Source organism: Pseudomonas sp. P1_A1, from assembly GCF_056406935.1.
In genome coordinates, this window is record NZ_JBFTZE010000022.1 from 1 (window position 1) to 55362 (window position 55362).

At 57.8% G+C, this 55362-nt stretch carries 56 protein-coding genes, 1 tRNA gene, 1 rRNA gene and 3 pseudogenes (1 of these 61 only partly in view); 29 read left to right on the forward strand and 32 right to left on the reverse strand.

What is annotated here, in order from left to right:
- Positions 1-71: 71 nt before the first annotated feature.
- Together rrf and mrdA are read left to right on the forward strand one after the other, a co-directional pair.
- A 5S ribosomal RNA gene (gene rrf / locus AC1D2Q_RS25435) occupies positions 72-187 on the forward strand.
- A gap of 241 nt (positions 188-428) precedes the next feature.
- The gene (gene mrdA, locus AC1D2Q_RS25440) at positions 429-2321 is read left to right on the forward strand and encodes a penicillin-binding protein 2 (RefSeq protein ID WP_477814961.1); all 1893 of its coding nucleotides are present in this window, start codon (positions 429-431) and stop codon (positions 2319-2321) included.
- Between the two features lie 11 nt (positions 2322-2332).
- Here mrdA and AC1D2Q_RS25445 read toward each other — a convergent pair whose 3' ends face one another.
- Positions 2333-3292 (reverse strand): LysR family transcriptional regulator, encoded by a 960-nt coding sequence (locus AC1D2Q_RS25445; protein WP_477814962.1) that lies wholly within the window; start codon positions 3290-3292, stop codon positions 2333-2335.
- A gap of 121 nt (positions 3293-3413) precedes the next feature.
- Here AC1D2Q_RS25445 and AC1D2Q_RS25450 point away from each other — a divergent pair, with 121 nt between their 5' ends.
- On the forward strand, positions 3414-4169 hold the full coding sequence (locus AC1D2Q_RS25450) for a class II aldolase/adducin family protein (protein WP_477814963.1): 756 nt from the start codon (positions 3414-3416) through the stop codon (positions 4167-4169).
- Between the two features lie 228 nt (positions 4170-4397).
- Here AC1D2Q_RS25450 and AC1D2Q_RS25455 read toward each other — a convergent pair whose 3' ends face one another.
- The 3 genes from AC1D2Q_RS25455 to mfd are packed head-to-tail and all read right to left on the reverse strand — an operon-like array spanning position 4398 to position 11138.
- Positions 4398-7088: an SNF2-related protein gene (locus tag AC1D2Q_RS25455; protein WP_477814964.1), complete on the reverse strand. Its 2691-nt coding sequence runs from the start codon at positions 7086-7088 to the stop codon at positions 4398-4400.
- 11 nt (positions 7089-7099) lie between these two features.
- Positions 7100-7678 (reverse strand): CsiV family protein, encoded by a 579-nt coding sequence (locus tag AC1D2Q_RS25460; protein WP_477814965.1) that lies wholly within the window; start codon positions 7676-7678, stop codon positions 7100-7102.
- Positions 7679-7688: 10 nt separating this feature from the next.
- Complete coding sequence (gene mfd / locus AC1D2Q_RS25465) at positions 7689-11138, reverse strand: transcription-repair coupling factor (RefSeq protein ID WP_258672933.1); 3450 nt, start codon at positions 11136-11138, stop codon at positions 7689-7691.
- Between the two features lie 354 nt (positions 11139-11492).
- Between mfd and AC1D2Q_RS25470 the strand changes: the two genes are divergently transcribed.
- Positions 11493-12956, forward strand: a complete 1464-nt coding sequence (locus AC1D2Q_RS25470; RefSeq protein ID WP_477814966.1) for a glyceraldehyde-3-phosphate dehydrogenase — start codon at positions 11493-11495, stop codon at positions 12954-12956.
- Between the two features lie 100 nt (positions 12957-13056).
- On the opposite strand, the gene AC1D2Q_RS25475 is transcribed toward AC1D2Q_RS25470, so the two are convergent.
- From AC1D2Q_RS25475 to AC1D2Q_RS25485, 3 genes and pseudogenes are all read right to left on the reverse strand, one after another.
- Positions 13057-13746: an endonuclease gene (locus AC1D2Q_RS25475; RefSeq protein WP_477814967.1), complete on the reverse strand. Its 690-nt coding sequence runs from the start codon at positions 13744-13746 to the stop codon at positions 13057-13059.
- Positions 13747-13750: 4 nt separating this feature from the next.
- Positions 13751-14020: a DUF1654 domain-containing protein gene (locus AC1D2Q_RS25480; RefSeq protein ID WP_477814968.1), complete on the reverse strand. Its 270-nt coding sequence runs from the start codon at positions 14018-14020 to the stop codon at positions 13751-13753.
- Positions 14021-14093: 73 nt separating this feature from the next.
- A pseudogene (locus AC1D2Q_RS25485) lies at positions 14094-14357 on the reverse strand (asparaginase domain-containing protein); the annotation flags it as partial.
- 90 nt (positions 14358-14447) lie between these two features.
- Here AC1D2Q_RS25485 and AC1D2Q_RS25490 point away from each other — a divergent pair.
- From AC1D2Q_RS25490 to AC1D2Q_RS25525, 8 genes are all read left to right on the forward strand, one after another.
- Positions 14448-14900 carry a hypothetical protein gene (locus tag AC1D2Q_RS25490; protein ID WP_477814969.1) on the forward strand — a complete coding sequence of 151 codons (453 nt, stop codon included), beginning with the start codon at positions 14448-14450 and terminating at the stop codon, positions 14898-14900.
- Positions 14901-15072: 172 nt separating this feature from the next.
- Positions 15073-16029, forward strand: coding sequence for a sugar ABC transporter substrate-binding protein (locus tag AC1D2Q_RS25495; protein ID WP_019582837.1), 957 nt, complete (start codon positions 15073-15075; stop codon positions 16027-16029).
- Positions 16030-16085: 56 nt separating this feature from the next.
- Positions 16086-17639 (forward strand): sugar ABC transporter ATP-binding protein, encoded by a 1554-nt coding sequence (locus AC1D2Q_RS25500; protein WP_477814970.1) that lies wholly within the window; start codon positions 16086-16088, stop codon positions 17637-17639.
- Complete coding sequence (locus AC1D2Q_RS25505) at positions 17636-18613, forward strand: ABC transporter permease (protein ID WP_477814971.1); 978 nt, start codon at positions 17636-17638, stop codon at positions 18611-18613. Before AC1D2Q_RS25500 ends, AC1D2Q_RS25505 begins: the two co-directional genes overlap by 4 nt.
- Positions 18614-18616: 3 nt before the next feature.
- Complete coding sequence (locus AC1D2Q_RS25510; RefSeq protein WP_477814972.1) at positions 18617-19636, forward strand: LacI family DNA-binding transcriptional regulator; 1020 nt, start codon at positions 18617-18619, stop codon at positions 19634-19636.
- Positions 19637-19695: 59 nt separating this feature from the next.
- Complete coding sequence (gene rbsK / locus AC1D2Q_RS25515; RefSeq protein ID WP_477814973.1) at positions 19696-20613, forward strand: ribokinase; 918 nt, start codon at positions 19696-19698, stop codon at positions 20611-20613.
- Positions 20610-21014: a D-ribose pyranase gene (rbsD, locus tag AC1D2Q_RS25520; RefSeq protein ID WP_019582833.1), complete on the forward strand. Its 405-nt coding sequence runs from the start codon at positions 20610-20612 to the stop codon at positions 21012-21014. Before rbsK ends, rbsD begins: the two co-directional genes overlap by 4 nt.
- A 33-nt stretch (positions 21015-21047) precedes the next feature.
- On the forward strand, positions 21048-22076 hold the full coding sequence (locus AC1D2Q_RS25525; RefSeq protein ID WP_477814974.1) for a nucleoside hydrolase: 1029 nt from the start codon (positions 21048-21050) through the stop codon (positions 22074-22076).
- A 38-nt stretch (positions 22077-22114) separates the two neighbouring features.
- On the opposite strand, the gene AC1D2Q_RS25530 is transcribed toward AC1D2Q_RS25525, so the two are convergent.
- Positions 22115-22327, reverse strand: coding sequence for a hypothetical protein (locus AC1D2Q_RS25530; protein ID WP_305409703.1), 213 nt, complete (start codon positions 22325-22327; stop codon positions 22115-22117).
- Positions 22328-22459: 132 nt separating this feature from the next.
- On the opposite strand from AC1D2Q_RS25530, the gene AC1D2Q_RS25535 reads away from it, so the two are divergent.
- Together AC1D2Q_RS25535 and AC1D2Q_RS25540 are read left to right on the forward strand one after the other, a co-directional pair.
- The gene (locus tag AC1D2Q_RS25535; RefSeq protein WP_477814975.1) at positions 22460-22765 is read left to right on the forward strand and encodes a hypothetical protein; all 306 of its coding nucleotides are present in this window, start codon (positions 22460-22462) and stop codon (positions 22763-22765) included.
- Between the two features lie 165 nt (positions 22766-22930).
- Positions 22931-23248: an I78 family peptidase inhibitor gene (locus AC1D2Q_RS25540; protein ID WP_477814976.1), complete on the forward strand. Its 318-nt coding sequence runs from the start codon at positions 22931-22933 to the stop codon at positions 23246-23248.
- 72 nt (positions 23249-23320) lie between these two features.
- Here the strand turns inward: AC1D2Q_RS25540 and AC1D2Q_RS25545 are convergent, their stop codons facing one another.
- Both AC1D2Q_RS25545 and AC1D2Q_RS25550 read right to left on the reverse strand, forming a co-directional pair.
- Positions 23321-23533 (reverse strand): cold-shock protein, encoded by a 213-nt coding sequence (locus AC1D2Q_RS25545; protein ID WP_003179963.1) that lies wholly within the window; start codon positions 23531-23533, stop codon positions 23321-23323.
- Positions 23534-23823: 290 nt separating this feature from the next.
- Positions 23824-24126 (reverse strand): hypothetical protein, encoded by a 303-nt coding sequence (locus AC1D2Q_RS25550; protein WP_477814977.1) that lies wholly within the window; start codon positions 24124-24126, stop codon positions 23824-23826.
- Between the two features lie 373 nt (positions 24127-24499).
- Between AC1D2Q_RS25550 and thrS the strand changes: the two genes are divergently transcribed.
- From thrS to AC1D2Q_RS25595, 9 genes are all read left to right on the forward strand, one after another.
- Positions 24500-26422, forward strand: coding sequence for a threonine--tRNA ligase (gene thrS, locus AC1D2Q_RS25555; protein ID WP_007940231.1), 1923 nt, complete (start codon positions 24500-24502; stop codon positions 26420-26422).
- Positions 26422-26973, forward strand: coding sequence for a translation initiation factor IF-3 (gene infC / locus AC1D2Q_RS25560; RefSeq protein ID WP_172435341.1), 552 nt, complete (start codon positions 26422-26424; stop codon positions 26971-26973). The genes thrS and infC overlap by 1 nt, the downstream gene beginning before the upstream one ends.
- A 60-nt stretch (positions 26974-27033) precedes the next feature.
- Positions 27034-27228: a 50S ribosomal protein L35 gene (gene rpmI / locus AC1D2Q_RS25565; RefSeq protein WP_002553160.1), complete on the forward strand. Its 195-nt coding sequence runs from the start codon at positions 27034-27036 to the stop codon at positions 27226-27228.
- Positions 27229-27256: 28 nt separating this feature from the next.
- On the forward strand, positions 27257-27613 hold the full coding sequence (gene rplT, locus AC1D2Q_RS25570) for a 50S ribosomal protein L20 (RefSeq protein ID WP_007905879.1): 357 nt from the start codon (positions 27257-27259) through the stop codon (positions 27611-27613).
- Between the two features lie 109 nt (positions 27614-27722).
- On the forward strand, positions 27723-28739 hold the full coding sequence (gene pheS / locus AC1D2Q_RS25575) for a phenylalanine--tRNA ligase subunit alpha (protein ID WP_477814978.1): 1017 nt from the start codon (positions 27723-27725) through the stop codon (positions 28737-28739).
- Between the two features lie 26 nt (positions 28740-28765).
- On the forward strand, positions 28766-31147 hold the full coding sequence (gene pheT, locus AC1D2Q_RS25580) for a phenylalanine--tRNA ligase subunit beta (protein ID WP_477814979.1): 2382 nt from the start codon (positions 28766-28768) through the stop codon (positions 31145-31147).
- A gap of 3 nt (positions 31148-31150) precedes the next feature.
- A complete protein-coding gene (ihfA, locus tag AC1D2Q_RS25585) occupies positions 31151-31453 on the forward strand; it encodes an integration host factor subunit alpha (RefSeq protein ID WP_002553164.1) in 303 nt (100 codons plus the stop codon).
- Complete coding sequence (locus AC1D2Q_RS25590; RefSeq protein ID WP_003179985.1) at positions 31434-31790, forward strand: MerR family transcriptional regulator; 357 nt, start codon at positions 31434-31436, stop codon at positions 31788-31790. The genes ihfA and AC1D2Q_RS25590 overlap by 20 nt, the downstream gene beginning before the upstream one ends.
- 89 nt (positions 31791-31879) lie before the next feature.
- Positions 31880-31956 (forward strand) — tRNA-Pro (locus AC1D2Q_RS25595).
- Between the two features lie 79 nt (positions 31957-32035).
- Here the strand turns inward: AC1D2Q_RS25595 and AC1D2Q_RS25600 are convergent.
- A pseudogene (locus AC1D2Q_RS25600) lies at positions 32036-32263 on the reverse strand (tyrosine-type recombinase/integrase); the annotation flags it as partial.
- Between the two features lie 577 nt (positions 32264-32840).
- Here AC1D2Q_RS25600 and AC1D2Q_RS25605 point away from each other — a divergent pair.
- The 3 genes and pseudogenes from AC1D2Q_RS25605 to AC1D2Q_RS25615 form a co-directional block, all read left to right on the forward strand.
- A pseudogene (locus AC1D2Q_RS25605) lies at positions 32841-33045 on the forward strand (hypothetical protein); the annotation flags it as partial.
- Between the two features lie 64 nt (positions 33046-33109).
- Positions 33110-33655 carry a hypothetical protein gene (locus AC1D2Q_RS25610; RefSeq protein ID WP_477814980.1) on the forward strand — a complete coding sequence of 182 codons (546 nt, stop codon included), beginning with the start codon at positions 33110-33112 and terminating at the stop codon, positions 33653-33655.
- Between the two features lie 316 nt (positions 33656-33971).
- Positions 33972-34886 (forward strand): BstA C-terminal domain-containing protein, encoded by a 915-nt coding sequence (locus AC1D2Q_RS25615; protein ID WP_477814981.1) that lies wholly within the window; start codon positions 33972-33974, stop codon positions 34884-34886.
- A gap of 175 nt (positions 34887-35061) precedes the next feature.
- On the opposite strand, the gene AC1D2Q_RS25620 is transcribed toward AC1D2Q_RS25615, so the two are convergent.
- Positions 35062-36318, reverse strand: coding sequence for a hypothetical protein (locus AC1D2Q_RS25620; protein WP_477814982.1), 1257 nt, complete (start codon positions 36316-36318; stop codon positions 35062-35064).
- A 224-nt stretch (positions 36319-36542) separates the two neighbouring features.
- Between AC1D2Q_RS25620 and AC1D2Q_RS25625 the strand changes: the two genes are divergently transcribed.
- Positions 36543-37067: a hypothetical protein gene (locus AC1D2Q_RS25625; protein ID WP_477814983.1), complete on the forward strand. Its 525-nt coding sequence runs from the start codon at positions 36543-36545 to the stop codon at positions 37065-37067.
- Between the two features lie 215 nt (positions 37068-37282).
- On the opposite strand, the gene AC1D2Q_RS25630 is transcribed toward AC1D2Q_RS25625, so the two are convergent.
- The 6 genes from AC1D2Q_RS25630 to AC1D2Q_RS25655 form a co-directional block, all read right to left on the reverse strand.
- Entirely contained in the window at positions 37283-37624 is a 342-nt protein-coding gene (locus AC1D2Q_RS25630) for a hypothetical protein (protein ID WP_225609277.1), read from the reverse strand.
- Positions 37621-38244 (reverse strand): lysozyme family protein, encoded by a 624-nt coding sequence (locus tag AC1D2Q_RS25635; protein WP_477814984.1) that lies wholly within the window; start codon positions 38242-38244, stop codon positions 37621-37623. The genes AC1D2Q_RS25630 and AC1D2Q_RS25635 overlap by 4 nt, the downstream gene beginning before the upstream one ends.
- 133 nt (positions 38245-38377) lie before the next feature.
- Positions 38378-38875, reverse strand: a complete 498-nt coding sequence (locus tag AC1D2Q_RS25640; protein WP_477814985.1) for a PAAR domain-containing protein — start codon at positions 38873-38875, stop codon at positions 38378-38380.
- Between the two features lie 21 nt (positions 38876-38896).
- Positions 38897-39568, reverse strand: a complete 672-nt coding sequence (locus AC1D2Q_RS25645; protein WP_477814986.1) for a hypothetical protein — start codon at positions 39566-39568, stop codon at positions 38897-38899.
- 392 nt (positions 39569-39960) lie between these two features.
- A complete protein-coding gene (locus tag AC1D2Q_RS25650) occupies positions 39961-40476 on the reverse strand; it encodes a hypothetical protein (RefSeq protein ID WP_477814987.1) in 516 nt (171 codons plus the stop codon).
- Positions 40477-40634: 158 nt separating this feature from the next.
- Positions 40635-40997: a DUF6124 family protein gene (locus AC1D2Q_RS25655; RefSeq protein ID WP_477814988.1), complete on the reverse strand. Its 363-nt coding sequence runs from the start codon at positions 40995-40997 to the stop codon at positions 40635-40637.
- A 509-nt stretch (positions 40998-41506) separates the two neighbouring features.
- Between AC1D2Q_RS25655 and AC1D2Q_RS25660 the strand changes: the two genes are divergently transcribed.
- Positions 41507-41914 (forward strand): DUF3224 domain-containing protein, encoded by a 408-nt coding sequence (locus AC1D2Q_RS25660; protein ID WP_428635648.1) that lies wholly within the window; start codon positions 41507-41509, stop codon positions 41912-41914.
- A gap of 163 nt (positions 41915-42077) precedes the next feature.
- On the opposite strand, the gene AC1D2Q_RS25665 is transcribed toward AC1D2Q_RS25660, so the two are convergent.
- The 11 genes from AC1D2Q_RS25665 to AC1D2Q_RS25715 form a co-directional block, all read right to left on the reverse strand.
- Positions 42078-42704 (reverse strand): LysE family translocator, encoded by a 627-nt coding sequence (locus AC1D2Q_RS25665; protein WP_026331974.1) that lies wholly within the window; start codon positions 42702-42704, stop codon positions 42078-42080.
- A gap of 126 nt (positions 42705-42830) precedes the next feature.
- Complete coding sequence (locus tag AC1D2Q_RS25670; RefSeq protein ID WP_018930267.1) at positions 42831-43037, reverse strand: hypothetical protein; 207 nt, start codon at positions 43035-43037, stop codon at positions 42831-42833.
- A gap of 111 nt (positions 43038-43148) precedes the next feature.
- Complete coding sequence (locus tag AC1D2Q_RS25675; RefSeq protein WP_477814989.1) at positions 43149-44540, reverse strand: aldehyde dehydrogenase family protein; 1392 nt, start codon at positions 44538-44540, stop codon at positions 43149-43151.
- Between the two features lie 23 nt (positions 44541-44563).
- The gene (locus AC1D2Q_RS25680) at positions 44564-45388 is read right to left on the reverse strand and encodes an HpcH/HpaI aldolase/citrate lyase family protein (RefSeq protein WP_477814990.1); all 825 of its coding nucleotides are present in this window, start codon (positions 45386-45388) and stop codon (positions 44564-44566) included.
- Positions 45385-46227 (reverse strand): HTD2 family dehydratase, encoded by an 843-nt coding sequence (locus AC1D2Q_RS25685; protein WP_477814991.1) that lies wholly within the window; start codon positions 46225-46227, stop codon positions 45385-45387. Before AC1D2Q_RS25685 ends, AC1D2Q_RS25680 begins: the two co-directional genes overlap by 4 nt.
- Positions 46228-46252: 25 nt before the next feature.
- A complete protein-coding gene (locus tag AC1D2Q_RS25690; RefSeq protein WP_477814992.1) occupies positions 46253-47209 on the reverse strand; it encodes an electron transfer flavoprotein subunit alpha/FixB family protein in 957 nt (318 codons plus the stop codon).
- Positions 47210-47959, reverse strand: coding sequence for an electron transfer flavoprotein subunit beta/FixA family protein (locus tag AC1D2Q_RS25695; RefSeq protein WP_477814993.1), 750 nt, complete (start codon positions 47957-47959; stop codon positions 47210-47212).
- Between the two features lie 36 nt (positions 47960-47995).
- Entirely contained in the window at positions 47996-49198 is a 1203-nt protein-coding gene (locus AC1D2Q_RS25700; protein ID WP_477814994.1) for a CaiB/BaiF CoA transferase family protein, read from the reverse strand.
- Between the two features lie 20 nt (positions 49199-49218).
- Positions 49219-50382 (reverse strand): acyl-CoA dehydrogenase family protein, encoded by a 1164-nt coding sequence (locus AC1D2Q_RS25705; protein WP_477814995.1) that lies wholly within the window; start codon positions 50380-50382, stop codon positions 49219-49221.
- A 66-nt stretch (positions 50383-50448) separates the two neighbouring features.
- On the reverse strand, positions 50449-51045 hold the full coding sequence (locus AC1D2Q_RS25710) for a thiamine pyrophosphate-dependent enzyme (RefSeq protein ID WP_258613365.1): 597 nt from the start codon (positions 51043-51045) through the stop codon (positions 50449-50451).
- Entirely contained in the window at positions 51033-51572 is a 540-nt protein-coding gene (locus AC1D2Q_RS25715) for a thiamine pyrophosphate-binding protein (RefSeq protein WP_018928360.1), read from the reverse strand. The genes AC1D2Q_RS25710 and AC1D2Q_RS25715 overlap by 13 nt, the downstream gene beginning before the upstream one ends.
- A gap of 344 nt (positions 51573-51916) precedes the next feature.
- Here AC1D2Q_RS25715 and AC1D2Q_RS25720 point away from each other — a divergent pair, with 344 nt between their 5' ends.
- A complete protein-coding gene (locus tag AC1D2Q_RS25720) occupies positions 51917-53221 on the forward strand; it encodes a dicarboxylate/amino acid:cation symporter (protein WP_477814996.1) in 1305 nt (434 codons plus the stop codon).
- A 100-nt stretch (positions 53222-53321) separates the two neighbouring features.
- On the opposite strand, the gene AC1D2Q_RS25725 is transcribed toward AC1D2Q_RS25720, so the two are convergent.
- The 3 genes in view from AC1D2Q_RS25725 to AC1D2Q_RS25735 are tightly spaced (each overlapping or abutting the next) and all read right to left on the reverse strand, a layout consistent with a single transcriptional unit that may run on beyond the window.
- Positions 53322-54536, reverse strand: coding sequence for a pyridoxal phosphate-dependent aminotransferase (locus AC1D2Q_RS25725; RefSeq protein WP_477814997.1), 1215 nt, complete (start codon positions 54534-54536; stop codon positions 53322-53324).
- Complete coding sequence (locus tag AC1D2Q_RS25730; RefSeq protein WP_477814998.1) at positions 54533-55171, reverse strand: RraA family protein; 639 nt, start codon at positions 55169-55171, stop codon at positions 54533-54535. Before AC1D2Q_RS25730 ends, AC1D2Q_RS25725 begins: the two co-directional genes overlap by 4 nt.
- On the reverse strand, positions 55171-55362 hold the end of the coding sequence (locus AC1D2Q_RS25735; protein ID WP_305411800.1) for an RraA family protein. It continues 471 nt past the right edge of the window; 192 of the gene's 663 nt are visible here — the last part of the coding sequence; the start codon falls outside the window, past its right edge — the gene reads right to left on this strand; the stop codon is at positions 55171-55173. Before AC1D2Q_RS25735 ends, AC1D2Q_RS25730 begins: the two co-directional genes overlap by 1 nt.

A 55362-nucleotide genomic window follows, 5' to 3' on the forward strand; every position in this document is an offset into this window, starting at 1 on the left:
CACAAAAGCCGCACAAACTATCGCATACCCAATTTGCTGAAGCGTCGAAAGACGGTTCGGTACCCGAATTTCTTGACGACCATAGAGCATTGGAACCACCTGATCCCATCCCGAACTCAGAAGTGAAACGATGCATCGCCGATGGTAGTGTGGGGTTTCCCCATGTGAGAGTAGGTCATCGTCAAGATTAAATTCCGAAACCCCTATCTGCGTATGCAGGTAGGGGTTTTGTTTTGCCCGCAGGAAAGTGCTTTGGCAACAGAGGGCTAGCGGATGGCCATCCCTGGTAACGGTCGCATCGTTCGTGAAACTTCGGCAGAGCGCGCTAAAAACCATGCCGTTTTTGGTATGGTGCAGCTCGTTTCAACGGACTGACTGCAAGCCTACGGATCGGTACTCCCGTTTATAGTCAAAGAGTTGCTGCAGAAATGCCCGAACCGATACCAATCAAGGACCACGAGAAAGAGACGCTCCTGGTCAACAAAAGACTGATGGCCTGCGCCTTGTTCGTCGCCGCCATTACTTGTGCGCTGGTGGTGCGGATGTACGTCCTGCAGGTTGTCGAGTTCGACTATCACTCGACAATCTCCGAAAACAACCGCGTCCATGTCCTGCCGATTACTCCAACTCGTGGGCTGATCTACGACCGCAATGGTGTGGTCCTGGCAGACAACCGGCCCAGCTTCAACCTGACCATCACCCGCGAACGCGCTTCCGATGTCAAACGCGAGCTGGATGAAGTGGTCAACCTCCTGCACCTGCCGGCCGAGGACCGTACGCTGTTCGACAAGGCGATGAAGCAGGCCAGGCACCCCTTCGTCCCGGTCACGCTGTTCTATGAGCTCAGCGAAGAACAGATAGCCGTACTCGCGGTCAACGAGTTCCGTCTGCCCGGAATCGACGTAGAGCCGCAGTTCGTTCGCCACTACCCCATGGGCGCGCACTTTGCGCATTCGATCGGCTACGTCGGTCGCATTAACGAAAAAGAATCCAAAGCCCTGGATACGGTGGAATACCGTGGCACCCAATCCATTGGCAAAACCGGTATCGAGAAATTCTACGAATCAGAATTGCACGGCCAGGTGGGTTATGAAGAAGTCGAAACCAATGCCCAGGGCCGCGTGCTGCGAGTGCTCAAGCACACCGATCCGATCCCTGGCAAAAACATCGTCCTGAGCCTGGACGTCAAACTTCAGGAAGCCGCCGAGGAGGCGTTGGGCGATCGGCGTGGCTCGGTGGTCGCTCTCGATCCGTCGACCGGCGAAGTATTGGCCATGGTCAGCAAGCCAAGCTTCGACCCGAACCTGTTTGTGACGGGCATCAGCTTCAAGGAATACGCGGCACTGCACGACTCCATCGACCGGCCGCTGTTCAACCGCGTGCTGCGCGGGCTCTACGCGCCGGGCTCGACCATCAAGCCGGAAGTGGCGATCGCCGGCCTTGACGCCGGAGTCGTAACCCCGCAGACCCGCGTCTTCGATCCGGGCTATTACCAGTTACCGGATTTTGATCATAAATACCGTAACTGGAATCACAGTGGTGATGGCTGGGTGAACATGGACACGGCGATCATGCGTTCCAACGACACCTACTTCTACGATTTGGCCCATAAGCTGGGCATTGATCGTCTGCACGACTATATGGCGATGTTCGGCCTTGGCGAGAAGGTCTCGCTGGACATGTTCGAAGAGTCTCCCGGGTTGATGCCGTCTCAGGCCTGGAAGCGTGCCACGCGGCGACAGGCGTGGTTCCCCGGCGAGACAGTGATCCTCGGCATTGGCCAGGGTTACATGCAGGTCACTCCTCTGCAGCTGGCACAGGCCACCGCGCTGATCGCCAACAAAGGTGTATGGAACCGGCCGCACCTGGCCAAGACCGTGGATGGCGTCGCGCCGGTGGACGAGCATCCGATGCCGAACATCCTGCTCAAGGATCCGCGTGACTGGGAGCAGGTCAATCACGGCATGCAGATGGTAATGCACGACGCCCGCGGGATTGCCCGAGCGGCGGCGCAGGGCGCGCAGTACCGCATCGCCGGCAAAAGTGGTACCGCGCAAGTGGTGGCGATCAAGCAGGGTGAGCGCTACAACCGGGCGAAAACCCTGGAGCGCAACCGCGACAACGCCTTGTTCGTCGGATTTGCTCCGGCCGAACATCCGCAGATTGTCATCTCGGTGATGATCGAAAATGGCGAGGCCGGTGGTCGCGTCGCCGGTCCCGTGGTGCGGCAGATCATGGATGCCTGGCTACTCGATCAGGACGGCCACCTGAAGCCGCAATACGCCGCGCCGAGCAAAGCCCCGGGCAACCCTCACGTTTAAGGATCAAGGCTTCACAGCACAGGCTCACGAATGCTGAGCATGTGCTGGAAGCTTTCCAGGAACACGGTTTCGGCCTGACTCATCTTCTGTTCGCGATTCCACAACAGCTGGATATCGAAATCCACCACGCCATCTTCCGGCGGCAAACGCCATAGCAATCCTTGCTCGACATCCCTGCGCACCAGATGAGTCGGCAAACACCCAATACCAAACCCTGCGCAGATCAAGCGATAAATCTCTTCGAAACTGGTGGATGAGGCAACGATCTTGCCGGTAAAGCCTTGCTGATCGCGAAACAGTGTCAGGGGTGAAAGATTGCCGCCGAGCTGATCGCTGGTGAAGCTGACGAAGTTCTCTGCGGCGAGCTGCTCCAGGGTCAGATTCTCTTGTCCGAAAAGTCGATGACGCTGCCCGCAAAAATACGCATAGCGCTCGCGAAACATTACCCGCTGTTCCAGTCGCGGCTGCGGTAAACGGCACAATCCGACGCCGATGGTCGCGGTTTTTTGCAGCAGCGAACTGATGATGTTCGAGCTGCCCATCACTTCGACTTCCAGCTCGATTTTCGGGTGGGTTTCATGGAAATCGGCGAGGAATTCATCGTAGTGCCGTGCCTGCACGCCGCTGACCGTGAGGATGCGAATCTTGCCCACCACGTCGTCGTGCCGACTCTCCAGTACCGTCCCCAAGCGCGAAATATCGCCGTAAATGTCCGTCGCAATGCGCAGGACTTCCTCTCCGGTTTCCGTCAGATCGAACCGCCTTCCACTGCGGGCGATCAACACACATTCCAGTTGTTCTTCCAGACGCTTCAACGCCTGGCTAACCGCCGACTGGGTGATGTGCAGTCGCGCGGCAGCCCGACTCATGCTGCCTTCCTGACCGATCACCAGATAAGTGCGCAGCAAGTTCCAGTCGAGACGGTCATTCAGAAAGCGGCGACCAACCCACGGGTTCGAAGTGGACGGCATAAAGATTCCATGTAGTAGCAGTGCTAATAGTAAAGATAAGAATATGAAAATTGACTAATCCTGGCATGGAAGCGATAAAGCTCACAAGCGCCAGAGAGTGCGCTGCTAAAGAGGTGTATTCGTGAGCAAACCTGAGCACATCGGCACGGTTGAATGGCAAGCCCGTTGCGAACTGGCCGCGCTGTATCGCCTGGTCGCGCACTTTCGCATGACCGACCTGATCGACACCCACATTACCCTGCGGATTCCAGGGCCTGAGCATCACTTTCTGATCAACCGCTACGGGGTGATTTTCGACCGCATGCGGGCCTCGGATCTGGTGCGTATCGATCAGAAAGGGCGAGTGGTCGATCCGGCCTACGAAGGTCATCGGGTCAATGCCGCAGGCTTTGTGATTCACTCGGCAATCCACATGGCTCGCCCGGATCTAAACTGTGTGATTCACACCCATACCGCCGCCGGCATGGCCGTCGCCGCGCAGAAGCACGGCTTGTTGCCGATCAGTCAGCACGCGTTGAAGTTCTACGGCAAGTTGGCGTATCACACCTATGAAGGCATTGCCCTGTCGCTGGATGAGCGCGAGCGTCTGATTGCCGATCTGGGGCCACATCGGGCGATGATCCTGCGTAATCACGGCCTGCTGGTCGGCGGCTCCGGCGTGGCCCAGGCATTTCAGGAAATTCACTTCCTGGAGCGTGCCTGTCAGGCACAGGTTCAGGCGCTGGCTGGTGGTTCGGCGCTGCATTACCCGTCTCCGGAAGTCTGTGCGCACACCGCCGAACAGTTTGACCGCGATGAACAGGACAACATCATCGACCTGGCCTGGGAGGCCGCTCTGACCTTGATCGAGTCCCAGCGCGAGTCCTACTTATCGTAAATTCTGTCATCAACACCATGGTTTGCTGTCCCGCGAAGGCGTCAGCACATTCAATATCGGCRTTGACTGAGACACAGCCTTCGCGGGCAAGTCGGGTCGCCGCATCGCTCGCTCCTGCAGGAGGACATGTCCGATTTCAGAAGACCCCTTTCGCGAGCAAGTTCCCGCAGGATTGCTGCTCACCCTGTGGGGGCAAGCTTGCTCGCAATGGCGATCTGACTATCCCTGCTACTTATCAATTTTTTCCGGCAGCGGCGCAAACAACGCCTCGATATCATCGCTCTGCAGCTTCCAGTCCCCGGTCTTGCGCCCATCCAGCACGCCTGCGGCCAGATCGGATTTTTCCTTCTGCAGATGCTGAATCTTCTCTTCCACCGTGCCCCTGGCAATCATCTTGTAGACGAACACCGGCTTCTCCTGACCAATGCGATACGCACGATCCGTCGCCTGATTTTCCGTCGCCGGGTTCCACCAAGGGTCGTAGTGAATCACCGTATCGGCTTCGGTCAGGTTCAGGCCCACACCGCCAGCCTTCAGGCTGATCAGAAAGATCTGACGCTTGCCGCTCTGGAATTCCTTGACTGGCGTGCGTCGGTCACGGGTCTGGCCGGTCAGGATCGCATACGCCACGCCGCGTTTGTTCAGCTCGTCCTCGATCAGCGACAACATTGAGGTGAACTGCGAGAACAGCAGAATCCGCCGACCTTCCTCGAACAGCTCTTCAAGCATTTCCATCAGGCTGTCGAGTTTGCCCGAGGTGCTGCCGCGAGTGGGCAGGGCGGCATCGTTGACCAGGCGCAAATCACAGCACACCTGACGCAGCTTCAGCAGTGCCTCAAGAATGATGATCTGGCTGCGTGCCACGCCTTTGCGGGTGATCTCGTCGCGGACTTTCTTGTCCATGGCCAGGCGCATGGTTTCGTACACATCGCGCTGGGCTTCGTTGAGCTCGACCCAATGGACGATTTCGGTTTTCGGCGGCAGTTCGGTGGCCACCTGTTCTTTGGTCCGGCGCAGCAGGAACGGTTTGATCCGACCGTTCAGGTGTTGAAGTCGTACTTCACTGGCACGCTTTTCTATCGGCACGCGGTAATCGCGGTTGAAGCTTTTCACGTCACCGAGCCAACCCGGCAGCAGGAAGTGGAACAGCGACCACAGCTCGCCCAAGTGGTTTTCCAGCGGCGTGCCACTCAGGCACAGGCGTTGGCGAGCATTCAGCTCGCGGGCGGCATGGGCGGCCTTGCTGTTGGGGTTCTTGATGTACTGCGCTTCATCCAGCACCAGTACGTGCAACGGCTGCGCGGCCAGGCGTTCGACGTCCTTGGGCAGCAGCGCATAGGTGGTCAGGATCAGGTCGTAATCGGCCAGATTATCGAAATGCTTTTTGCGACTGACGCCGTACAGCGCCAGCACTTTGAGCTGCGGCGTGAAATGCGCCGCTTCGTCGAGCCAGTTCGGAATCAGGCTGGTGGGCATGACCACCATGCACGGCCGATCGAGGCGCCCGGCATTCTTCTCGCTGAGAATGTGCGCCAGGGTCTGTAGGGTTTTGCCCAGGCCCATGTCGTCCGCGAGAATCCCGCCGACTTCCAGTTGTCGCAACGACTGCATCCAGCTCAGGCCTTCGAGCTGATACGGGCGCAAGGTGGCATTCAGGCCTTCGGGCGCTGCGGCGGTGTGGTCCTTGATGTCGCGCAGGCGCTGGGCAAAGGTGCGGATCTGCTCGCCACCTTCCCAGAGCAGCGGCAGGCCTTCCAGCGGGTTCAATCGCGTGGCGTCGGCCTTGCTCAGGCGCAGCGTGGTTTCGCCGGGCTCTTGCAGGTAAAACTCGCCAAGGGTGGCCAGCACTGGTTTCAAGCGGCCGAAGGGCAGGGCGACCTGCAACGGGCCCTGGTCGGTGCTGCGACGTTGTGGAATGTTCACCAGGATCAGTTCGTCGTCGCGACGTCGGGCGAGCCGTTCCGGATTGAGGATTTCGGTGTGGGAGCGCATCAGGTTCAACAGGATCGGCAGCAGGCTCAGGCGTTCGCCGTTGACGATGATCCCCAGTTCCAGGTCGAACCAGTCGCGCTCCGGTGCCTGCTCGACGGTGGCGTACCAGTCGTCCACGGCGGTCAGGTCGAAGCCGAAATCCTCGTCGATCTGCAACTCCCAGCCTTGGGTGCGCAACTTCGGCAGCTCATTGAGGGTGAAGGTCAGCCAGGCGCTGTCGTTGACCATCTCGTAGAGTTCGCCGGCACTTTCCGGCAAGGCCTTGCTTTGTCGGGTGGCGACTTTGAAACCGAGGATCCGCAGCTGCTCCCTGTAGGTCTGTTCGACTTCCGGGTGACGTTTTATCCGCAGCGTCTGTGTTTCCTGACGAATCAGGATGTCAGCGTTTTTCTGTCCGCTGACGTATTCGTCCAGATAGCTGAAGGACAGCGCCGCGCGATGCTGAATGTAACGCTGCATTTTGCCGTTGCGCGGTTCGAAGGCGCTGAACTCGATGCTCGCCAGCCACAGGCGCGGCACCGGTTGCACGTTGTCCACCAGCACTTGCGGCGGCGCTTTCGGGCTACGGTTTTCCAATACGGCTTGAAGTTTTTCCAGCAGTTCGGCGTCTTTCGCGGCGGCCGGATACGCGAGGGTTTCCTGCACTTGCAGTAGCACCGCTGCGCAGTGTTTGCAGTTGCTGTGAACCGGGCAGGTGCACGTGGCGTCGATCATCAGCAAGGTGCCTTTGGCCGACTCGCGCAGGCGAATGGTCTGACGGTAAACGTTACCGCCAGAGCCTTCGCAACTGGCGGTGATGGTGGCGTCGCCGACTTCGACGATCCTGACGCGGTTCTCCAGTGCGTAGCGGCGGCCACGCTCCAGGCTCTGTTCCTTGAATCGGCTGACCCAGGATGTTGCCAGGGGTTTGCTCAGGGTCGCGGACATAAGGCCTTCAATCAGTCCGGAATTTCATCGGGGACTGGCCGAGGCGCAGGGGCGGTCAGCGAGGTGATCTTGATCAACAGGCCCAGGTGGCCATTGTCGAGGAAGTTCAGCAGGCCGTTCTTGGTGTGGCTTTCCTGCTTCAGGCGTTCGCTGGCGGTGACCATGCCGTTGGCGTCAATCTGATTGACCCAGAAGTCGGCGTCGACGTCAGTGAAACGCCCCAGTTTCAGGTTCAACGTGCCCTCGATCGGGAATTGGCCAAACTGTTCCTTGCCCTCGCTGATCGCAATTTTGCTGGTTTCTTCACCCAGGTTCTGTTGCCAGGCCTTGTGCAGCAACACCGTGTATTCGTTGCTGGCGGTGAGTTTTTCCACTTCGGCATTCAGGCTTGGCGTGCGAAAGCTGTCGGGGCTGATGCGTTGGGCACCGGCAGCCCAGTCTTCTGGCGCGGCGCGGCTGACGATGGCAGGCACGGCGTTTTGCCGTACCAGAATCATTTCAACCTGATACAGATCATCGGCAAACGCGGTCGAGGCGAGCAGCGACATCAACAACGTCATCAACAAGGTCAGTGAGCGAAACAGGCGCATGCGGCGTCCTTCAAGCAGTGGTCGGAATGAGGCGCTCGAATAGCGCCTCTACAGTATTAAAGCGTTCTTCCGGGCGCTCCATAGGCACGAGGAATTTGAACATCGTGGCGCCTTCGAACTTGTAGCGTTTGGGCTGGCTCTGGATCAGTTTGATCAGCGTCAGCGGGTCGACCGGGGTCTGTGCCGCGAACTCGATGCGACCGCCTTGCGGGCCGCCGTCGACTTTCTTGATGCCCAGCTGTTCGGCTTGCAATTTCAGCGCCGTGATCCGCACCAGGTTCTTGGTCGGTTCCGGCAACAGGCCGAAGCGGTCGATCATCTCCACTTGCAGGTCCTTGAGGCCTTCCTCATCGGTGGCCGAGGCAATGCGTTTGTAGAGAATCAGTCGGGCATGAACGTCCGGCAGGTAGTCTTCTGGAATCAACGCCGGTACACGCAGATTGACTTCCGGGCCGCCACCCAGCGGTTGATCGAGGTTCGGTTGTTCGCCTTTACGGATCGACTTCACCGCGCGCTCGAGCATTTCCATGTACAGCGTGAAGCCCACGGCCTGGATCTGCCCGCTCTGGCCGTCGCCCAGCAGTTCGCCGGCGCCACGGATTTCCAGGTCGTTGGTGGCGAGCACGAAGCCCGCGCCGAGGTCCTGGGTATTAGCGATCGCTTCCAGGCGTTTTTCCGCGTCGGGAGTGATTTGCTGGCGCGGCGGTGTCAGCAGGTAAGCATACGCCTGGTGGTGGCTGCGACCGACCCGGCCACGCAACTGGTGTAGCTGCGCCAGACCGAACTTGTCAGCACGCTCGATGATGATGGTGTTGGCGCTCGGTACGTCGATGCCGGTCTCGATGATGGTCGAGGCGATCAGCACGTTGAAGCGCTTGTGATAGAAGTCGCTCATCACCTGTTCGAGTTCACGTTCGCGCATTTGCCCGTGGCCGATGCCGATCCGCGCTTCCGGCACCAGTTCGGCGAGGTCGGCGGCGCATTTCTCGATGGTCTTCACGTCATTGTGCAGGTAGTAGACCTGGCCGCCACGCAGCAACTCACGCAGCAGGGCCTCTTTGACCGTGCTCTTGTTCTGCTCCATGACGAAGGTACGTACCGACAAGCGACGGGCCGGCGGTGTGGCGATGATCGACAGGTCGCGCATGCCCGACACCGCCATGTTCAGCGTGCGCGGAATCGGCGTTGCGGTCAGTGTCAGGATGTCGACTTCACTGCGCAGTGCCTTGAGCTGTTCTTTCTGACGGACACCGAAACGGTGCTCTTCGTCGATGATCACCAGCCCCAGGTTTTTGATTTTTACGTCGTCTTGCAGCAGTTTGTGCGTGCCGATGACGATGTCGATCTTGCCTTCGGCCAGGTCCGCAACCGCGGCGTTCACTTCCTTGGCCGACTTGAAGCGGCTCATCACTTCCACGGTTACCGGCCAGTCGGCAAAGCGGTCGCGGAAGCTGTTGTAGTGTTGCTGGGCGAGCAGGGTGGTCGGCACCAGAATCGCCACCTGACGACCGCCGTGCACCGCGATGAACGCCGCGCGCATGGCCACTTCGGTCTTGCCGAAACCGACGTCGCCGCAGACCAGCCGATCCATCGGTTTGGGCGCGAGCATGTCTTCGCGCACCGCTTCGATGGTGGTTTGCTGGTCCGGGGTTTCTTCGAACGGGAAACCGGCGCTGAAGGTCGCGTAATCGGCTTTGGGGTCGGCGAAGGCATAACCCTCGCGAGCGGCGCGGCGGGCATAGATATCGAGCAACTCGGCGGCCACATCGCGCACCTGTTCGGCGGCTTTGCGCTTGGCTTTCTGCCAGGTCTCGGAACCGAGGCGGTGCAGCGGGGCCAAGGCATCGTCGCTGCCGGTGTAGCGAGCGATCAGGTGCAGGTTGGCCACCGGCACGTACAGCTTGGCGCCTTCGGCGTATTCGAGGGTCAGGAACTCGGCGGCCTGGTTGTCGATTTCCAGGATCGTCAGCCCCAGATAACGCCCGACACCATGATCGATGTGCACCACCGGCGCACCTTCGCGCAGCTCGGTGAGGTTTTTGATCACCGCATCGTTGTTCGCGTCGGCGCGTTTCTCGCGGCGACGGCGCTGCATCACGCGCTGACCGAACAATGGACTTTCGGCAACCAGAGCCAGGGCTGGGTCGTCCAGCAACAGGCCTTCGTCGAGCGGGGCAATGGTGATCGCCAAGCGCTCTTTGCTAGCGACAAAGTCCGGCCAGCTGTCGACGGTTTTCGGTCGCAGCTTCAAGCGTTCGAGCAATTCCAGCAGCACTTCACGACGGCCCGCGGACTCGGCGGTAAACAGCACGCGGCCGGGGAATTCGTCGAGGAAACTGGCCAGCGCCGCCAACGGCTGAGTGGCCTTGGCTTCGATGGCCAGGTTCGGCAGCGGCTGAGCCGGGAAGCGCTCGCGGCCGACGCCGGTTTCGACGTCCTGTTGGCTGGCCACCACACGAGGCCAGCTCTTCAGGCGCGCAAAGCAGTCTTCCACCGGCAAGAACAGCTCGGCCGGTGGCAATAAAGGACGGGATGGGTCGACGCGACGCTCTTCATAGCGATTGCGCACATCGTTCCAGAAGTTCTCCGCCGCCTGTTCGATGCCCGGCAGGGAAAACACTTGCGTGTCCTGGGGCAGGTAATCGAACAGGGTGGAGGTTTCCTCGAAGAACAGTGGCAGGTAGTACTCGATGCCCGCCGGCGTAATCCCGCTGCTCAAATCCTGGAAAATCGGGCAGCGACGGAAGTCGACATCGAAGCGCTCGCGAAACCGCGCCTTGAAGCGGGTCACGGCTTCTTTCTGCAGCGGGAATTCCTTGGCCGGTAACAGCTTGACCGAGTCGACCTTGTCGATGGAACGCTGGTTTTCCGGGTCGAAAGTGCGCAGGGTTTCGATTTCGTCGTCGAACAGGTCGATGCGATAAGGCAACTTGCTGCCCATCGGGAACAGGTCGATCAGCGAGCCGCGCACAGTAAATTCGCCATGCTCGTAAACGGTATCGACGTAGCGATAACCGGTGGCTTCAAGCCGGGTGCGCATCTGCTCGACATCGAGTTTCTGGCCGACATCCAGCACCAGGCTGCTGCCGAGCAGGAATTTGGTCGGCGCCAGACGGTGCAGGGCAGTGGTGATCGGCACCACCAGCACGCCATGCACCAGTTCCGGCAGCCGATACAGGCTGGCGATACGCTGCGAGATGATGTCCTGGTGCGGCGAGAACAGGTCGTAGGGCAGGGTTTCCCAGTCCGGGAAGTGCAGAACAGGCAAATCCGGGGCGAAGAAACTCAGCTCCTGTTCCAGCCGTTCGGCACTCTGGCTGTCGGCGGTCAGTAGCAGGGTAAAGCGCTTGGCAGCGCTGGCGGCCTCGGCGATGGCCAGGCTCAAGGCGGCACCGGGCAGGTTGCCCCAGTGCTGTTTACCTGCCGCGGCAGGGAGAAGCGGTAGACGCAGAACGGGCACGGAAGGTTGAGCTCCAAGCGTTGCGACAAAGTCGGTAATTGTAACGGTCTCGGGTGCCGGCTGTCAGTTGCAGACTGTGTCTATATACACAGGTTGAGCAAAATGTAGTGGTAATGACAAAAACTGGCGATTTAATACTGGAAATGTAGTGCCAAAACCGCTCGGTGTTACGGATGGTTACGGACACTGTGGCGTGATCGTCGAAAAATTGACTGTGCTGAAAGCCCCGTATTTACTGGGCTGGCGCGGGGCGTGATTTTTTTGAACGGAATTTTGTTACCGCTCGTGCGACAGGCGCGCATTGCTACGGGAGGCGCTCGGCGGCATAATGTAGCCCCTTTTTTCTGCCCCTACATGTGGAAGGTTCCCGTGACTCAGAAGCCCGACCAGTGTCTTGGTGAATGGATCGACCGTGAAGCACTCGCAGAAGCGATGATTCCGCTTATCGGTCAGCTCTACCGCAATAACAACGTGGTGAGCTCGATCTATGGCCGCAGTCTGATCAACCAGTCTGTCATCGCGATTCTCAAAGCTCACCGCTTTGCTCGCCATCGCCAGTCCGATGACAGCGAATTGTCCGTCCACGAAACATTCCCGCTGCTCAAGGCAATGAGCGAGCTCAAGCTCGGCGCTGCTTCGGTAGATCTGGGCAAGTTGGCCGTCAAGTTCAAGGCCGAAGGCAATGGCCGTACCGCTGAAGCGTTCGTCCGTGACGAGCTGGCTGATGTGGTCGGCAAGCAGAATGGTTCCGGTCGTACCGGCACCGACGTTGTCCTGTACGGCTTCGGTCGTATCGGTCGTCTTCTGGCGCGCATCCTGATCGAGAAAACCGGTGGTGGCGACGGCCTGCGTCTGCGCGCCATCGTTGTCCGCAAGGGCGCCGAGAACGATCTGGTCAAGCGTGCCAGCCTGCTGCGTCGCGACTCGGTGCACGGTTCGTTCAATGGCACCATCACCATTGATGAAGCCAACAACACCATCACCGCCAACGGCAACCTGATCCAGGTTATCTACGCGAAGAACCCGACTGAAGTGGACTACACCCAGTACGGCATCAAAAACGCGTTGCTGGTGGACAACACCGGTGTATGGCGTGACGCCGACGGCCTGGGCCAGCACCTGACCTGCCCGGGTATCGATCGCGTTGTTCTGACCGCGCCTGGCAAAGGCAAGCTGAAGAACATCGTTCACGGCATCAACCACGGTGAAATCACCGCTGACGACAAGATCGTTTCTGCCGCTTCCTGCACCACCAATGCCATCGTGCCGGTGCTGAAAGCTGTCAACGACAAGTTCGGCATCGTCAACGGTCACGTTGAAACGGTTCACTCGTACACCAACGACCAGAACCTGATCGACAACTTCCACAAAGGTGATCGTCGTGGCCGTAGCGCCGCGTTGAACATGGTGATCACCGAGACCGGTGCTGCCACTGCTGCCGCCAAGGCGCTGCCTGAACTGGCTGGCAAGCTGACCGGTAACGCGATTCGCGTTCCGACGCCAAACGTGTCGATGGCCATTCTCAACCTGAACCTTGAGAAAGCCACCACCCGTGAAGAGATGAACGAGTACCTGCGCTACATGGCGCTGCACTCCGATCTGCATAAGCAAATCGACTTCGTCAACTCGCAGGAAGTGGTTTCCACCGACTTCGTGGGCTCGCGCCACGCAGGCGTAGTGGACGCTGAAGCGACCATCTGCAACGACAACCGCGTTGTTCTGTACGTTTGGTACGACAACGAATTCGGTTACAGCTGCCAGGTAGTTCGCGTGATGGAAGACATGGCCGGTGTAAACCCGCCAGCATTCCCGCGCTAAGCCTTAGCCGCACATGAAAACGCCCCGACTTCGGTCGGGGCGTTTTTGTTTGTGCGCCCGGCGAGGGCGCAATCTGCCAGGAGAAGGTCCAGGCAGCCGGTTAGCCGCAGGCCTTCATGTCTACTGGCCCGACAAACTCATTGCCACGGCCCATCACACACGCCACGCTCTGGTTGCGCTGACGTTCCCAGGCCTGAACCGGGTAGGTCTTGTTCCAGGCTTCGTACAATTGCCGATCCTGTTTCGACAGGCGCAAGCCGTACTGCTTGCTCATGTAGAAATACGTTCGGGCGATCATGCCGCGAATGGAAGGCCGGGGCATGACCTTCTTCGCCTTGAAGTCGATCTGAGTCAGGCATGAGCCATATTGACCCGACTGCACGGGCAGCCAGCCGAAACTGAAATTGCTCCGATCGCCATTCACCTCGCCAATGCTGGGCACCAGATTGTGCAGGTCGGCCTCAGCTTTTTGATAGGTCGGGTCGTAGCGCGTGCAGTTCTTGCGACCTCCTTGTTGCCAGCACTGACGCTGATGGCCGATCTGCCAGGCCGGGACAATGTGTTCCCACTCGATGCGCGAGGCGCGCTTGGCGTTTTTGCGTGGCACATAACCACAGGCGTCGAGGTTCACACGGTTGCCGGTGTATTTGCAGCCGCAATAAAACTCGGTGGATTGCGGAGCGTACAACTTCCAGGCGACTTTCTTGGCTTCGTTGAAGGTGCGTGGGGCGCCGGCCTGGGCGCCAAGGGTGATGAGCAGAAGCAGCAAAGCAAACCAGCGGACGCTCATTGACTCAATCTTCCTTCGGCACAACCCAGAAAATCTGCACGCCGCCATCGTCGCGATGGGCGAGGGTGACGTTGTCGTTCTCGTCGATTTCTTCGAGCAAACGCTCCCACTCATCCACGGGCTCGTCCGGAAGACGGAAGATCAGTGCAGCTTTGGCTTTCTGGGCGGTGGGGGAATTGATGATTTTCTGAACGCGCATACCCAGGCGTTCGTAAGCGTCAGGAGAGGCGGAGGTAGTGGCCACGGAGTTATCCTTATTAAGCTGTACGTACATACAGTATTTAACTGTAGGCAATTTCGCAACTGCTTAAAATTCAAGAAAATCCTCTGACAGTGGTTTTTTCCGTTTGGTGTAGGGCGAATTCCGAGTCCATGGTGTGACGCTTGGCCGGCAGGCGGAACCAGTAGGATTTGCCTTCGACCACCATGCCCAACGGGCCCCAGGCACTTTTGAACGCCTCGGTCTTGATGTTGATCATTTTGCTGACATCGCGACCCGACTGGATTTCATCGTTCATGGTCACCAATACACCTTTGCCGCGCGCGTCTTTGCTGCTGGCCACGGCGACGGCGTTGTACAGGTTCAGCATGCCGTCGGCCGACATGGCGGTGTGGTCGCCTTGCAAAATCGAAAATCGGTGCTAAAGAAAACCCCGCGCAGGTCGATGCTCCTTTAAAGGATCTTTTTTTCAGGAGTTCACATGTCGTTTACTGTCGGTTTTGCAAATGCAGGTGCAATCACTATCGGGGGCAAATCCCCGGCGACCATCAGCGACTTGAGTGAAGCAACATCCGACGCCTCGGCCCAGGCGCTGGGCGAAGAGCAGGGCGACGACAACCAGGTCAGAACCGGTGGCGGCGCGGCGGCTCAGAGCGAAAGCAAATCCGAGAAAACCAGCAGTCAGAGTATTGCGGTGCAGGTATTGCTCAAGCGCATGCAGGAACTGCAGCAGCAACTGCGCGAACAGCAACAACAACTGGCGGCCGCTCAGGCAGCGAATTATCCAACCCCGGAAGCCAAGGCCACCGCTGTCATGACGATCCAGGGGCAAATCGCCGATACCAGTGCTGCGCTCGCGCAAGTGACAGGCAATCTGGTCAAGGAGCTGGCCAAGGATTCCAGCAGCGGCGGTCTGGTCAACACCACGGCGTGAGGCAAAACGGGTTGGCTTTTGCCAGTCGAGACACAGAACAGGTCGTTGACAAATCTCGGCAGGGTTCGCATAGTTCGGTCTACGCAAACGTTTGCGCGGTCGCCGTCGATGGGTTGATCCATTGATCCAGCGCAAGCGTTGCTAAGAATAATCATAAGATCGGAGTAAACCCATGAAGCTGCCATTCGCTGGACGTCTTCTCGCTGTCGCTATGCTGGCTGCCGCATCCGCCGCGTTGCCTGTCTCTTCGGCATTCGCCGCAACCCCTGAAAAACCTAAAGTCGCGCTGGTCATGAAATCCTTGGCCAACGAGTTCTTCCTGACCATGGAAGACGGCGCCAAGGCCTACCAGAAAGACCACTCCGGCGACTTCGAGCTGATCTCCAACGGCATCAAGGACGAAACGGACACGGCCGGCCAGACGCGCATCGTCGAGCAAATGATCCTGTCCAAGGTCAACGCACTGGTTATCGCTCCGGCAGACTCCAAGGCCATGGTCCCGGTCATCAAGAAAGCAGTCGATGCCGGTATCACCGTGATCAACATCGATAACCAGCTGGACCCGGCTGTCGTCAAAAGCAAAAACATCACCGTTCCATTCGTAGGCCCGGACAACCGCAAAGGCGCGCGTCTGGTGGGTGAATACCTGGCCAAGCAGCTGAAGGCCGGTGACGAAGTCGGCATCATCGAAGGCGTTTCCACCACCACCAACGCCCAGCAGCGCACTGCCGGCTTCAAGGATGCGATGGAAGCGGCGCAGATCAAGGTCGTGTCCCTGCAGTCCGGCGATTGGGAAATCGACAAGGGCGGTAAAGTGGCCTCGTCGATGCTCAGCGAATACCCGAACATCAAGGCATTGTTGGCTGGCAACGACAGCATGGCGGTCGGCGCGGTCTCTGCCGTGCGTGCCGCCGGTAAGGCCGGCAAGGTGCAAGTGGTCGGTTACGACAACATCAATGCGATCAAGCCAATGCTCAAGGACGGTCGCGTCCTGGCCACCGCCGACCAGTTTGCTGCCCGGCAAGCAGTGTTCGGCATCGAGACCGCGCTGAAAATCATCAAAGGCGAGAAAGTCGATAGCGGCGCCAACGGCGTCATCGAAACTCCGGTAGAGCTGGTTACCAAGTAGTCTTTCTGGCGACACAACGGTGCTCGCCCCTTGGGGCGGGCGCATGGAGAGTTTTTATGTCAGTTTCTGCCCCGAACGCTGTCCTCTCGGTCAGCGGTATCGGTAAGACCTACGCTCAACCTGTCCTGACCGGCATCGACCTGACGCTGATGCGCGGCGAAGTGCTGGCGCTGACCGGCGAGAATGGCGCCGGCAAAAGTACGCTGTCGAAAATCATTGGCGGGCTGGTCACGCCGACCACCGGCCAGATGCAATTCCAGGGTCAGGATTACTGTCCCGGCAGCCGCAGCCAGGCCGAAAAGCTGGGCGTGCGCATGGTCATGCAAGAACTCAATCTGTTGCCGACATTGTCGGTGGCGGAAAACCTGTTCCTCGACAACCTGCCCAGCCTCGGTGGCTGGATCAGCCGCAAGCAACTTCGCAGGGCGGCGATCGAGGCCATGGCCCAGGTCGGCCTCGACGCCATCGATCCGGACACCCTGGTCGGTGAGCTGGGTATCGGTCACCAGCAGATGGTGGAAATCGCCCGCAACCTGATCGGTGATTGCCACGTGCTGATCCTCGACGAGCCGACCGCGATGCTGACGGCCCGTGAAGTCGAAATGCTGTTCGAACAGATCACTCGCCTGCAGGCGCGCGGCGTGTCGATCATCTACATTTCCCACCGCCTCGAAGAGCTGGCACGGGTGGCCCAGCGCATCGCGGTATTGCGCGACGGCAACCTGGTCTGTGTCGAGCCGATGGCCAATTACAACAGCGAGCAACTGGTCACCCTGATGGTCGGCCGTGAGCTGGGCGAGCACATCGACATGGGCCCGCGCAATATCGGTGCTCCGGCCTTGACGGTCAAAGGGCTGACCCGTTCCGACAAGGTTCGCGATGTGTCCTTCGAGGTGCGCGCCGGCGAGATCTTCGGGATCTCCGGTTTGATCGGGGCTGGGCGCACCGAGTTGCTGCGCCTGATCTTCGGCGCCGATACAGCTGACAGCGGCACCGTCGCGCTGGGGTCGCCGGCTCAGGTGGTGGATATTCGTTCGCCGGCCGACGCGGTCGGTCATGGCATCGCGCTGATCACCGAAGATCGCAAGGGCGAAGGCCTGCTGCTGACGCAATCGATCAGCGCCAACATTGCCCTGGGCAATATGCCGGTGATTTCCAGCGGCGGCTTCGTCAACAACGGTGACGAGATGTCGCTGGCCCAGCGTCAGATCGACGCCATGCGCATTCGCAGCTCCAGCCCGACGCAATTGGTCTCGGAATTGTCCGGCGGCAATCAGCAGAAAGTGGTGATCGGCCGTTGGCTCGAACGCGACTGCACGGTGATGCTGTTCGACGAGCCGACCCGAGGCATCGACGTCGGCGCCAAGTTCGACATCTATACATTGCTCGGTGAGTTGACCCGTCAGGGCAAAGCACTGGTGGTGGTGTCCAGCGACCTGCGCGAACTGATGCTGATCTGTGACCGCATTGGCGTGCTGTCGGCAGGGCGTCTGATCGACACCTTCGAGCGTGACAGCTGGACCCAGGATGATTTGCTTGCCGCCGCGTTCGCCGGCTACCAAAAACGTGATGCGTTGCTCAACGAAGCAGCGCCTAGGGATCTTCCATGAATACTGCAACTCTGGTCGGCAAACGTAGTGGCAATTTTTACGGCCTCGGCACTTACCTGGGCCTGGCCGGTGCCTTGCTGGCGATGGTCGCGCTGTTCTCTGTGTTGAGCAGCCATTTCCTGTCTTACGACACCTTCAGCACCCTGGCCAACCAGATTCCCGATCTGATGGTGCTGGCGGTCGGCATGACCTTCGTATTGATCATCGGCGGAATCGATTTGTCGGTGGGTTCGGTGCTGGCGCTGGCGGCGTCGACGGTCAGCGTGGCGATTCTCGGCTGGGGCTGGAGCGTGCTGCCGGCGGCGTTGTTGGGAATGGGCGCCGCGGCACTGGCGGGCACCATCACCGGTTCGATTACCGTGGCCTGGCGGATTCCGTCATTCATCGTGTCCCTCGGTGTGCTGGAAATGGCGCGGGGCCTGGCGTACCAGATGACCGGTTCGCGCACCGCCTACATCGGTGATGCCTTCGCCTGGCTGTCCAATCCGATCGCGTTCGGCATCTCGCCGTCGTTCATCATTGCCTTGCTGATTATCTTCATCGCTCAGGCTGTGCTGACGCGTACAGTGTTCGGTCGTTACCTGATCGGCATCGGCACCAACGAAGAGGYGGTACGTCTGGCGGGGATCAATCCGAAGCCCTACAAGATCCTGGTGTTCAGCCTGATGGGGCTGTTGGCCGGTATCGCTGCGTTGTTTCAGATTTCTCGCCTGGAAGCGGCGGACCCGAATGCCGGCTCCGGTCTGGAGCTGCAAGTGATCGCTGCGGTGGTGATCGGCGGCACCAGCCTGATGGGCGGGCGCGGTTCGGTGATCAGCACCTTCTTCGGTGTGTTGATCATTTCGGTACTGGCGGCGGGTCTTGCGCAGATCGGCGCGACCGAGCCAACCAAACGCATCATTACCGGCGCGGTTATCGTGGTGGCGGTGGTGCTCGATACCTATCGCAGTCAGCGCGCAAGCCGGCGGACCTGAGTCATGGCAACGATCAAGGATGTAGCGGCACTCGCGGGCATTTCCTACACCACGGTTTCCCACGTGGTGAACAAGACGCGGCCGGTCAGTGAAGAAGTGCGGATCAAGGTCGAGGCAGCGATCAAAAGCCTCGACTACGTGCCCAGCGCCGTGGCTCGCTCGTTGAAGGCGAAAACCACCGCGACCATCGGCCTGCTGGTGCCCAACAGCCTCAACCCGTACTTCGCTGAGCTGGCCCGTGGCATCGAGGATTACTGCGAGCGCAATGGCTATTGCGTCATTCTCTGCAATTCCGACGACAACCTGGACAAGCAGCGCAGCTACCTTCGCGTGCTGTTGGAAAAACGCATCGACGGCTTGATCGTAGCGTCTGCCGGTGGTGACAGCAGCTTGGCCGAAGGCCTGACGGGCGTGCGTACGCCGATGGTGATCGTCGACCGTGACCTGGAGGGTGTCGATGCGGACCTGGTGCGCATCGATCACGAATACGGTGCCTATCTGGCGACCCGGCACTTACTGGAGTTGGGGCATCGGGACATCGCCACGATTGGCGGACCGGCGAGTACCAGCGTGGCGCAGATGCGTCTGGCCGGTTATTGCCGGGCGTTGAAAGAGGCGGGCGTCGAGGTGCCGCGTGAGCGCATGCTGGAAAGCGACTTCACCAGCACCGGCGGTTACAACGCCGCCGCAATCCTGCTGGAAAAGAACCCACCCAGCGCGATCTTCGCCGGCAACGACATGATCGGCATCGGTGTGTTGCGTGCCGCTGCCGAGCGCAATATTCGTGTACCCACCGAGCTGTCGGTGATTGGCTTCGACGATATCCAGATGAGCCGTTACGTCTATCCGGCGCTGACCACCGTGGGCCAGTCAATCCTGCAGCTTGGCGAGATGGCGGCCGAGGTGCTGTTGCGCAGGATCGCCACGCCGGATCTGGCGACCGATCAGCGCATCGTGACGCCCAGTATTGTCCTGCGGGAATCGACCGCGCCGCTGGCCGGTGTGTTTGCCCAATATCGCTGAGCCGAAAGCACCGCCAAACAAAAAAGCACCGCTGAAATCGAATTGATGAGTAAAGATGTATGCCAGCAAAAGTAGTGGTAATAGGCAGCCTGAACATGGACCTGGTGACCCGGGCGCCACGGCTGCCCCGTGGTGGTGAAACGCTGATCGGCCAGTCATTTGCCACGGTTTCCGGCGGCAAGGGCGCGAACCAGGCCGTGGCCGCGGCGCGGCTGGGAGCGCAGGTGTCGATGGTCGGTTGTGTCGGCAGCGATGCTTATGGCGAAGCGCTGCGTGGAGCGCTGTTGGCCGAGCGGATCGATTGCCAGGCCGTCAGTACGGTCGAGGATTCCAGCGGTGTAGCGTTGATCGTGGTCGATGACAACAGTCAGAACGCGATCGTGATTGTTGCCGGTGCCAACGGCGCGCTGACCCCTGAGGTGATCGACCGTTTCGACAACGTATTGCAGACGGCGGATGTCATCATCTGTCAGCTGGAAGTGCCGGATGCCACAGTCGGCCATGCTTTGAAACGCGGTCGTGAGTTGGGCAAGACCGTGATCCTCAATCCGGCACCGGCCAGTCGCCCGTTACCGGCGGATTGGTATGCGGCCATCGATTACCTGATTCCCAACGAAAGCGAAGCCTCGGCCTTGAGCGGTTTGCCGGTGGATTCCCTGAGCACTGCCGAAGCCGCCGCGACCCGCTTGATCGCCATGGGCGCCGGTAAGGTGATCATCACCCTTGGCGCTCAGGGATCGCTGTTCGCCAATGGCGCACGCTTCGAGCATTTCCCGGCGCCGAAAGTGAAGGCAGTCGACACCACCGCGGCCGGCGACACGTTTGTCGGTGGTTTCGCCGCGGCGCTGGCGGCCGGCAAAAGCGAGGCCGAGGCGATTCGTTTCGGTCAGGTCGCCGCTGCGCTGTCGGTCACCCGGGCTGGCGCGCAACCTTCGATTCCTACCTTGTCCGACGTACAGGCGTTTAAAGCACCATGAAAAAGACACCTTTGCTCAACGTCGCGTTGTCGCGGCTGATCGCATCCCTGGGTCATGGCGACACCGTTGTGATCGGCGATGCCGGCTTGCCAGTACCGCCCGGCGTCGAGTTGATTGACCTGGCCTTGACCCACGGCATTCCGGATTTCATCAGTACCTTGAAGGTCGTGCTCAGCGAAATGCAGGTCGAAAGCCATGTGCTGGCCCATGAGATTCTGGACAAAAAGCCGTCGGCCTTGAGCACGCTGGATGAACTGAATGCCGACGGTGCGCTGGGCCGTCGCGAACTGCTCAGTCATGACCAATTCAAAGCGCTCAGCCGACAGGCACGGGCGATTGTTCGTACAGGCGAATGTCAGCCGTACTGCAACATCATTTTAGTGGCTGGCGTAACGTTCTAACTTTCCGTTCTTCCCATGCACAAGGAGTGCGCTATGCACCGCTATGCTCAGAAACTGCATCACCTGCTTCGGAGTCTGCTGCTTTTGTCCCTGATTACCGCAACAAGCGCCTACGCGGCGGAAAAGATCGACTTGATCATCGACACCGATCCGGGTGCCGACGACGTGGTCGCCTTGCTGTTTGCCCTGGCCTCGCCGGAAGAGTTGAACATTCGTGCGCTGACCACCGTCGCTGGCAACGTGCGTCTGGACAAGACCTCGCGTAATGCGCGTCTGGCCCGTGAATGGGCAGGGCGTGAGGAGGTGCCGGTGTACGCGGGCGCGCCGAAACCGCTGATGCGCACGCCGATCTATGCCGAAAACATCCACGGCAAGGAAGGTCTGTCGGGTGTCACCGTGCATGAGCCGAAGAAAGGCCTGGCCGAAGGCAATGCAGTCAACTACCTGATCGATACCCTGAAGGCCGCCAAACCCCACAGCATCACCATCGCCATGCTTGGCCCGCAGACCAACCTGGCCCTGGCGCTGATCCAGGAACCTGAAATCGTTCAGGGCATCAAGGAAGTGGTGATCATGGGCGGTGCGCATTTCAATGGCGGCAACATCACCCCAGTGGCCGAGTTCAACCTGTTTGCCGACCCACAGGCGGCGGAAGTGGTGCTGAAGAGTGGCGTCAAGCTGACCTATCTGCCGCTGGATGTGACCCACAAGATCCTTACCAGTGACGCGCGCCTGAAGCAGATCGCCGCACTGAACAACAATGCCAGCAAGCTGGTGGGCGATATTCTCAATGAATACGTCAAGGGCGACATGGAGCACTACGGCATTCCGGGTGGCCCGGTGCATGACGCCACGGTCATTGCTTACCTGCTCAAGCCGGAACTGTTTACCGGTCGTTCGGTAAACGTGGTGGTCGACAGTCGTGAAGGGCCGACCTTCGGTCAGACCATTGTCGACTGGTATGACGGCCTGAAGGCTCCGAAGAATGCCTTCTGGGTTGAAAATGGCGACGCCCAGGGCTTCTTCGACCTGCTGACCCAGCGCCTGGCTCGCTTGAAGTAAGCCATAGACCCGCAGGTGACAGCCTGCGGGGTTTTCCGCTACTCGGTATCCGTTGCGCTCATGCCCTTATAGTCGACGGAGTACTTCTCGAGAACCTGGGTTATGAAGGTCTGGGCGGCCTGCGTTCCCAATTCCTTGACCAGCAAATCGATACCAATGATTGCCAGCTCTTCCGGACTGCCCGGGCTGTAAGAGCTGTGGCCTTGTGGCCACTTGATTGTGATATTGGCGTCGATGCTTACGGTGGTCATGATGGCGCTCGTGAAGTCGGGAAAGTCTGAGTGTCGAGTTAACCATTTTGCAGGACGTTTGGCACTCCGACTTAGGCATCAGGGGAGGGCTATGCGACACTTGGTCTTTGATGAATTTTCAAGGATTGTGCTGTGCAGATCGATTTGAACACTCCTGACGGCTTGACCCTCGAAGCAGTGCGTCAGCTACTGGCCTCTGCCAGCGACGATGAGCACACCCAGTTGCGGGTCACCAAGGGCGGCATCGCCTACATTTCGTCGGGTGTCGTGGGCGGTACTGAGATCGACGGGCTGCGGTTTCGCCTGGAAACATGGGCCAAGGGCTCGGGTTATGTCGGATTAGTCGCGGCCAGTGATGAGGTGTGGGTCATGCAGATCTTCAATGCGCTGAAAGACAACTGGCCGAATCCGCCGTTCGACTACATCGATGTCTACTGAACGCTGTTCATATTCAGTCACGATTGCGGGATGAACGCTAGGGCGATGCTCAGGCAAACTCGCCACTCGTCCAGATCGAGGGCAGCGTGATAGCGCCCGCCTTGAAACCAAACACCAAAATGGCGGTCGCACAATCTCTGCTTAATTACTGAAAAAGGAGGCTTCATGCCTTGGAAGCTCGCGTCATTGGGTACGTTGTTGGCCGCCACTCTTCTGACCGGTTGCAGCAGTACGTCCACCGAGTCGGCAAAGGACCCTGTGGCGACCGATACCGGCCACAGCCGTTGTGAAGCAAAGGCTGCCGAATTCGCCATTGGCAAAAAGGCTTCGCCCGAATTGCTGGAGCAGGCACGTACCCGTGCAGGCGCGCAGAATGCCCGGTTCCTCAAGCCTGATGACATGGTGACCCTGGAATACCGCTCCGATCGCTTGAACCTGAACACCGACAGCAATCTGGTGGTTACCCGTGTCAACTGCGGCTGATTGCTTCAGGTTTTTGTTTCACCCATAAAAAACCCCGTCACTTGGACGGGGTTTTTTTAGTGCGCCAGAAAATTACTCTGGGCGAACTTGTGCAGCTTGCATACCCTTTTGGCCTTTCTCAGCCACGAAGGAAACGGTTTGGCCTTCTTTCAGGCTTTTGAAACCGTCGCTTTCGATAGCTTTGAAGTGTACGAACAGGTCGTCACCGCCACCTTGAGGAGTGATGAAGCCGAAGCCTTTTTCATCGTTGAACCATTTAACGGTGCCGGTTTGGCGATTAGACATGGTGTATCTCCAAGAAACATATATTTTCAGTAGTACTGTGCTGCTCAGGCCAACTGGGCACACCGGAGTATCATAGTCGAAATGTTCGCTTTGGGAGCCCCCCGGACGTGCTGTTTGCCCTGCAGTCGCGTTCTCTTTGTTGCTCTGTATGGCTGAAAGCCCCGTTTTAAAAGGCTTTCAGCCAAAAGTAAAGACAATAAAAAAAGCTGTAAAACCTGCATAAATCGTACGAAAAAGCTGAAATCCATCACTTTTTATCAGCGTTGAGCCGAGTCAAAAGGACTTTTTCCTCACTTTTTCGCCGGTGCATTGGCCTTGCATTTGGCGATCTGGCCCAGTGCCTTCTGTTGCAGTTCCGGGGTGGCCTTGTTGTCCATCAGGGACTGAATATCGCTGGCCGGGTAGGATTTGATCGCGTCGGCGCCGCAAGCGCAGTGGGCTTTGGCCGCAGCAGCGCCGATCTGAGGGGCCGCGGCTTGTGTGCACTGAGCCATGTACTTCTCACGCTCGCCCTTTGGCCAGTCGGCATGGGCGGCCAGCGGCAGCAACAGGACGAGGGGTGCGACGACTGCGAATAAACGATTCAGACGCATGCTGAGATGCTCCTTTCGGGTCAATGTCTTTTATCTGATGGGTGACGTGGGGTTCAAGTTCAGCACTCTGGCATAAAAAAGCCTGATTTGCCCCAGCAGAAAACCTCGGTGCATCGATGACCGTTCATCTGTGCTAGCATGCCTGGCTCGGGTGTTTGCAGGCTCCGGATGACCTTCCGTCCCGGCAGCGGCAAATACGCGAATAACCCTGATTTGAATCCCAGTCACTCTGGTTCGGTTTTCCGGTTGGCCGCAAGGCTCCTGCCGCTGTAAGGCAGGCGTTCGTCATTGAATGGCCTGGATCGGATCTTGTACTGGCTCATCCCAACCCACGTGACCTTTGGTAGGGGTCACCACTAGGAGAGGAGGCGCCATGCCAACTATTACTCTTCCCGACGGCAGTCAACGTTCATTCGATCACCCGGTTTCCGTAGCCGAGGTCGCCGCATCCATCGGTGCAGGCCTGGCCAAGGCCACCGTAGCCGGCAAGGTCAATGGCAAGCTGGTCGACGCCAGCGACATCATCGACAGCGATTCTTCGCTGCAAATCATTACGCCAAAGGATGAAGAGGGGCTTGAGATCATTCGCCACTCTTGCGCCCACCTGGTTGGCCACGCGGTCAAGCAGCTGTACCCGACGGCCAAGATGGTCATCGGTCCGGTCATCGAAGAAGGCTTCTATTACGATATCGCCTTCGAGCGTCCTTTCACGCCTGACGACCTGGCCGCCATCGAACAGCGCATGCAGCAGCTGATCGAGAAAGATTACGACGTGATCAAGAAAGTCACTCCGCGCGCCGAAGTGATCGAAGTGTTCAAGGCTCGTGGCGAAGACTACAAACTGCGCCTGGTCGAAGACATGCCGAACGAGCAGGCCATGGGCCTGTACTATCACGAAGAATACGTCGACATGTGCCGCGGTCCGCACGTGCCGAACACGCGCTTCCTGAAATCCTTCAAGCTGACCAAGCTGTCCGGCGCCTACTGGCGTGGCGATGCCAAGAACGAGCAATTGCAGCGCGTTTACGGCACCGCATGGGCGGACAAGAAGCAGCTGGCGGCTTACATCCAGCGCATCGAAGAAGCTGAAAAGCGCGATCACCGCAAGATCGGCAAGCGTCTGGGCCTGTTCCACACCCAGGAAGAGTCGCCGGGCATGGTGTTCTGGCACCCGAACGGCTGGACTCTGTACCAGGTGCTCGAGCAGTACATGCGCAAGGTTCAGCGCGACAACGGTTACCTGGAGATCAAGACTCCACAAGTCGTTGACCGCAGCCTGTGGGAGAAATCCGGGCACTGGGCCAACTACGCCGACAACATGTTCACCACGCAGTCGGAAAACCGCGACTACGCCATCAAGCCGATGAACTGCCCGTGCCACGTGCAGGTGTTCAATCAGGGCCTGAAAAGCTACCGCGAGCTGCCGATGCGTCTGGCCGAGTTCGGTGCCTGCCACCGTAACGAGCCGTCGGGTGCGCTGCACGGCATCATGCGCGTTCGCGCCTTCACTCAGGACGATGCTCACATCTTCTGTACTGAAGAGCAGATGCAGGCCGAATCCGCCGCGTTCATCAAGCTGACCATGGACGTCTATGCCGACTTCGGCTTTAAAGAAGTCGAAATGAAACTGTCCACTCGTCCGGAAAAACGCGTCGGTTCCGACGAGTTGTGGGATCGCGCCGAAGCGGCATTGGCCGCAGCCCTTGATAGTGCGGGCCTGCCGTACGATCTGCAGCCGGGCGAGGGTGCGTTCTACGGTCCGAAGATCGAGTTCTCGCTGAAAGATTGCCTCGGTCGCGTCTGGCAGTGTGGTACCCTTCAGCTCGATTTTAACCTGCCTGTCCGTCTGGGAGCCGAATACGTCTCTGAAGACAACAGTCGCAAGCACCCGGTGATGTTGCACCGGGCGATCCTCGGCTCCTTCGAACGTTTCGTCGGGATCCTGATCGAGCACTACGAGGGAGCATTCCCCGCGTGGCTGGCGCCGACCCAGGCAGTGATCATGAACATCACTGACAAACAGGCCGATTTTGCCGCTGAGGTTGAAAAAACTCTCAACGAAAGCGGATTTCGTGCCAAGTCTGACTTGAGAAATGAAAAGATCGGCTTTAAAATCCGCGAGCATACTTTGCTCAAGGTTCCCTATCTCTTGGTTATCGGAGATCGGGAAGTCGAGATGCAGACTGTCGCTGTGCGTACTCGTGAAGGTGCTGACCTGGGCTCGATGCCCGTCGCCCAGTTCGCTGAGTTTCTCGCGCAAGCGGTTTCCCGGCGTGGTCGCCCAGATTCGGAGTAATTATTATTAAGCGTGAAATGAGACAAGATAAACGAGCTGCACCGAAAGCCCCGATCAACGAGAATATCTCGGCACGCGAGGTTCGGTTAATTGGGGCTGAAGGTGAACAGCTTGGGATTGTGTCAATTGAAGACGCGCTTCTTAAGGCTGAAGAGGCCAAACTGGATTTGGTGGAAATTTCCGCCGATGCAGTACCCCCTGTTTGCAAACTGATGGACTACGGCAAATCGATCTTCGAAAAGAAGAAGCAGATTGCCGCGGCCAAGAAAAACCAGAAGCAGATTCAGGTTAAAGAAATCAAGTTTCGTCCAGGGACGGAGGAAGGGGATTACCAGGTAAAACTGCGCAACCTGGTACGTTTCCTGAGTGACGGGGACAGGGCCAAGGTATCCTTGCGATTCCGCGGCCGTGAGATGGCCCACCAGGAGCTGGGGATGGAACTCCTCAAGCGAGTTGAAGGTGACTTGCTCGAGTACGGTTCGGTCGAACAGCATCCTAAGATGGAAGGACGCCAGCTGATCATGGTCATCGCCCCGAAAAAGAAGAAGTAATCAACAGGGCACGGCAGGCCTTCTGATTATGTTTATCAACTGAATGCGGAGTATCCGAACATGCCAAAAATGAAAACGAAAAGTGGTGCTGCTAAGCGGTTTTTGAAAACTGCTAACGGTATCAAGCACAAGCACGCTTTCAAGAGCCACATCCTGACYAAAATGTCGACMAAGCGTAAGCGTCAACTGCGCGGTAGCAGCTTGCTGCATCCGTCTGACGTGGCAAAAGTCGAGCGCATGCTGCGCCTTCGTTAATTTTAGTCAAGAATAGAGGAAGTAACTCATGGCTCGTGTAAAGCGTGGCGTCATTGCCCGTAAACGTCACAAAAAAATTCTGAAACTTGCTAAAGGCTACTACGGCGCTCGCTCGCGCGTATTCCGTGTTGCCAAGCAAGCGGTAATCAAGGCAGGCCAATACGCCTACCGTGACCGTCGTCAGAAAAAACGTCAGTTCCGCGCTCTGTGGATCGCTCGTATCAACGCTGGTGCACGTATCAACGGTCTGTCCTACAGCCGTTTCATCGCCGGCCTGAAAAAAGCGTCCATCGAGATCGACCGTAAGGTTCTGGCTGATCTGGCAGTGAACGAAAAAGCGGCGTTTGCTGCGATTGTCGAGAAAGCTAAAGCCACCTTGGCTTAAGTACCCCCGACAGTCACCCGGCCTCACCTCTGTGGGGCCAGGTGTTAAACGTCATAAATAGGGGAAGAGCCTTCAAGCTCTTCCCCTATTTTGTATCTGGAGTCTGTACATGGAAAACCTGGATGCGCTCGTCTCTCAAGCACTAGAGGCTGTGCAAAGCGCTGAAGATATCAATGCCCTGGAGCAAATCCGGGTTCACTACCTTGGCAAAAAGGGTGAATTGACTCAGGTGATGAAGACCCTGGGGAGTTTGCCGGCAGAAGAGCGTCCGCAAGTCGGCGCACTGATCAACGTTGCCAAGGAGCGTGTCACAGAGGTTCTCAATGCGCGCAAGGCGTTGTTCGAGGAGGCTGATCTTGCGGCCAAGCTCGCCGCCGAATCCATTGACGTGACCCTGCCTGGCCGCGGCCAGACCTCAGGCGGTCTGCATCCGGTCACCCGGACTCTGGAACGTATCGAGCAGTTCTTCACCCACATCGGCTACGGCATTGCCGAAGGCCCTGAGGTCGAAGACGATTACCACAACTTCGAAGCGCTCAACATCCCAGGCCATCACCCGGCCCGGTCGATGCATGACACCTTCTATTTCAATGCCAACATGTTGCTGCGCACCCATACCTCGCCGGTACAGGTCCGCACCATGGAATCGAAACAGCCGCCGATCCGCATCGTCTGCCCAGGCCGTGTGTACCGCAGCGACTCCGATATCACCCACTCGCCGATGTTCCACCAGGTCGAAGGCCTGCTGGTCGACCGCGATATCAACTTCGCCGACCTGAAAGGGACCATCGAAGAGTTCCTGCGCGTGTTCTTCGAAAAAGAACTGGCCGTGCGTTTCCGTCCTTCGTACTTCCCGTTCACCGAGCCATCCGCTGAAGTCGACATGGAGTGCGTGATGTGCAGCGGTAAAGGCTGCCGTGTCTGCAAGCAGACTGGCTGGCTGGAAGTCATGGGCTGCGGCATGGTTCACCCGAACGTGCTGCGTATGTCCGGGATCGACCCGGAAGAGTTTTCGGGCTTTGCCTTCGGCATGGGCGTTGAGCGTCTGGCCATGCTGCGTTACGGCGTGAACGACTTGCGTCTGTTCTTCGACAACGACTTGCGGTTCCTCGCGCAATTTCGCTAGTCGTAACGAATTCTTAGGAGAGCAGGATGAAATTCAGTGAACAATGGCTGCGTGGCTGGGTAAGCCCGCAGGTAAATCGCGACGAGCTGGTTGCTCGTCTGTCGATGGCCGGTCTCGAGGTCGATAGCGTTACGCCGGCCGCCGGTGAATTCAGTGGTGTGGTGGTGGGCGAGGTGCTGAGCACCGAGCAACACCCGGACGCCGACAAGCTGCGCGTTTGCCAGGTCAGCAGTGGCGCGGAGACCTTCCAGGTTGTGTGCGGTGCGCCAAACGTGCGCCCGGGCCTGAAGATCCCGTTCGCGATGATCGGTGCCGAACTGCCAGGCGATTTCAAAATCAAGAAAGCCAAGCTGCGTGGCGTTGAATCCAACGGCATGCTGTGCTCCCAGGCTGAGCTGCAAATTGGCGAAGGCAACGACGGCCTGATGGAATTGCCGGCCGATGCGCCGGTCGGTCAGGACATTCGTGAATACCTGAACCTGGAAGACGCCAGCATCGAGGTCGACCTGACCCCGAACCGCGGTGACTGCCTGTCTCTGGCCGGTCTGGCCCGCGAAGTCGGTGCGCTTTACGCCGCCCCGGTGGTGCGCCCGGCAGTTGCCAGCGTTCCTGCCGTGCACGACGAAGTGCGTTCGATCGAAGTGCTGGCGCCGAACGCTTGCCCGCGTTACCTGGGTCGCGTGATCCGTAACGTCGACCTGTCCAAGCCTACGCCACTGTGGATGGTCGAGCGCCTGCGTCGCGCCGACGTGCGCAGCATCGACGCCGCCGTCGACATCACCAACTACGTGATGCTGGAACTGGGCCAGCCGCTGCACGCATTCGATCTCGCCGAAATCAATGGCGGCATCCGCGTGCGCATGGCCGAAGATGGCGAGAAGCTGGTGCTGCTCGACGGTCAGGAAGTCAGCCTGCGTAGCGATACGCTGGTGATCGCCGACCACACCCGTGCCTTGGCTATCGCCGGCGTCATGGGGGGCGAGCACAGCGGCGTCAACACCGCGACCACCCGCGATATTTTCCTGGAAAGCGCGTTCTTCGACCAGATTGCCGTCGCTGGCAAGGCGCGTTCCTACGGCCTGCATACCGACGCCTCGCACCGTTACGAGCGTGGCGTGGACTGGAAGCTGGCCCGTGAAGCCATGGAGCGCGCCACTGGCCTGCTGCTGGACATCACCGGTGGCGAAGCCGGCCCGATCATCGAAACCGTCAGCGAGCAGCACCTGCCATCGATCGCTCCGATCACCCTGCGTGCCCAACGCATCACCCAGATGCTGGGCATGGAAATGGATTCGGCCGAAGTCGAGCGTCTGCTCAGCGCTTTGGGCCTGACCATTACTGCCGAAGGGGCAGGGCAGTGGCGCGTTGAAGTGCCAAGCTTCCGTTTCGATATCAGCCTGGAAGTCGACCTGATCGAAGAACTGGCCCGTCTGTACGGTTACAACCGTCTGCCGGTTCGCTACCCGCAAGCCCGTCTGGCGCCACAAGCCAAGGCTGAAGCGCGTAGCGATCTGCCTGAGCTGCGTCGTCTGCTGGTGGCCCGTGGTTATCAGGAAGCGATCACCTACAGCTTCATCGATCCGAAACAGTTCGAGTTGTTTAATCCGGGTGTCGAGCCGCTGCTGCTGGCTAATCCGATTTCCAACGACATGGCTGCCATGCGTTCGTCCCTGTGGCCGGGCCTGGTCAAGGCGCTTCAGCACAACCTGAACCGCCAGCAAGATCGCGTCCGCCTGTTCGAAAGCGGCCTGCGTTTCGTCGGTCAGCTGGAAGGCCTGAAGCAAGAGCCGATGCTGGCCGGTGTGGTGTGCGGTAGCCGTCTGCCGGAAGGCTGGGCGCAAGGTCGCGATGTCGTGGATTTCTTCGACGTCAAAGCCGATGTGGAAGCATTGCTGGGCTTCGCCGGTGCACTGGACGCGTTCACGTTCGTGCCGGGCAAACACCCTGCGTTGCACCCGGGTCAAACCGCGCGCGTCGAGCGTGATGGTCGCCTGGTCGGCTACGTTGGTGCCATCCACCCTGAATTGTCGAAAACCCTCGGCCTCGACCGTCCGGTCTTCGTTTTCGAGCTGGTCCTGGCCGAAGTGGCGTTGGGGAAAATGCCAAAATTCAGCGAGTTGTCGCGCTTTCCTGAAGTGCGTCGTGACTTGGCATTGATTGCGGCCACGGACGTGGCGGCCAGTGCTGTTCTGGATGTAATCCGTGAAAATGCAGGCGAATGGCTCACGGACCTCAGGCTATTTGACGTGTATCAGGGTAAAGGCATTGATCCTGATAGAAAAAGCCTTGCAGTCGGCTTGACCTGGCAGCATCCATCGCGCACTCTTAATGACGATGAGGTGAATACCGCAACGCAAAACATCCTCACCTCGCTCGAACAAAGGTTGAACGCCACGTTAAGGAAGTGACGTATGGGGGCTTTGACGAAAGCTGAGATGGCGGAACGTCTGTACGAAGAGCTGGGCCTGAACAAGCGGGAGGCCAAGGAATTGGTCGAACTGTTTTTCGAGGAGATCAGGCACGCGCTCGAAGACAACGAACAAGTCAAATTGTCCGGTTTCGGCAATTTCGACCTTCGGGACAAACGCCAGCGGCCTGGCCGCAATCCGAAAACGGGAGAAGAAATCCCGATCACGGCTCGCCGTGTGGTCACCTTTCGTCCAGGGCAGAAGTTGAAGGCCCGAGTTGAGGCTTATGCTGGAACCAAGTCATAACGACGAACTACCCGTCATCCCGGGCAAACGCTACTTCACCATCGGTGAAGTCAGCGAGCTGTGTGCGGTAAAACCACACGTGCTGCGCTACTGGGAGCAGGAGTTTCCTCAACTCAACCCCGTCAAACGCCGCGGCAACCGCCGGTATTATCAGCGCCAGGACGTGCTGATGATCCGGCAGATCCGCGCGCTTCTTTACGATCAGGGGTTCACCATCGGCGGCGCACGCTTGCGTTTGTCCGGCGATGAAGCCAAAGACGACACCACCCAATACAAACAAATGATCCGCCAGATGATCGCCGAGCTGGAAGATGTTCTGGTGGTCCTCAAGAAATAAATTCCTGCTTTTAAATACTTCCAGTTTTCAAAAGCTTGCGATATATTCTTGAGCGTTCCTCGAGATGAGGGACAGAGTCAACGCCTAGTCGGGGCGTAGCGCAGTCCGGTAGCGCACTAGCATGGGGTGCTAGGGGTCGAGTGTTCGAATCACTCCGTCCCGACCATATTTTTCAATGGCTTAGGCCAATGTTCGCAGCATTGGCCTTTTTCATGCGCGTGATATTTGCGTGATTTCTCGAGTTCTCACGCCTGCTTCCTTTTCAGAATCGTCTGCGCTGGTGCGCGCGAATCGGTTACTGATACCTTATTCGCAGCTTCAATCAGTTGGTCCAGCTCTGCGGCCGAGTAGTGACTGGTGATGCTGCCGTTCTTGTGTCCGAGCAAAGCCTTTCGATCCTCTTCGGTCACGCCTGCTGCCCGCAGCCTTCTGCCAAAGGTGTGCTTCAGGTCGTGAACCCGGATCTTGGTGAACGGTTCCTGTGCCCGGTGTTGGGTGATGAGCTCTTCGTGTTCAGGTAGAAGTGAACGCCGTCTTGGTGCGTTTGCAGGACTGTTTTAGTCGTTGCGCACCTCTGTTCCATGCACCAAGCGGAGACTCAGTAGTCTGATCGCGTTTCATCGCCATACCTAGATCTATAAGGCGCTGGCCGAACTCCGCGAACTCGCTTGATTGGTTGCGCTTGAGTGGTCACTGTGTGTCCTCTCGGTTAATGGCTGCCTACAGGCAGTTTCTCCAAGGCGAGCAAAGACCCGCCGCGTTGTTGGCTTTAAAAAAAGGATGAAGGCTCTGGGTTTGCCGTTAGGCAAATGAGGAGTGATGCAAAATCAGCAAAAGCTAAATAATTTATCAGTACAAATTGTTAATTGTTATTTGCTAATTTCGGAGAGCATGAAAACCATTCGTAGCTGCTAGTAGTGGCATTTCAGTAGTGATAGATTTCACATCATTACCAAATCGTACCGGAGAGAAGGGCGCACCTCGTTTCCTGTTTGGGCGATGTGTTCGCGCCAGATGGAGACAACACAACGTCTTGCGGAAGCTCTGACAATGCTAAAGATACACCCTCAAGACATAGCGTCAGCGACTGCTGCTGATATTGAGCGGTCCATCCAGGCGCTGAACAAAATGGCCGAACGTCTATGGAGGGGGGCGAGAAGCCGAGGCGAAAGCCCTCCTCGATGCTTTAGATGCGTTAAATCGGACATTGGATCAAATCAGGATTGGCGAAAGTCGCAGGGCTTCAACTCTCCACAGAACCGATCCGTTAAAGCTCATTTTATTGTGTGCATGCACACTTTTTGGGATATGGAAATTCTATGAAAGCCACTAAGTCTGTGTTCGTCGCCTCGTGCTTTGTTGCCGTATCGCTTCTGAGCGGCTGCGCGGCCTCAGTGAAAAGCGGCGGTACCGAAACGCTTGCCATTCCTGAGTCCGCCAAACACAACCTGGTCGTTAAATTCCAAGGCAACAGCAAGGTTCAACAGAATGAGGACTGGCCTCGTTTGAAGCAAGAGTGGAGTGAAGCTCTGCACAACGAAGCAACCCGTGCCGGCTATAGTCTTGCTGAAACACAAGCTTTAAGTCCCRCTGACAAAGACGGTGTAGGCATCAAGATCAACGTGACTAACTTTCGATACCTCACTCCAGGCGCTCGCTATGGTGCTGGCGTGATGGTCGGTAATGCCTGGGTTAACTCGAGTGCGGACTACTCAGATCTGAAGTCGGGACGCCTGATCGGTACCCGGACATATGACACTTCTTCGTCTGCTTGGGAAGGAGTCATGTCGGCTATGACTAAGGAGCAGGTGGAAGCCATCGCTCAGCAAATCATCAGCGATATCAAGAGCGCTAAAGCTAGGTAATCTGATGCTCTTGGCGAGTGCTGGAGGCTGTCATGAGGTTGACCAACTGCCCTGCTGAAGTGGTCAGGCGTCGATCTGATGCAGCTATCGAAAGCTGGGCAGGCGAACGGCTAAGGAGCTTCTGAAGATCGTAGCAAGCTTCCAGGAAGCTGAGGATCGGTTGACCGCTCACGCCGACGAGGTGAAAGCAGGAAGGATTGTACGGGAGAGAGCTGAGTAAATGGAATGCTGGGGAAATGTAGCGCGGAAGAATTGATCCGCTAAATCCTTCGTGTTGCAGGCCATCATTTTTTTGTTGTATATCAAGGGTATAGCGATGAAAAATAGCGGTTTGCAGGCCATCAAAAAACAGTTCACTCTTGATTTGGGCGTAGAAGTCCAGCGAGACGTAAACGGAATCGAGATGGGCATTCTGGAAAATGGCATCCCCTTCCTCACTCAGCGCGGCCTTGCACTGGCCACGGGCGCGCCACGTAGTGCAATTCAGGATATTTCCCAAGAATGGATCGACCATTTTGATGACGCTGTCATAACGAAGGACAGAATTTCTTTTATCAAAGAATACCTGTTCACTCAGGGGTATACGGAACGCTCCCTGTACATTGAGACCACGCGAGAAGGGAAGCCGCATTACGCTTACCCTGACGTAGTCTGCATGGCCATTCTGGAATACTACGCATTTGAGGCAAAATCACCGAACAAGCAAGCGACTGACAACTACAGAAGCTTTGCAGCCCTCGGATTGCGTCGATTCATCTATGACTCCCTCAACTACACCCCTGGCGATAAATGGCAGTATCACCATGAGAGGGTTTCAATCCTAAACAATGCTGCACCTTTGGGTTATTTCATAGTTTTCAATGAGATAACCGGCTTAATCGTAGATTTGATCACGGCTGACCTGACTGTCAATCATAAAACCATCCCTGATATAAGCGTTGGTCAGATGTGGGCGAAGCACTGGAAAGAATTCAATTACGGCTCGATCTTTGGGGAAAGAGTCCCTTGCCAACACAACTATCCTGACAGATACCCGCAGGCCAAGAGCAACCCACAGGAAGCTAGCGCCTATCCGAACGACGCGCTAGCTGAATTCCGTAGATGGTTCAGATATGACTATCTCGTCACTAGATTTCCAGAGTACATCCTGAAAAAGGCACCAACACTCAAGGGCGGCAAGGATGAGGCTTTAAAGATCGGCGCCATGTATGCGCCGAAACAAATAAAATAGCGACCCAATGTTTTGATGCTTGGATAAGCCCGCCCTGTGTGGGCTTTTTCGTATCTGCGACATGCTTTTCACGAAGCGCTCACAGAACGGAGCGCAGATTGAACGGACAAAAGGATTTGACCCCATACAGAGAGCCCGCAATACGCGGGCTTTTTGTTGTCTGATCTCTCTCGGCTTAAGCTTCAGAGCTGATCTGGTTGGACAAAGGAGGGGCTACCACGATCTCGTTCATCGTTGCCTTGTCTCGTTCAAAGTAGGCTGCGCCGGCGTGTGTCATCGCTAGCTGATGCTCCCCAATCTCGACGACGTCCACCAATGCAAAGAGCGAGATCAGGTCTAGCCCTTCGGCTCTACCAATCTCTGTCTCTGGCGACTCATCCTCCTCATCCAACATGGCAGCAAACTCTCTGGCTTCTTCTTGCGTGCGGAATAGCTCCAGTATTTCCGTCGACCAAGTTTTATAGCGATCCCGATGCATCACGGTCTCTGGGGACCCTGAGCTAACGAGATAATAGGCATGCCTGTTTGCGAGAGCTTGAGCGTCTGGATGGTTGGGCCCGCGCCGAATTATCCAGGCACCGTTAGGGCCCTTCCGGCTGATATGCGGGATGAGCGCGTACTGCTTGATGGTCGGTTCATCGTCGAACGGGTTGTATGGCAAGGCAGGGCGCCCCAGGAGTAGAGCTGTGGCCCCGCATCCTAACGTTACGCGATAGCTGTCTGAGGAGTCCCAGACTCCAAAGCGTTCGTGCTTTGTCATCAGTCGAATTATCGCGGGTATCAGCACCTGGGATTTCTTCGCCATCATGGGGGCGATCCGAAGGAGCTTTCTATCCCGCTCGCTGATCTCTTCTGTCGGTACCGGCTCGAGGTCTGCCGCGGTGATCTCTATAAACTCCCATTCGAGAATTCCACGTTTCTCCAACGCAACTAATTCCTGAAGGCGTTCAGGCTCCATGTAGAGCTGTTCTGGTCGTAAGGGGATCGAGTCAGTCTCTCGTTCCGCGCGGCTGGCGCTGGGATCCGGCGTTATCAAATCAAGAGCAGCTCTCCAATCACAGCCAGGTCCGGCCCAGATCTGAACCGCGCTCGTGAACACGACGCCAGACGTGCTGCTCTCCGGTGTCCCAAAGTAATAGCTAACGTACTGAGGCGTGCCGAAGAAAGTCCTGGTCATGGTCCGAGGCGAGGGATGCTGTCCTTCAACGACCCTGTACTCAAGAACAAGGTCCAAGTCTCCGCAAATCATCGCGCCTCGGGCATACGAGCCAACCACCCACAGCGAGGTGATCTCGACCTGGGATGTTGCTGCTTTGCTGAAGAAGTCTTTGTGAGCGATGGTGCGGGTCGATGCCTCGTCCAGCCTCTGGCAGATATGCTCCAGCTTCTTGGTGAACGACTCGCGGGGGGAGCGCTTTTCGAGTACGGCCATGTTCTCACCTCTACAAGGGGCGCCCGGGGAGGGTTTGTAGCTTGACCGTATCATTCCGAGTAGCCAGTTCACCATTAGCAGACGATACAGCCGTTCCACATCCCGGGTTATGCAGCTAAAGTGAGACGGCATCTAGCCATCACTGATGGCAATGGAGCAGAGTCTGATCGTTTTTTTGAGCTCCTCAGTCGGTGCCGTATCCAACAATTGAACAGGGATTTGTCATGAAAAGAGTTGCGGGTGTTCTATTTGCAATCCTCCTAAGCTCTCACGCCGGCGCAGAAACGAAACCGGTTACGGTTAGCCCGTTCCAGCAAGGGTTTATCGATGTGGTCAAAGACTACGCAACACAGTACGAGCAGGCACCCAACGAACTAAAGAAGTCAGCTCTCGTGAAGAAGCGCTTGGAAGCTATTTCAAAGCTGCCAGGGAAATCGAACAAGGTTGATGGTTGGTATGGGACGGTCGAAAAAATGGGTACCACCGGCGACGGTGATGCGTATCTAATCATTCACCCAATGACAGACGATATGACTTTGGGTACTTGGAACAACAGTTTTTCTGATACCGGCTCGAAGACTCTTATCAAAAGCGGATCGCCTTTGTATGACGCGATAGCAGAGTTGGAGGAAGATGATCTGGTGGTGTTCTCCGGCGCCATCGGCAAGCCAAAAAACATGACAGAGAATGGAACGATGACTGATCCTGATTTTCTCTTCAAGTTTACCAAGGTGCAGAAAGTCCAGTGAGCCTCGCTGCAGCAACTCCTCGCCCGGCTCAGCGCCGGGCTTTCTACTGGGCTTGTAGTAGGAGGTAATCTGCATCACCTCCTCACACTGACGCTCTCCAGGCGTGCCGCTTGATCACTGCTTCATTTTCAGCCGCGTGCGGGGCGGGTCGCCGACATGAGCGAGCATTCTGCCTGTGACCCTGAACGCCCTGTCCCATGGCATAGCGTCAGCCCTCAATCCTTCTCCGGGCATTTGAAGTTCCAGGAATAAATCTTCATTTCTTTAATCTTTTCGCCGACAGTTCCCACACCAAGGCAGGTTTCATTCTTGATGTAATTGAAGCTGCAGTACCGGACGCCCTCCGTGCAAGATTCGATCTCTTTGAAACCATTTCTCATGATGATGTTCTCGACCCCAAACTCACCTGAATAGGTTGGGTTCGGCTTCCAGCCATTTTGAATTAATGCTTTTCTGGCTTTTAAAAAGGGCATCCCCTCTTTTATAGGGACGTCTGTTGCGTTGGCAAAAAAACTGGCGCAGCAAAAAAGGCTGATGAGGAATGTTTGCAGCTTCATTTAACAGTACCACCAAAGTTTTTATATATTTTTTCTACTTCGCCGTACTCAGTATATGGTTGGCCCGATGGTTTTCCTTTGATTGGCCGATTCGCCAAGCCAGGGCCCATGGGTAAGGCTTCCCATTTTTTTGAGGCTTTTTCCACTGCAACTTTTAAGTCGCCATTGATTAATGGTTCGATTGCGTTCACGTTGCGCAGCAGTTCAACTGCAATCAAATCCTGTGTTCCTGGTGTGAAGTCGGATAATCCCATTGCTTTAACGCAGAGCTCCGCCCATGTGGCTTTCGTAACTTGATACCTTCCGGACGCTGTCGTTGAACCGCCATAACCTGCTCCGGGGTGGGTAGACTCATCACTGAATGTCCACTTTCCGGTTTTCCAGCCCTGTGCCCAACCATATCCAAATTTTGCGTGATAATCGCCACCTTCGACTTGTGCGAGGGTATCCAAAAAGGCTTTCACATTTTTGTTTTTTAGAAACTCAGCATTCTCGGCCCGTCTTACCTGTTGCTTGGCGTCCAGCGAAACAGTTTTTGGGGTGGAGTCTTTGACAGGCGTCACCGTTCTTGTGGCTACGGGAGACATTTTTCTGCCATTCTTGCTAATCACTTCAGCCATGATGAAAGTCACCCATAGAGATTTTGACGTTCTCTGTCTGCCCCTCTGGGAAAACAGAAATGATGAAATTTGCTCTTTGGTCTGGGGAGGATTGTGTGCAGTTGGTTGTATGAAGAGCGTCCGCTGCCATGTCTTAGTCCTCGAGAAACAGTTTGATTGTTTCGGGTAGGTGCGAACTCACTACATGCGTATACCCCATCGGATCACTTACGCCGTGTTCCATGCTGCCGTCAGCGCGCTGGATGGCGTAATCAAGATTGGGTAGTGGCTCGCCCGAGTCTTGGTCAACCAGTCTGAACTTGTCGCTGAAGTGCACTGGCATCGGTAGCAGGCCGCTGAAGGGGGCTGCTACGAAGGTGTCGCCAATAATGACCGTACCGGATCCAGCCATAACCACATTGCCGTGGCCACCTGTACTGCCTTGAGTAGCGGCATTTAGCCCATTGATGAGAACCGTAGCGCTAACGGCGCCGGTGATCGGGCTGCCACATGCGGATTTATCGGTCATACGAGCGGCGGCAAGGCCATCGAAGTTCACATTGGGGGAGCCGCTGGCAATCGGATTTGTGCCATGTCCCGGAAGTGGGCAACTGGTGGGGTCTGTCACTCGGGCAGCAGGTTTGCCACTCATGGGAAGTTCCTTTTCAAGGTTTCAAATGGGGTAATAGTGGTCGATTGGCGAGTCGGAAAAGCGCCAGCACTCATCCATAGGGTTGAACAGTGCTCGGTAGTTTTCGCGCATGGGACGGCAGGTCAACAACGTCTGCCAGGCGATTTCGACGCAGTTGTCCATGGCCTGAATGGAATAGTCATCAAGCTGGTTGAGCCAGGCGTTGTAATTGGGCATGCCAACGCTGCGGAAGGCGTCGATCAGTATCTCGGCGACTTCTTCGCCCCAGTGGATGAAGCGCCCCGGGCTCCAGGGGCCTGTCTGGGCATGGATAAACCAGCCCAAGCTTGGCAAGTCGCCGTTTGCAAGTCGTAACCTGCCGCGCTGTGAGGAAAAACCACAGGTGATGTGGACGGTCAGCCAGCCCTGGTGTTGCTGGATAAATCCAGTGGGGTCGAATTGCGCCAGCGGTACGACGTGATAGCCCGTGCCGGGCATAGACCTGACGACCAACTCAGCGTCCAGTCTGGAAATGAAGGCCCGGATCGCCTTGCCTTCGCCGGACGTCGTGCAAAGAATTTCAACCGGTGTGCTCGCAGGTATGTCGCTGAACCCGAGGATGCGAACTAACCCATAAAGACGTAATGAGGTTTTCAGGCCGCTGGGATGATGCGAGGTATCGAGCGTGCAGGCGCAGGGGGCAGGCACGTCCATAGGTGAAGAGCGCATCCAATTTTACCGTCCATGTAAATTTGCGTCGCGAAGGATGCCCCAGGCAGAAACTGCGTACAACAATATTTACAATGTTTAAGTTGACAGCTGATTACGTGAGCCATAGTGCCATAGTTAGTCACGGTATGGCTTCGATAGCAGTGGGCGCCGTCCCCAATGACTGGTCCGTATAGCTTTTTGGCGCCCCTGCAAGCATGGGTGTTTTACCCTCACAGAACGGCTGGTTCTGGATGAATTTTTCGAATGTGATACCAATTCGGTATTTGTCCCGCCCCAGCTTGATAATTGAGTTGCTTCTGTCCGTAGGCGGACACTCGATGATGGGTTTGGCACCGTCAGATGTCGATGCTCACACGGCGTAACGGTGGGCGAGCTTATTGACTCATCTGATCCATCATGAGTGCAGATGGGATGAGTAAGGTGTTGGTGTAATAGGCTTTATAGCCATACGCCGTTATGCGGACCTTGCAAGGAATTTCTGTTTGGGCTGCAATTAGCGGCTTGATTACGTCATAGCTATTTAGATCAAGTTGGGTTCCATCACGATTGGTATGATAAAAAACAAGATCTGCTAGAAAGGTATGGTTGGTTTTGTTTTTTCTCTCTGAGGTCACTCGTCCCTCTGCTTTCACGTTGATGGAGTGATCCACCGAGAAGTCCAAGTCATTGTCCAGAGAGCAGGTCAACATCGGCGTTAACTGGTTGGCGTTTTCGTATGTGTTGAAGGCGTTCAGTAAATCGATGTTTGACGTGAAGATGATTGTGTAAAGATTATTTGGCCCAAGCCCAAAAGACGACAGTGTCAGGTCGGTTGGCGGGATGCTGGCTGTTTTTGCGCAAGCGGTGCATAGGAGTGTCGATGCGTAAATGAGGCTGCGATGTAGGGTCATTGGTCAAAAATACATCGCTAGTCCTCTACTTGCATAGGTAGGTCCGCCCCGACATGCAACTCTACGGGTGCAGAGTGTCTGTATACGGATCGGGTGACACTGATTTTGAGAATATTCCCCGTGGCGATGGTATGCACCCTCGCCACAGGGCACGACGATTACTCCTTCAATTCGACGTGATCCAGTGCCTGGTTCACTGCCAGTTCACCGAGCATGACCACTTGCGCAATGCCCAGCAGGGTCTTGCGATGTGAGGTCTCCAGCAATGCTGCGAAGTTGTTGAGCATGAGGGTGGCCGAGCCGAGTGTTTCGCTGGCGTTGGCCAGCAGGGATTCGGTGTTGTACTTCGGGTTGGCGAGGTACATGGGCTCGGGTTCGTTGGCCGTGGCCATGATCTGGGCGGCCGGGTTGAGGTAGTGGTCGAGGGCGCGTTCGGCGGCTTCGTGGAGTTTTTTTGAATCGAGTGATTCGTAGGGGGATATCGGGTCTGTGGCAGGCGGATTGGGTGTAGGTTTGAACATGGATGAAACTCCTGATGCGAGTTTATTTAAATGGGAGCCATCACATTCGCTACCAAACGAATTAGGGTGATGGCCATACGCGGGTTGGTAGACCGGTCGCATCAGGAACCCGGCGCCCTCGAAAGAGCCCCGCGCATGGCCACCATAATAGGTGATGCCGTGCGCCGTGATACGAACGGGCTACCAAACCCGATCACTGTTTTTCAGTGACCGGGAAACGATAAAACCCGAGCCCAAAGCGCACAAGCCGGCGGATTCTGGCGCAGTCGTAGGCAACGACGCAAGGCGTTGTAGCCTCGATGAAGTAACACCGGGTGTACTTAAACACGCAGCTAAACATCCAGGGTAAGGCGAGCGGATATACAGAGCTGCGGCCTGACTACGCACCAGGCTGGTGATATTCAGCAACTGCTGCCGCATAGGTGGCAACGGGTATAATTAGGCAGAGCGGTGTTCCCGGCACATCAGACCAGCACATTCCCTTACTACGACGAAAGAGCTAAATCCCCATGAAAACGACTGTTAGCTGCACGTTTCAGATTACTGGCTGGGACGAGAAGCCGTCTCAAGAACTTGAGGGCACTCCGAAACTCTCACACGCCAAAGTCACGCAGTCCTATGCTGGCGCCATCGAGGGAACAAGTAGCGTCGAATACCTCATGTCTTATAGCGTCGACGGCACAGCTAGCTTTGTTGGTTTTGAGCGGATTTGTGGTGTGGTAGCAGGTAAGAGCGGAACATTTGTTGTTCGGCATTCGGGATCATTTTCGGAGGGAAAGGCGCGCAGCACTTGGAGTGTCGTGAAGGGTGCAGGCACGGGGGATCTAGTCAATCTTAGCGGTAATGGTAACTACGTTGCTGGTCATGGTGAGCCGGCACAAGTGTCATTTGAATACTCGTTTGAACCTGACAGCTAAAGTGTACTGGCTGGACGCATCCACTCTGGCACAGCGATGCGATTATGGGTGGTGGGTGTCCATCCCATTGCTTACGAAAGATCAGCCTTAAAGTCGTCAGCCTCATAATCACAGAAACCCAGCGAGGCTGGAATTCCAGCCTCGCAGCGCCAAGACATTGATCCTATTTTTGGCTGAGCGCCGCTATCGATACTCCCGAAGCGACGAAGGTGAGTCCTGCCCCTACGTTCAGGCCATTTACCAGCCGTGGGCTCTGACGCAAAAATCGGGACAGTACAGTGGCAAATACGCCCATCAGTGCGAATCCCACTGCCGTAAGGGCGGCGAACCATATGCCGTACACCAGCATCTGCACGCTCACTGAGCCGCGTTGTGGGTCGACGAACTGCGGGATGAACGCAAGGACGAAAAACCCAGGCTTCGGATTGAGTGCTGCCGAGAGTAATCCCGTGAGGAAAATGCTCGGCAGTGATTGCCGAGTTGCTGGCTGGAAGCTGATCAGGCTACGGGAGCGTAGGACTTTTATGCCAAGCCAAAGCAAATAACCGGCGCCGATAAGTTTGACGACCCAGAAGGCAACTGCGGACGTCTGCATAAGCAAAGTCAGTCCTAGCGAAGCGGTTGCCACATGAAAGAGAATTCCCGCCCCCGATGCCATCCCCGACACGATAGCGGCTATCTTGCCCTGACTGAGTCCTCGGCCTACGGCCAGCAGATTGTCCGGGCCTGGGGCGAGCACCAATAGTAAGCACGCGGCAGTATAGGCAAGCCAGATATTGATCGGAAACACGGCATTCTCCTTTAGCCTCACCTAGGCATCCATCCTCACGTAGCACCAGAATGTGCCTGTGCCAGACTGCAAAGTCAAAGCCACTGCGTTTGAGAATAACCTCAACCGCCGATTGACTCGTGCGTCTTAATGCAGAGTCGAAATCCTTCGACTTTCTCCAATCCTGATCCGATCAAGCGCCCGGTTTAGTGCGTCCAAGGCATCAAGGAGGGCCTTCGCCTCAGCTTCCCGGCCATCCCCCCAAAGGCGTTCTGCCATTTTGTTCAGGGCCTGGATGGAGCGCTCAATTTCAGCAGCAGTCGCTGCTTTGCTTTCCGGTTGTTTCTTCAGCATTGAGTAACTCTTCTGCAGGGAAGACACGAATTAATTAAAAAGGGTCGCGAGATTTTACCTCGCGACCCTTTTTATTTGTCTCAGTTTTACCCCTACCTCTTATTGATGCAATCAGCGTCGATCCAACCAAACCGTCTGTGCATTACAAAATTCCCGCACCCCAAAATGCGACAGCTCCCGGCCAAAACCGCTTTTCTTCACACCACCAAACGTGACACGCGGGTCCGTCGCGCAATATCCATTGATGAACACACCACCAGTTTCCAGTTCACCAGCCATCTGCTCTGCCAGCTGAGCATTACCCGTGTAGATAGTTGAGGCCAGTCCGAATTCGCTGTCATTGGCCAGCTCCAGCGCATGGGTGGCGTCGCGTGCGGTGATGATTGAGGCCACCGGGCCAAACAGTTCCTGTTTGAATGAGGTCATTTGGTCGGTGACGTCAGCGAAGACGGTGGGCTCGTAAAAGTTGCCGGGGCCTTCAGCTTTCTTGCCGCCCATCAGCAATGTCGCGCCTTCTTCCAGGGTGTCGCGAACCTGACGATCCAGTTCATCGCGCAGGTCGAAGCGGGCCATGGGGCCGATGTAGGTGTCTGGGGCCAGTGGGTCGCCGGCGATCAATTGGCGGGTGGCTTCGACGAATTTGTGGGTGAATGCCTGGGCAATGCCTTGCTCGACGATCAGGCGTTTGGCGGCTACGCAGACTTGTCCGGTGTTCTGATAGCGGCCAATGACGGCGGCTTTGACTGCCTCGTCGAGGTCGGCATCGTTGAGCACAATGAACGGATCGGAGCCGCCCAGTTCCAGCACACACTTTTTCAAGGCTGCACCGGCTTGTGCGCCGATGGCAATGCCGGCCCGTACGCTGCCGGTGAGCGTCACCGCGGCGATACGTGGGTCGGCGATTGCCGTGGAGACGCCGTCCGGCGTGACGTTGATGACCTCGAAAACACCTTCGGGAAAGTCAGCGTGCTTGAAGGCGTCCCGCAACAGCCAGGCGCAGCCCATCACGTTGGGGGCATGTTTGAGGACGTAGGTGTTGCCAGCGATCAGCGCTGGAACGGCGCCGCGCAGGACCTGCCAGATCGGGAAGTTCCACGGCATCACGGCGAGAATCGGGCCGAGCGGGCGGTATTCAATGCGTGCCTTGCCGCCCTCGACCGTTGTCGGTTCGGCGCTCAGCATGGCAGGGCCGTGTTCGGCGTACCACTGGCAAAGCTGTGCGCACTTTTCGATTTCACCGCGTGCCTGAGTGATGGGCTTGCCCATTTCCAGGGTGATCATGTTCGCCATCGTGGCGGCGTTGTCGCGCAATACCTGAGCCAGGGTGATCAACAATTGCGAGCGTTGATCGACGGGTTTGCTGCGCCAGACGCGGAACCCGGCAGCGGCGCGCGACAATGCGGCGTCCAGGGTCGATGGGGATTCGAAAGGGTAGTGGCCGATCTGCTCGCCAGTGGCGGGGTTGATCGAAATGGCATGGGTGAGACTGGAAATCTGGGTCATGACACCGTCCTGCTGGGTGAGAATCAAAGTGGCTGGTTCGCGCGCGCCAGAATGGCTTGGGCACGACCAATGACCGGTGCATCGACCATTTGCCCATCCATCACGAACACGCCTTCCCCGGAGCTGGCGGCAGCGATGATGCGTCGCGCCCAGTGCAATTCTTCAGCGGTGGGTTGTAATGCCTGATGGATGATCGCCACTTGGCTCGGATGGATGCACAGTGCGCCGCCGAAGCCCATGTCGCGGGCAAATTCAACGGCGGCATGCAGGCCGGTGGTGTCCTCGATCGAGGGAAAAACACCATCCAGCGCAGGGGCCAACCCGGCAACCCGGGTCCAGAGCAACACGGCATAACGGGCGTGGCTGAGCACTTCATCGGCGGCACGGCTGCCGGTGGTCAGGTTCAGGTCCAGGCCCAGATCGAGGCTGCCGAACGACAACCGCTCAACGCCTTGGGCGTTGGCAATCGAACCAAGTGCAGCCAAGCCTTTGGCGCTCTCGATGATCGGCCAGACCGGTTTGCCGGTGCTGCCTGCGGTGTGCACTTGCGCACAGGTTTCAGCCTTGGGCAGCAGAATGGCGGTCACACCGGCATGGCGTCGGCAAAGATCCAGATCTGCAGCGTGTGCCCAGTGATCCGGGGCATTCACGCGAACCAGAATCCGGGCGTCCGGGTGGTCACTCAAGAAGCGCTGCAAGTTATCCCGGGCATGTTCCTTGAGGTTTTCCTGTACGGCATCTTCCAGGTCGACGATGACCCGGTCCGCGCCGGTGGCGATAGCTTTGGGGATGCGCTCTGGACGCGTGGCCGGAACAAACAGGGCAGTGCGAACGATCGATGGATTCATGGGGTTTCTCCCTCGCTGAACTCGACTTCACCGATTTGTGCGGTGCCGTCCTGATTACCCGCCCAGACCTGCGCCTTGCCGCTGTCGATCAGACGCCCGCCCACTTCGAAGGGTTGCGGTGAAATCAGCGGTCTGACACCCCGGAACGCGAAGCGCTTCAAGCGCACGGTCGGGTGCGCTCTGGTGAAGGCACGCAAGTTGAGGGTGGCGATCAATGGACCATGCACTACCAGCCCCGGATAGCCTTCGGTCTCTGTGACGTAGGGCCAGTCATAGTGAATCCGGTGGCCATTGAAGGTGACCGCGGAATAGCGGAACAGCAGGGTCGGCGAGGGTTCGACCGGGTCCCGCCATTGGCCTTCAGGGAGCGCGTCGGTGCCGCTCAGTTTGGGTGGCGTCGGTTCCCGGTAGACGATGTCCTGCTCATCTTGCAGGGCGCGTTGGCCGTCCTGGAAATACTCATGGCGTACCGTGACGAACAGCAACGAGCCGGTGCGACCGTGCTTCTCTTCGACGTTGAGAATGGTCGATACACAGCTCACATCCGCCTCTACCTTCAGGGGCTGGTAGAACTCGATTCGGCTACCGGCCCACATGCGATTGCGGTTGTGGGCTGGCGGCAGGAAGCCACCGAGCGCCGGATGGCCGTCCGGGCCCAGTTCGCTGGCGGCAACCGGCTCCTGGAAGAACGCCCAGTGCCACAGCGGCGGCAGCGCTTCGCCAGGCAGTGGCGCCACTTCGCTCAAGGTGGCGGCAATGCGTTTGACCAGGTTGAAGCTGATGCGGTCCTGGCTTTCCTGACGACGTCCGATCCACGCTGAAAGATCGATTTTGCTCATACATGTCGCTCCTGTCGGTCGGTGATCAGGCCAGGGCGGCCATTTCTGGAATCGCTTCGAACAAATCCGCCACCAGGCCGTAATCGGCCACCTGGAAGATCGGCGCTTCTTCGTCCTTGTTGATCGCCACGATCACTTTGGAGTCTTTCATGCCGGCCAGGTGCTGGATCGCGCCGGAGATACCGACGGCGATGTACAACTGTGGCGCAACGATCTTGCCGGTCTGACCGACCTGCATGTCGTTGGGTACGAAACCTGCGTCGACTGCGGCGCGGGAAGCACCGACGGCAGCGCCCAGCTTGTCGGCCAGGGCGTACAGGTGTTTGAAGTTGTCGCCGTTCTGCATGCCACGACCGCCGGAAACGACGATCCTGGCAGCGGTCAGTTCCGGACGATCGGACTTGGCCAGTTCTTCACTGACGACGCTGGATTTTCCCTCGTCGTAAACGGTGACGACCGCTTCGACGACCGCTGAACCCCCTTCAGCCGCCACCGGGTCGAAACCGGTGGCCCGCACGGTGATCACTTTCACTGCAGCATTCGATTGCACAGTAGCAATGGCGTTACCGGCGTAAATCGGGCGCTTGAAGGTGTCGGCGCTTTCCACCGAGATGATCTCGGAGATCTGGTCAACGTCCAGCTGAGCGGCGACGCGCGGCAGGGTGTTTTTGCCGTTGGAAGTGGCGGAGGCCAGCACATGGCTGTAAATCGTGCGCTGCTCGATCACCAGACCTGCCACTAACGGGGCAACGTTTTCCGGCAGTTGATGTGAGTAGGCGGCGTTGTCGGCCACCAACACTTTTGCCACACCGGCAATTTTCGCTGCGGCTTCAGCCACTGCACCAACACCTGCGCCGGCCACCAGAACGTGGATGTCACCACCGATCTTGGCGGCAGCAGCCACGGTGTTCAGCGTGGCCGGGGCCAGCACTTTGTTGTCCTGCTGGTCATTTGAATAATCAGCAATCACCAGGATCGTCATTCAGATCACCCTCGCTTCGTTCTTGAGTTTCTCCACCAGCTCAGCCACCGACTTGACCTTGATCCCCGCGCTGCGTGCAGCCGGCGCTTCGACTTTCAGGGTCGATTGGGTGGCGGCGGTGGAAACGCCCAAAGCGTCCGCCGTCACTACGTCGAGAGGCTTTTTCTTGGCTTTCATGATGTTTGGCAGGGACGCGTAGCGCGGCTCGTTCAAACGCAGGTCGGTGGTGACGATGGCCGGCAGTTTCAGGGAAACCGTCTGCGCGCCGCCGTCGATTTCGCGGGTCACGGCAACGCTGTCGCCGGACACTTCGACTTTCGACGCGAACGTGCCCTGACCGTAGCCGCTCAATGCCGCAAGCATCTGGCCGGTCTGGTTGTTGTCGCTGTCGATGGCTTGTTTGCCGAGGACCACCAGCTGAGGCTGTTCCTTGTCGACCACTGCCTTGAGCAGCTTGGCCACGGCCAGGGAAGTCAGATCTTCAGCGGATTCGACGAGGATGGCGCGGTCGGCACCCAGCGCCAGCGCGGTGCGCAGTTGCTCTTGAGCGGTGGACGGGCCGATGGAAACGACGACGATCTCAGTCGCAATACCGCTCTCTTTCAAACGTACGGCTTCTTCCACGGCGATTTCGCAGAACGGGTTCATCGACATCTTGACGTTGGCGAGGTCGACGCCGGAATGGTCCGCTTTCACACGAACTTTCACGTTGTAATCGACCACGCGTTTCACAGCTACGAGGATCTTCATTGGGCAGTGTTCTCTCGGAATCTTTGAGCGTTGCAGTCAGATGGCCCCGGCGGCACGCATCTCTTCAATGCGCTCCGCGCCCAGCCCCAGTTCCCTGAGCAGCTGTTCGGTGTGTTGGCCAAGGCCCGGTACGGCATCCATGCGTGGCTCGAACGCGCTGTTGCTGCCGGGCGGGATCAGGCTTGGAATGGGGCCGGCGGAGGTTTCGACCGCTCGCCAGCGGTCACGGGCCTGAAGTTGCGGGTGGTCCCAGACACCTTGCATGTCATTCACCCGAGCGTTGGCGATCTGCGCATGGTCGAGGCGATCGATCACGGCATCGAAATTGAGCGTGGAGAACGATTCGATGATCAGTTCCCGTAGCGCATTGCGGTTCTCGACGCGTTTGAAGTTGGCCGAGAAACGCGGGTCTTTCGCCAGTTCGGGGGCAAGCAGCACCTTCTCGCAAAACAGCTGCCATTCACGCTCGTTCTGCAAACCGAGCATCACGGTGGTGCCGTCACCGATGGGGAAGGGGCCATAGGGGTAAATGGTGGCGTGCGCTGCCCCGGCGCGAGGGGGCGGAGGCGCCCCGTCGTAGGCGTAGTACATCGGGTAGTTCATCCACTCGACCAGGCTTTCGAGCATCGACACATCGAGGTGGCTGCCTTCGCCGGTCCGTTCGCGCAGCAGCAGGGCAGACAGGATTCCGGTGTAGGCGTACATGCCGGCCGCGATGTCGGCGATGGAGCAACCGGCCTTGGCCATGTCGTCCTCGCCCGGGCCGCCGGTGACCGACAGAAAGCCGCCCTCACTCTGGATCAGCAGGTCGTAGGCTTTCTTCTTCTCATAAGGACCACCGACGCCATAGCCTGAAATGTCACAGACAATCAGGCGTGGAAAGCGCTGGTGCAACGCCTCAAATGACAACCCCATCCGCGCAGCGGCACCGGGCGCCAGGTTCTGCACGAGCACGTCGGCAGTGGCGAGCAAACTGTCCAGCACCTCGGTGGCCGAGTCCTGTTTCAGGTCGAGGGTCAGGCTTTCTTTCGAACGGTTGGTCCAGACGAAGTGCGAAGCCAGACCGTTGACGCGTTGGTCGTAGCCCCGGGCGAAATCACCTGTGCCTGGACGTTCGACCTTGATCACCCGGGCGCCGAGGTCGGCCAGTTGGCGGGTGCAGAAGGGTGCTGCAATGGCATGCTCAAGGCTGACGACGGTAATGCCATCGAGCGGACGGAGGCCTTTGGGCTGGCTCATGATGTTTATCTCTCTTGTTATTAGAAAGAGCGCGGCAGTTCGAGCAGGTGTTCGGCAACGTACGACAGGATCAGGTTGGTGGAGATGGGCGCTACCTGATACAGGCGTGTTTCGCGGAACTTGCGCTCGACGTCGTATTCGCAGGCGAAACCGAAACCACCGTGGGTTTGCAGGCAAGCATTCGCGGCCTCCCAGGACGCCTTGGCCGCCAGGTACTTGGCCATGTTGGCGCTGGCCCCGGCGTTGAGGCCGCTGTCGTATTCCTCGCAGGCACGCCAGCGCATCAGGTCGGCCGCTTCGATTTCGATGTGGGCTTCGGCGATCGGGAATTGCACGCCCTGGTTCTGCCCGATCGGGCGTCCGAACACCACGCGGTCGCGGGCATAGGCGCTGGCCTTTTCGATAAACCAGCGACCGTCACCGATGCACTCGGCGGCGATCAAGGTGCGTTCGGCGTTCAGGCCGTCGAGGATGTACCGGAAGCCTTTGCCTTCTTCGCCAATCAGGCTGTCAGCGGGGATTTCCAGGTTGTCGAAGAACAACTCGTTGGTCTCGTGGTTGACCATGTTCGCGATGGGCTGCACGGTCATGCCGTTGCCGATGGCCTCGCGCAGGTCGACGAGGAAGATTGACATGCCTTCGGACTTTTTCTTCACGTCGGCCAAGGGCGTGGTGCGCGCCAGCAGGATCATCAGGTCGGAATGCTGGATCCGCGAGATCCACACCTTCTGCCCGTTGATCACGTACTTGTCGCCTTTGCGTACGGCGGTGGTCTTGATCTTGGTGGTGTCGGTGCCGGTGGTGGGCTCGGTCACTCCCATCGATTGAAGGCGCAATTCACCGTTGGCCAGTTTCGGCAGGTAGTAACTTTTCTGCGCCTCGCTGCCGTGTCGCAGCAGGGTGAACATGTTGTACATCTGCCCGTGCACGGTCCCGGAGTTGCCGCCGCAGCGGTTCACTTCTTCGAGGATCACCGAGGCCTCGGCCAGCCCCAGGCCGGAGCCGCCGTATTCAAACGGGATCATCGCCGCCAACCAGCCGGCATCGGTCAGGGCCTTGACGAAGGTTTCCGGAAAGCCTTTTTCTTCGTCGATTTTGCGCCAGTAAGCCGCATCGAATTCTGCGCAAAGAGCGCGTACGCCCTCACGGATGGCATTGAGTTCTTCAGCGTTGCGATCAGTCATTATTATTCTCCTCAACGGGTCACGCACGGCATCAGCCCTGCGTGACCCGGTCCGGGTAGGGCGCAATCAGATCGGGTTGAAACCCAGCGCAGCACGAAAGCGATTCTTGATGTAGTGACCATCACGCGGTGGCAGCACCCGTGGCGGGTTTTCCGCTTTGATCTTGATCGTTGCGAGCTTGACGCCATCGCGGGTGGCGAAGCGCTCGCGCAGGTCGTGCACGCCTTGCATGTCGCGGATTTCGTCGGTCCAGCTGAAGCCGCAGGTCTTCGCCACCTGGTCCAGGGAAATACCAAAACCCGCGTGGCTGACTTGCATGCCGGTTTCGCCAAAGTGACCGTTATCCAGCACAGCGATGGTCAGGTTGGCGGGTTTTTGCAGCGCGACGGTGGCCAGTGCGCCGAAGCCCATGAGCAACTCGCCGTCGCCGGTGACCACCACCACCGACTTGTCCGGCTGGGCATTCGCCAGGCCCAGGCCGACCGTGATGGCGCTGCCCATGGCGGCCCAGAGGTAATAATTCAGATCATGGTCGCCGGCGGCCATGACGTCATAGGACGCCGAGCCCAGGCCGGTCACGACCAGCACGTCCTTGCGATCGGCCAGCAAGGCCTTGACCACTTCGCGGCGGCACAGGGTGTGGTTGGCGCTTATTTGACCCATTTCTTTTCTCCAATCAGGCGCTGGCCGAGCAGCAGGGCAGTGGACGAATCTCCGTTGAAGGCCATGGTCGCGGCACCGTGCAGCAGCGGGGCGACGTCTTCGGGAACGTCCGCGCGCCAGGTCATGACTTTCATCAGGTTCAGGGAGGCTTCGGTGGCCTGGCCCATGGGGTTCTGCCACGCGTTGAATTCGGCCCAGTCACCGCGCATGGTCACCACCATCAACAGCGGAAAACCGGCACAGACCTGAAGTGCCAGGGTGTTGATGCAGTTTCCGACGCCGCTGGATTGCATCAACAGGGCACCGCGTTCACCGCCCAGCCAGGCGCCGGCGAGGTAGCCGATGCCTTCTTCTTCGGTGGTGAGGACCACGGCCTTGATGTCCGGGTCGGCATACGACATGCGGATGGCCGCCGAGTGGCCTGCATCCGGTACGAAGACCACATGTTTGACGTCGTGGGCCTTGAGCACGCGGAACACGTCCTCCTGCCAATCCTGTCCCACGGTTTGTTCAGCTTCTGTTGACATGCCAGTCTCCCAAGCAGTGCTGCTTTTGTGTTTTCACACATTCTGGGAGTGCTGGTTGCTGCCGACGACTACCGTTTTTGTCTTTGAGATATGCCTGTTTTGTATAGCTTGGCGATGAACGCATAGCGCAGCAGGGAACGGCGATAACCACACATTATGGGAAGAGCGAAACCGAGCAGCAGCCTTGCGCAAAGGTGCCGAGCCTGGGCGCCGGGCCATAGCATTTGGGCATATCAGCTAGAGCGTGATCCGCTCTTATTGAGGAGGTGGGGCTAGGGTAGTTTTCCGGCTACGTGGTTACAGCGCGTAACCGACGCAACAACAATAAGAAGGGGTTACACCTAATGAAAAACAGGCTACCGGCTGCGGCAGGCATTCTGATCGCCATGCTATTGGGGGTTCTTATCGGTTACATGATCTTCCTGAACTTCCCGGACAAAGCGATGGCGACCAGGATCGCCGGTTATATCTCGATCATCTCTGACATTTTTCTACGCCTGATCAAAATGCTCATCGCTCCTCTGGTGTTCTCGACCCTGGTGGTGGGCATCGCTCATATGGGGGATGCAAGCGCTATCGGCCGGGTATTCGGCAAGGCACTGGGCTGGTTCGTGACAGCCTCATTGATCTCGCTGTCGGTGGGGTTGGTCATGGCGAACATGTTGCAGCCCGGGCACAACCTGGGATTGCCGCTGCCAGACGTGACCAGTACGACCAACTTGCAAACGTCGGTATTCACCCTCAAGGATTTCATGACCCATCTGGTGCCCAAATCCTTCGCGGAGGCCATGGCCACCAACGAAATTCTGCAAATCGTGGTGTTCTCGATATTTTTCGGCGTCGCGTTGGCCTCCTTGGGCAAGAAAGCCGCCGGCCTGGTGAATGTCATCGAAGACTTGTCCCACGCAATGTTGAAGGTCACCGGTTATGTGATGAAGCTTGCACCACTGGCGGTGATGGCGGCCATGGCAGCGACCGTTGCCATCAACGGCCTGTCCATTCTGGTCAAGTTCGCCGTGTTCATGCGCGACTTCTATTTCGGGCTGATCGTGCTCTGGGTCATGTTGGTGTTTGCCGGCTGGATGTTCCTCGGACGGCGTGTGTTCAAACTGGTGGTGTTGATCAGAGAAGCATTCCTTCTGTCTTTTGCTACTGCCAGTTCCGAGTCGGCTTACCCGAAGATTCTTCACGCGCTGGATCGTTTTGGGGTCAAACGCAGAATCTCCAGTTTCGTCATGCCCATGGGTTATTCCTTCAATCTGGACGGCTCGATGATGTACTGCACCTTTGCCGTGCTGTTCATCGCTCAGGCGTATGGCATCGAGATGTCTATCGGTACGCAGATCACCATGCTGTTGACGCTGATGCTGACCTCCAAAGGCATGGCCGGCGTGCCGCGTGCTTCGCTGGTGGTCATTGCAGCGACCCTGACTCAGTTCGATATCCCCGAAGCCGGTTTGCTGCTGATTCTGGGGATCGACACCTTCCTCGACATGGGCCGCTCGGCAACCAACGCGGTGGGCAATTCCATCGCAACCGCGGTGGTGGCCAAATGGGAGGGTGAGTTGGTGAGTGAGGACGAGGCTGAGCGCCATGCAATTGCTCTGGATGTTCAGGGTGATACAGGAGAAAAACCGCTGACGGTCTGACTTGTTACCGATGCATCTTCAAGATCAAAGGGGGAGCATTCACAGAGGTGGGTGCTCGCCCTTTGTCGTTTATTCGGGTTTTGCTTGTTCCATATTCAAATTAACGCAGAGCGGCACAGAACGCGCGTATCGCCTCGCAGGCCTGGCGCAATGAAGCGTCATCCAGGGCATAGGCAATGCGAATGTATGGGCCAAGGCCAAAAGCGCTGCCATGCACCACCGCCACATCCGCTTCGTCGAGTAAGGCATGTGCGACATCTTCATCGCTGTGCAGCACTCGGCCACCCGGTGAGGTACGGCCGATCAAGCCGGCACAGGAGGCGAACGCGTAAAACGCTCCTGCTGGGCTGATGCATTCAAGACCTGGCGTATCGTTCAGCAGCGCCACCATCAAATCGCGACGACTCTGGAACACTGCACGGCTTTCGCGAATGAAATCTTTCGGCCCTTCCAGCGCGGCGAGTGCGGCTTGTTGCGAGACAGAACTCGCACCAGAGGTTTGCTGGCCCTGGAGTTTTTCCATGGCCTCCAGCAACCAGCGCGGCCCGGTGGCAAAACCGATGCGCCAGCCGGTCATGGCGTAGGCCTTGGAGACACCGTTCATGGTCAGGGTTCGTGCTGCCAGCCGTGGTTCAACCTGGGCCAGGGTATGGAACGTTTGATCGTCGAAGATCAGGTGCTCATAGATGTCATCGGCCAGGATCAGTACGTGGGGATGATCCAGCAACACCGCCGCCAGTGCGCGAAGCTCAGCTTCGCTGTACACCGCGCCGGTGGGATTGGACGGTGAATTGAGGATCAACCAGCGGGTCTGCGGGGTGATCGCGGCGGCCAGCGCCGAGGGCGTCAGTTTGAAGCCGGTGTTGGCATCGCAGGTAACGATCTGCGCTTCACCGCCGCACAGTTGCACCATCTCCGGGTAACTGACCCAGTATGGCGCCGGCACGATCACCTGGTCGCCCTCGTTGAGGGTCACGGCCAGGGCGTTGTAGATCACCTGTTTGCCGCCGTTGCAGACGAGGGTGTCTTGCCAGATGACGTCCAGGCCATTCTCGCGGCGGAACTTGGCGGCCACTGCTTCTCGTAGTGAACGTACCCCGGCGACCTGGGTGTAGCGGGTATGGCCGTGTTCAATGGCACTAATGGCCGCTTCGCGCACATGCTTGGGCGTATCGAAGTCGGGCTCGCCAGCGCACAGCGAAATGATCTTCGCGCCTTGTGCCCGGCGTTCCGCCACCCGGTCCATGATCCGGTAGGTTGCGGAAGGTTGCGCGCTGGCCAGGCGCTGGTTCAGTCGTTGGATATCAACGCTCATGCGCGGGTTCTCCACTCGGTCAGGTTCATCAGTTCCAGGGTCGAGCGGCCTTCGGTCAGCGCCTGCATCATCTGCGTTTCTTTGTTCGCGCGCGCCTCGCCTTCGGCCAGGGTACGTGCCGCATCCGCCTTGGGGATGATGATCACACCGTCATCGTCGGCCACCACCAGATCACCCTGAGCCACCAAGGCGCCGTTGAAATTGAACGGTTGCCCCACCGAAGGGGCGCTGGCCTTGACCGTGCCTTTGACCGAGATGCCACGGGCAAATACCGGGAACTGGCGTTTCTTCAGGGCCGCGATATCGCGCACGCCGCCATCGATCACCAGACCGACCACGCCAGCCGCTTCGGCCGCCACGGTGAGCACTTCGCCCCAGTAACCGGCGATGAAACCACCCGTGCCCACGACCAGTACGCTGCCACGGGGTACTCGCTCCATCGCCAGGTGCAGGGCCAGGTTGTCGCCCGGCGAACATTCCAGCGGGTAGGCGGGCGCGGCGATGAAGGCGCCGTCCCAGATCGGGCGGATGTCGCTGTCGACCGCGCAGGGCAGATGGGACGCCTCATACAGCGTCGAACTGCCCAACACTTTTGCCCGTGCGTGAAAATCCGCGGGGAAGGGGAGTGTGCTCATCAGGCTTTCCTCTGCAGGCTGTGATAGCCCAGGGCGGCCCGGGCTTCTTTAAGGGTTTTGCCCTGAGCGATCAGGGCGCGAATGTCGGCTTCGACCGATTCGATCTGACGGGCACACGCCGCCACTTCCGCCGCACGGGCGCGGGGCACGATCACCACGCCGTTGGCGTCGGCGACCACGATGTCTCGGGG

Bases quoted from the DNA above. Each gene is read 5' to 3' on its own strand.
- mrdA (WP_477814961.1), top strand. From the start codon at position 429: ATGCCCGAACCGATACCAATCAAGGACCACGAGAAAGAGACGCTCCTG.
- AC1D2Q_RS25445 (WP_477814962.1), bottom strand. From the start codon at position 3,292: ATGCCGTCCACTTCGAACCCGTGGGTTGGTCGCCGCTTTCTGAATGAC.
- AC1D2Q_RS25455 (WP_477814964.1), bottom strand. From the start codon at position 7,088: ATGTCCGCGACCCTGAGCAAACCCCTGGCAACATCCTGGGTCAGCCGA.
- AC1D2Q_RS25460 (WP_477814965.1), bottom strand. From the start codon at position 7,678: ATGCGCCTGTTTCGCTCACTGACCTTGTTGATGACGTTGTTGATGTCG.
- AC1D2Q_RS25470 (WP_477814966.1), top strand. From the start codon at position 11,493: ATGTGGAAGGTTCCCGTGACTCAGAAGCCCGACCAGTGTCTTGGTGAA.
- AC1D2Q_RS25475 (WP_477814967.1), bottom strand. From the start codon at position 13,746: ATGAGCGTCCGCTGGTTTGCTTTGCTGCTTCTGCTCATCACCCTTGGC.
- AC1D2Q_RS25480 (WP_477814968.1), bottom strand. From the start codon at position 14,020: ATGTACGTACAGCTTAATAAGGATAACTCCGTGGCCACTACCTCCGCC.
- AC1D2Q_RS25490 (WP_477814969.1), top strand. From the start codon at position 14,448: ATGTCGTTTACTGTCGGTTTTGCAAATGCAGGTGCAATCACTATCGGG.
- AC1D2Q_RS25495 (WP_019582837.1), top strand. From the start codon at position 15,073: ATGAAGCTGCCATTCGCTGGACGTCTTCTCGCTGTCGCTATGCTGGCT.
- AC1D2Q_RS25500 (WP_477814970.1), top strand. From the start codon at position 16,086: ATGTCAGTTTCTGCCCCGAACGCTGTCCTCTCGGTCAGCGGTATCGGT.
- AC1D2Q_RS25510 (WP_477814972.1), top strand. From the start codon at position 18,617: ATGGCAACGATCAAGGATGTAGCGGCACTCGCGGGCATTTCCTACACC.
- rbsK (WP_477814973.1), top strand. From the start codon at position 19,696: ATGCCAGCAAAAGTAGTGGTAATAGGCAGCCTGAACATGGACCTGGTG.
- rbsD (WP_019582833.1), top strand. From the start codon at position 20,610: ATGAAAAAGACACCTTTGCTCAACGTCGCGTTGTCGCGGCTGATCGCA.
- AC1D2Q_RS25525 (WP_477814974.1), top strand. From the start codon at position 21,048: ATGCACCGCTATGCTCAGAAACTGCATCACCTGCTTCGGAGTCTGCTG.
- AC1D2Q_RS25530 (WP_305409703.1), bottom strand. From the start codon at position 22,327: ATGACCACCGTAAGCATCGACGCCAATATCACAATCAAGTGGCCACAA.
- AC1D2Q_RS25540 (WP_477814976.1), top strand. From the start codon at position 22,931: ATGCCTTGGAAGCTCGCGTCATTGGGTACGTTGTTGGCCGCCACTCTT.
- AC1D2Q_RS25545 (WP_003179963.1), bottom strand. From the start codon at position 23,533: ATGTCTAATCGCCAAACCGGCACCGTTAAATGGTTCAACGATGAAAAA.
- AC1D2Q_RS25550 (WP_477814977.1), bottom strand. From the start codon at position 24,126: ATGCGTCTGAATCGTTTATTCGCAGTCGTCGCACCCCTCGTCCTGTTG.
- thrS (WP_007940231.1), top strand. From the start codon at position 24,500: ATGCCAACTATTACTCTTCCCGACGGCAGTCAACGTTCATTCGATCAC.
- rplT (WP_007905879.1), top strand. From the start codon at position 27,257: ATGGCTCGTGTAAAGCGTGGCGTCATTGCCCGTAAACGTCACAAAAAA.
- pheS (WP_477814978.1), top strand. From the start codon at position 27,723: ATGGAAAACCTGGATGCGCTCGTCTCTCAAGCACTAGAGGCTGTGCAA.
- pheT (WP_477814979.1), top strand. From the start codon at position 28,766: ATGAAATTCAGTGAACAATGGCTGCGTGGCTGGGTAAGCCCGCAGGTA.
- ihfA (WP_002553164.1), top strand. From the start codon at position 31,151: ATGGGGGCTTTGACGAAAGCTGAGATGGCGGAACGTCTGTACGAAGAG.
- AC1D2Q_RS25590 (WP_003179985.1), top strand. From the start codon at position 31,434: ATGCTGGAACCAAGTCATAACGACGAACTACCCGTCATCCCGGGCAAA.
- AC1D2Q_RS25615 (WP_477814981.1), top strand. From the start codon at position 33,972: ATGAAAAATAGCGGTTTGCAGGCCATCAAAAAACAGTTCACTCTTGAT.
- AC1D2Q_RS25620 (WP_477814982.1), bottom strand. From the start codon at position 36,318: ATGGCCGTACTCGAAAAGCGCTCCCCCCGCGAGTCGTTCACCAAGAAG.
- AC1D2Q_RS25625 (WP_477814983.1), top strand. From the start codon at position 36,543: ATGAAAAGAGTTGCGGGTGTTCTATTTGCAATCCTCCTAAGCTCTCAC.
- AC1D2Q_RS25630 (WP_225609277.1), bottom strand. From the start codon at position 37,624: ATGAAGCTGCAAACATTCCTCATCAGCCTTTTTTGCTGCGCCAGTTTT.
- AC1D2Q_RS25635 (WP_477814984.1), bottom strand. From the start codon at position 38,244: ATGGCTGAAGTGATTAGCAAGAATGGCAGAAAAATGTCTCCCGTAGCC.
- AC1D2Q_RS25640 (WP_477814985.1), bottom strand. From the start codon at position 38,875: ATGAGTGGCAAACCTGCTGCCCGAGTGACAGACCCCACCAGTTGCCCA.
- AC1D2Q_RS25645 (WP_477814986.1), bottom strand. From the start codon at position 39,568: ATGGACGTGCCTGCCCCCTGCGCCTGCACGCTCGATACCTCGCATCAT.
- AC1D2Q_RS25650 (WP_477814987.1), bottom strand. From the start codon at position 40,476: ATGACCCTACATCGCAGCCTCATTTACGCATCGACACTCCTATGCACC.
- AC1D2Q_RS25655 (WP_477814988.1), bottom strand. From the start codon at position 40,997: ATGTTCAAACCTACACCCAATCCGCCTGCCACAGACCCGATATCCCCC.
- AC1D2Q_RS25660 (WP_428635648.1), top strand. From the start codon at position 41,507: ATGAAAACGACTGTTAGCTGCACGTTTCAGATTACTGGCTGGGACGAG.
- AC1D2Q_RS25670 (WP_018930267.1), bottom strand. From the start codon at position 43,037: ATGCTGAAGAAACAACCGGAAAGCAAAGCAGCGACTGCTGCTGAAATT.
- AC1D2Q_RS25675 (WP_477814989.1), bottom strand. From the start codon at position 44,540: ATGACCCAGATTTCCAGTCTCACCCATGCCATTTCGATCAACCCCGCC.
- AC1D2Q_RS25680 (WP_477814990.1), bottom strand. From the start codon at position 45,388: ATGAATCCATCGATCGTTCGCACTGCCCTGTTTGTTCCGGCCACGCGT.
- AC1D2Q_RS25685 (WP_477814991.1), bottom strand. From the start codon at position 46,227: ATGAGCAAAATCGATCTTTCAGCGTGGATCGGACGTCGTCAGGAAAGC.
- AC1D2Q_RS25690 (WP_477814992.1), bottom strand. From the start codon at position 47,209: ATGACGATCCTGGTGATTGCTGATTATTCAAATGACCAGCAGGACAAC.
- AC1D2Q_RS25695 (WP_477814993.1), bottom strand. From the start codon at position 47,959: ATGAAGATCCTCGTAGCTGTGAAACGCGTGGTCGATTACAACGTGAAA.
- AC1D2Q_RS25700 (WP_477814994.1), bottom strand. From the start codon at position 49,198: ATGAGCCAGCCCAAAGGCCTCCGTCCGCTCGATGGCATTACCGTCGTC.
- AC1D2Q_RS25705 (WP_477814995.1), bottom strand. From the start codon at position 50,382: ATGACTGATCGCAACGCTGAAGAACTCAATGCCATCCGTGAGGGCGTA.
- AC1D2Q_RS25710 (WP_258613365.1), bottom strand. From the start codon at position 51,045: ATGGGTCAAATAAGCGCCAACCACACCCTGTGCCGCCGCGAAGTGGTC.
- AC1D2Q_RS25715 (WP_018928360.1), bottom strand. From the start codon at position 51,572: ATGTCAACAGAAGCTGAACAAACCGTGGGACAGGATTGGCAGGAGGAC.
- AC1D2Q_RS25720 (WP_477814996.1), top strand. From the start codon at position 51,917: ATGAAAAACAGGCTACCGGCTGCGGCAGGCATTCTGATCGCCATGCTA.
- AC1D2Q_RS25725 (WP_477814997.1), bottom strand. From the start codon at position 54,536: ATGAGCGTTGATATCCAACGACTGAACCAGCGCCTGGCCAGCGCGCAA.
- AC1D2Q_RS25730 (WP_477814998.1), bottom strand. From the start codon at position 55,171: ATGAGCACACTCCCCTTCCCCGCGGATTTTCACGCACGGGCAAAAGTG.